Raw genomic sequence first — 42,524 nt, 5'->3', positions numbered from 1 at the left:
GGCGGCCGCTGCGCCTCCGCCCGCCAAGCCCGCGGCGGCGCCTGCTCCCGCGCCCGCCCCCGCCCCCGCTGCCGCGCCGGCGCCGGCTGCCGTCGCCAGACCTGAATCCGCCGCACCGGCCCCGGCCAAGCCGGCCGAAGCCCCGCGCGCTGCGTCGGCGGAGGCGCCCTCGCGCAGCAGCCCGCCCGTCAGCTTCGACGCCGACGCGCTGATGCCGGCCAAGGTGCCGCACGCCAGCCCGGCCGTGCGCCTGTTCGCGCGCGAGCTGGGCGTGGACCTGTCGCAGGTGACGGGCAGCGCCCGCGCCGGCCGCATCAGCAAGGAGGACGTGCAGGCCTTCGTGAAGTCGGCGTTGGCCGGCGGCGGCGCACCCCGCGCGACCGGCGGTGGCGGCGGGCTCGACCTGATCCCGTGGCCGAAGGTGGATTTCGCGAAGTTCGGGCCGGTCGAAAGCAAGCCGCTCTCGCGCATCCAGAAGCTCAGCGGCGCCAACCTCGCGCGCAACTGGGCCATGATCCCGCACGTCACCCAGTTCGACGACGCCGACATCACCGAGATGGAGGCCTTCCGCAAGAAGCTGGGCGAGGAGAACAAGGACACCAAGGTCACGCCGCTGGTGTTCCTGATCAAGGCCGCGGTCGCCGCGCTGAAGAAGTTCCCGAACTTCAACGCCTCGCTCGACGGCGAAAACCTCGTGCTCAAGCAGTACTTCCACATCGGCATCGCCGTGGATACGCCCGACGGCCTCGTGGTGCCCGTGATCCGGGACGCGGACCGCAAGGGCCTGCTGGAACTGGCGAAGGAGCTGGGCGAGATCAGCGCCAAGGCGCGCGACAAGAAGCTGACCTCGGCCGACATGCAGGGCGGCTGCTTCTCGATCAGCTCGCTGGGCGGCATCGGCGGCACCGCGTTCACGCCGATCATCAACGCACCGGAAGTCGCCATCCTGGGCGTGTCGCGCAGCGCGATGAAGCCGGTCTGGAACGGCAAGGACTTCGATGCGCGCCTGATGCTGCCGCTGAGCCTGAGCTACGACCACCGCGTGATCGACGGCGCCGCCGCCGCGCGGTTCACCGCTTACCTGGCCCAGGTGCTGGGCGACCTGCGCCGCCTGCTGCTCTGATGGCCGCGCCGCTGCCCGCCATTCCAGGCGCGGTGCCCGCGCGCATCCGCGTCGCGGCGGTGCAGTACGGGCAGCGGCGGGTCGCCGGCTTCGACGGCTTCGCCGCGCAGGTGGAGGAGTTCGTCCGGGTGGCGGCCGACTACGGCGCCGATTTCATCGTCTTCCCCGAGCTGTTCACCCTGCAGCTACTCAGCGCCGAGTCGTCCATGCTCGATCCGGCCGCGGCGATCGAGCGCCTGAGCCGCCACACGCCCGACGTGACCGCGCTGCTGGTGCGCCTGGCCGACCAGTACCGCATCCACGTGGTCGGCGGCACGCACCCGACCCGCACGCCCGAGGGCGACCTGCGCAACATCTGCTACGTCGCCACCCGCGACGGCGCGCTGCACCGCCGAGACAAGCTGCACATCACGCCCAGCGAGCAGGCCAGCTGGGCGGTCGAGGGCGGCGACGCCGCCGGCGTGATCGAAACCGACGCCGGCCCGGTCGGGGTGATGGTTTGCTACGACAGCGAGTTCCCCGAGCTCGGCCGCCACCTGGTGGACCAGGGCGCGCTGGTGCTGTTCGTGCCCTACTGCACCGACCTGCGAAGCGGGCACCTGCGGGTGTCGCTGAGCTGCCGTGCGCGCGCGGTCGAGAACCAGGTGTACGTGGTCGCGGCCGGCAACGTCGGCCATTGCCCCAACGTCGCCAACTTCGACATCCAGTACGCGCAGTCGGCGGTGTACACGCCCTGCGACGTGATGTTTCCGCCCGAAGGCATCGCCGCCGAGGCCGCGCCGCAGGTCGAGCAGCTGCTGTTCGCCGACCTGGACCTGGCCGCCCTGCGCGAGGCGCGCCGCAGCGGCACCGTCAAGAACCTGCAAGACCGCCGGCCGGAGCTCTACGCCCGCTGGCGCGCCCCCTGATCCCGGAGAGAACGATGGCAAAGATCGAACTGCGCGTGCCCGACCTGGGCGACGACAAGGACGTGCCCGTGATCGAGCTGCTGGTGCAGCCCGGCGACGCGGTGAAGAAGGACCAGGGACTGGTGACGCTGGAGTCGGACAAGGCGACGATGGAGGTGCCGGCGAGCGCCGCGGGCACCATCACCGAGTTGAAGGTGAAGATCGGTGACACCGTTTCTGCCGGCGACCTGATCGCCCTCGTCGAGGCGACGGAGGCTGCCACTGTGGGAGGGACTTCCGTCCCGAACGCCGCGGCCGCCGGAGCGAACACTGCCAAGGGCATCGGGACTGAAGTCCCTCCCACAAGGGCACCCGCCGCTTCGCTGGACAGCGGCGCCAAGGCGGACATCGAGTGCGAAATGCTCGTCCTCGGCGCCGGCCCCGGCGGCTACACCGCTGCCTTCCGCAGCGCCGACCTCGGCCTGGACACCGTGCTGGTCGAGCGCTACGACGCGCTGGGCGGCGTCTGCCTCAACGTCGGCTGCATCCCGTCCAAGGCGCTGCTGCACGCGGCCGAGGTGCTGGTGGAGGCGAAGCACGCCGCCGATTTCGGCATCGAGTTCGGCACGCCGAAGATCGACCTCGACAAGCTGCGCGGCCACAAGGACAAGGTGGTCGGGCAGATGGTGAAAGGCCTGGCCGGCATGGCGAAGCAGCGCAAGGTGCGCACGCTGACCGGCGAGGGCCGGTTCGTGTCGCCGCACGAGCTCGAGGTTCGCACGCAGGAGGGCGTGAAGCGCGTGCGCTTCGCCCAGTGCATCATTGCCGCCGGCTCGCAGCCGGTGAAGCTCGGCGGTTTCCCCTGGGACGATGCGCGGGTGATGGATTCCACCGATGCGCTGATGCTGTCCGACATCCCCAAGTCGCTGCTGGTCGTCGGTGGCGGCATCATCGGGCTGGAGATGGCCTGCGTGTATTCCGCGCTGGGCAGCCAGGTCACCGTCGTGGAGTTCATGGACCAGCTGATGCCGGGCGCCGACAAGGACCTGGTGAAGCCGCTGGCCGACCTGCTGAAGAAGCGCGGCGTGGCCGTGCACCTGGGCTGCAAGGTCGCGAAGGTGGACGCGAAGACGGACGGCCTGCACGCCACCTTCGAGGGCGCGTCGGTGCCCGCGGGCACGAAATACGATCGCGTGCTGGTGTCGGTGGGCCGCGCGCCCAACGGCGGCAAGCTCGACGCCGACAAGGCCGGCGTGCAAGTCACCGACCGCGGCTTCATTCCCGTCGACAAGCAGATGCGCACCAACGTGCCGCACATCTTCGCCATCGGTGACTTGGTGGGCCAGCCGATGCTGGCGCACAAGGCCACGCACGAGGGCAAGCTGGCGGCCGAGGTCGCGGCGGGGCACAAGAAGGAGTGGGTGGCGCGGGTGATCCCGTCGGTGGCCTACACCGATCCGGAGATCGCCTGGGTCGGCGTCACCGAAACCGAAGCCAAGGCCAAGGGCCTCGCGGTCGGCGTGGCGAAGTTCCCATGGGCGGCGTCCGGCCGCGCGGTCGGCATCGGCCGCACCGAGGGCTTCACCAAGCTCATCTTCGACGAGCACACCGAACGCGTGATCGGCGCCGGCATCGTCGGCGTCCACGCCGGCGACCTGATCGCCGAACTCGCCCTCGCGATCGAGATGGGCTGCGAAGCCAGCGACATCGGCCACACCATCCACCCGCACCCCACCCTCAGCGAATCCGTCGCCATGGCCGCCGAAATCCAGGAAGGCACCATCACCGACCTCTACCTCCCCAAAAAGTAACCCAAACAGCAAAACCAAATGAACCAGGTTCATTTGGTTTTGTCAGGCGAAGGCGAGGTAGCAGATCGCGCTCAGGACGGCGACGCCGATGAGATCCAGCACCGCGCCGTGGCGCAGCATGTCGTGGGACGTGACCAGGCCGCTGCCGTAGGCGATGGCGTTGGGCGCGGTGGCGACCGGCAGCATGAAGCCGACGCTTGCGGCCAGCACCGCGGGGAACATGAACAGCGCGGGGTCGACGCCGACGGCGACGCCGGTGGCGGCGAGGATGGGCATCAGCAGCACCGCGGTCGCCGTGTTGCTGGCGATCTCCGACAGCAGCACCACGCCGCCGACGATGCCTAGCAGCAGCAGGGGCAGCGGCAGCGCGCTCAGGCCCGAGAGGCTTTCCGCCACCGCGGCGCTGAGGCCGGACGTCTGGAACGCCGCCGCCAGCGCAATGCCGCCTCCGAACAGCACCAGCGCGCCCCACGGCACCTTCTCCGCCGTCTCCCAGTCCAGCAGCTGGCTGCCGCGCCCGTCGGGAATAACGCACAGCGCCACCACCGCCAGCAGCGCCACGCTGGCGTCGTTCGCGCCCGGCAGGCCCAGCAGCGCGCTCCAGCCGCCGAAAGGCTCGCTGCGGAAGATCCAGGCCAGCGCCGTCAGCGCGAACACCACCAGCACGCGCCGCTCGCCCGGCGTCCACGGCCCGCTGTCGGGCAGCACCGCCGCCGGCGCGCCCGCCAGGCCGCGGCCGAGCCACAGCGCCATCAGCGGCAGGAACACCAGCACCACCGGCACGCCGATCGCCATCCAGTCGAGGAAGCCGTAGCGCGTGCCCGTGGCCTCGGAATACACCTGCATGAACACCAGGTTCGGCGGCGAGCCGATCGGCGTGCCCAGGCCGCCGACACTCGCGGCGTAGGCGATCGCCAGGATCAGCGGCGCGTGCAGCCGCTTGTCCGGATAACCCTCGAGGACCGCCAGCGCCACCGGCAGCATCAGCAGCGTCGTGGCCGTGTTCGAGATCCACATGCTGATCAGTCCGCAGGCCGCGATGAAGCCATACAGCAGGCTGCGCCCGCTGCGGCCACCGAAGGCCCGCACCATCCCCAGCGCCAGCCGCCGGTGGGCGCCGCTGCGCTCGAGCGCGCGCGAGAGCATGAAGCCGCCACCCAGCAGCAGGATCAGCTCATGGCCGTAGCTCTGCGCGACCTGCTTGGCATCCAGCACGCCCAGCAGCGGCAGCACCGCCAGCGGCAGCAGCGCCGTCACCGGCCCGCGCACCGGCTCGAGGATCCACCACAGCGCGCACCAGAGCGTCAGCCCCACCGTGGCCGCCAGCGCGTGGGCACTGCCGCCGTTGACCAGCAGGAAATACGCCGCCAGGGCCGCCGCGGGTCCCGAAACCAGTGCCACGCGTCGCAGGGTCATGGGCTCGGTCTCATCGGTAAAGAAAATGAACCCGGTACCGATTTATTTCGGGTCGGCGGGGCGGGAGGCGGGGTCGAGGGCGAGGGCGGCCTTGGCCAGCAGGTGGGCGCTGACCGGCGCGGTCATGAACAGGAACAGCGTGATCAGCAGCTCGCGCAGGCTGGGCTGCCCCTGCACCAGCTGCCACAGCATCGCCGCGATCAGCACGCCGCCCACGCCGAGCGTGCTGGCCTTGGTCGGGCCGTGCAGGCGCAGGTAGAAGTCGCCCAGCTTGGCCAGGCCCCAGGAGCCGACGAGGGCGAAGCCGCCGCCGAGCAGCAGCATCGCGCAGACCAGGATTTCCATGAGCGCGCTCATTCGATGATGTCCCGGCGGATCACGAACTTCGACAGCACCACCGTGCCCACGAAGCCCAGCATGGCGATCACCACCGCCGCCTCGAAGTGGATCGTGCTGCCCTGCCGCAGTCCCACCAGCACCAGCAGCGCGATCGTGTTCACGTACAGCGTGTCCAGCGCCAGGATGCGGTCGGGCAGGGTGGGGCCACGCAGCAGGCGGAACAGGTTCAGCAGCATCGCCAGGGCGAACAGCCCCAGCGTGATGTCCAGGCAGGTTTCGATCACGGGAAGATCTCCCTGAGCGGGGACTCGTAGCGCTGCTTGATCTGGGCGATCGTCGCGGCGGCATCGTCGAGGTGGAAGCAGTGCACCAGCAGGTGGCGGCCATCGGGCGCCAGTTCGGCCGACAGCGTGCCCGGCGTCATGGTGATGATGCCGGCCAGCGCGGCGATGCCGTGCGGGTTGGTGATCTCGAGCGGGATCCAGACGAAGCCCGGGTGGATCTTCGATTCACGGCCCAGGATGCGCCCGGCGACTTCAAGGTTGGACATCACGATGTCGCCCAGCACCCGCAGGCCCAGGCGTACCGCCAGCAGCGGCCGCCGGATGCCTGCGCTTTCGCCGCGCAGGCGCTGGGCGGCGAGCGGCAGCAGCACCGCCAGCACCGCGGCCAGCAGCAGGTGGGCCGGGTCCAGCGTGGCCGCCAGCAGCAGCCACACCACGAAGACCGCCAGGCTGAGCAGCGGCGCGGGGAACCAGGCCTTCATGGCGACACCCCCGGCCGCGGCAGCGCGCCGCGCACCTGCTCGATGTAGCCCGCGGGCGACATCAGCTGCGCCCCGGCGTCCTGCGCGTAGCGAAGCGCCGGCCCGCCGGCCACGGCCAGCAGCACGCCCAGCGCCAGCAGCGCGATCGTCGCCCCGACCTCGGCCCGGCGCAGCGCAGGCACGCGCCCGGCCGCCGGCACCTCGCCGCCTTCGCGCCAGAACACATGGCTGCCGGCGCCGGCCAGCGCGATCAACGTCAGCACGCCGGTGCCCAGCAGCACCGGCCACAGCCAGGCCACGTGCGCCTCCGGCACCGCCGCCAGCAGGCTGAACTTGCCGATGAAGCCCGACAGCGGCGGCAGCCCGGCCACCGACAGCGCCGCCAGCAGGAATAGCGAGCCCAGCAGCGCCTTCGGCCCCAGCCGGTCGAACTTGCGCAGGCTGTCGCCGGCGTTGTCGCGCTGCTTGCGCACCAGGTCGGCCAGCAGGAACAGCGCGCCGCCCACCAGCGTGCTGTGCACGAGGTAATAGAGGCCCGCGCCCACGGCGTCGGCGCTCGCCAGCCCCAGCGCGATGAACAGCGTCGCCGCCGAACCCAGTACCAGGTAGGCGGCCAGCAGCCGCAGCGAGGGCGCGGCCAGCGCGCCCAGCGTCGCCAGCACCAGCGTCGCCGCGCCCAGCGGCAGCAGCCAGGGCCAGGCCAGCCCGGCCAGCGCACCGGCCTCGGCGCCGAACACCAGGCTGAAGACACGCAGCACCGCGTACACGCCCAGCTTGGTCATGATCGCGAACATCGCCGCCACCGCCGCCGGGCTGCGCGCGTAGGTTTCCGGCAGCCAGAAGTACAGCGGCAGCAGCGCCGCCTTGGCGCAGAACACCACCAGCAGCAGCCCCGCCGCCGCCTTCAGCGGCGCTGCCTCGGCCGCCGGCACCTGGCCGACGCGATGCGCGAGCTCGGCCATGTTCAGCGCGCCGGTGAGCCCGTAGATGAAGCCCAGCGCCACCAGGAACAGCGTCGATGCGGTGATGTTGAAGGCCACGTACTGCAGGCCGCTGCGCATCTGCAGCCCGCGCCCGCCGCTGAGCAGCAGGCCGTAGGACGCGATCAGCAGCACCTCGAAGAACACGAACAGGTTGAACAGGTCGCCGGTGAGGAAAGCGCCGTTGAGCCCCATCAGCTGGAACTGGAAGAACACGTGGAAATGCGGCGCGCGCCGGTCCCAGCCACCGGCCGCGAACACCAGGCAGGGCAGGGCCAGCAGCGCCGTCGCCAGCAGCATGATGGCGGCCAGCCGGTCGGCCACCAGCGCGATGCCGAGGTGCGCCGCCCAGTTGCCGACCAGGTAGACGCGGGTGCCGCCGTCGTCGGCCTGCAGCGCCAGCGCGCCGGCGAGGGCGATGCCGCCGAGGCAGGCCAGGGTGCCGATCCAGCGCTGCACCTGCACGCGCCGCGTGCCCAGCACCAGCAGCAACAGGCCCGCCAGCAGCGGCAGCAGGATCGGCGCAACCACCAGGTGCGGGCTCACGGGCCATCCCCCGGCCGCGGCTCGTCACCGTCGACGTGGTCGGTGCGGCTCTCGCCACGGCTGCGGATCGCCACCACCAGCAGCACCGCCGTCATCGCAAAGGAAATCACGATGGCAGTCAGCACCAGCGCCTGCGGCAGCGGGTCGGCGTGGTTGGCCAGCGTGGGCGCCAGGCCCTCGGCGACGATCGGCGGCTTGCCCACCACCAGCCGCCCCATGCTGAAGATCAGCAGGTTCACGGCATACGACAGCAGGGTCAGGCCCAGGATGACGTCGAAGCTGCGCGCGCGCAGCAGCAGGTAGACGCCGCCCGCGACCAGCACCCCGATGAAGCTCGACAGCGCCAGCTCCATCAGCCGCCCCTCCGCGCGCCGGGCGCCCGCACGCTGCCCATCATCCCCAGCATCAGCAGGGTGCCGGCGGCCACCACAAGGTAGACGCCGGTGTCGAAGGCCATGGCGCTGGCCAGGGGAAGTTTGCCGAGCAGGGGCACGGCGACGTAGTCGGTATGGCTGGTCATGTAGGGATAGCCGAGCAGCCAGCTGCCCAGGCCGGTGAGCAGCGCGGCCGCGAGGCCCAGGCCGATCACGCGCGGGTAGTCGAAGCCCAGCCGCTGCTCGACGTAGTCGGTGCCCGACAGCACGTACTGCAGCAACATCGGCACCGCCAGCACCAGGCCGGCGATGAAGCCGCCGCCGGGCAGGTTGTGGCCGCGCAGGAAGAGGTAGAGCGACACCGCCAGCGCCAGCGGCAGCAGCAGGCGCGCCACCAGGTTGGGGATCAGCAGCGGGTCGGGCGTGCCGTCGACCACGCGCTCGGGCCGCAGGCGCACGTGGCGCAGCAGCGCGTGCACGATCAGGCCCGCGACGCCGAACACGGTGATCTCGCCGAGCGTGTCGAAGCCGCGGATGTCGACCAGGATCACGTTCACCACGTTGGTGCCGCCGCCCTCGGGCAGCGACAGCGCGAGCATCTCGGTCGCCACCGTGTCCAGCGGGCGGGTGATCGCCGCATGCACCAGCGCCGCGGTGCCGCCGCCGGCCGCGAGCGCGATGGCCGCGTCGCGCCATCGGCGCAGGCGCGAACGCTCGACCGGCGATTCCTCCGGCAGGTAGTTCAGCGCCAGCAGCATCAGTGCGATCGTCACCATTTCCACCAGCAGCTGGGTCAGGGCCAGGTCGGGCGCCGACAGCAGCAGGAAGGCCAGGCTCACCGCCAGGCCCACCGCGCCCATCACCACCAGCGCCAGCAGGCGGTGGCGGTGCAGCGCGACGGTGGCCAGCGTCGCCGCCACGCCGACCGCCCACACCAGCCAGCCCAGCGGCGGCATCGGCTGCGAACCGCCGGGCGACAGCGACGCCGCCAGGAAGGGCGTGGCGCCCATCACCAGCGCCGCCAGCACCATCAGGCCGAGGTAGCGCTGCAGGCTGCCGTTCTCGAGCGTGGCGGTAAGGCGGCCGGCCCACGCGATCGCGCGGTCGGTCTTCCACTCGAACACCCGGCGCCCCAGCGAGTCGTAGCTGATGCCGTAGAGATCGATCAGCCGCTTGATGCCGAAGTAGAGCGCGATGCCGGCGGCCAGGCCGAACAGGCTCATCATCAGCGGCACGTTCAGGCCGTGCCAGATCGCCAGGCTGTAGGCCGGCACGTCGTCGCCGAGCACGCCGGTGGCCGCGGCGTGCAGCACCGGCGCGATGGTCAGCGCCGGCACGATGCCGACCGCGAGGCAGACCACCACCAGCACTTCCACCGGGATGCGCATCCAGCGCGGCGGCTCGTGCGGGGTCGTCTCGATCCGCAGCGGGCCCGGTCCGAAGAAGGTGTCGTCCACGAAGCGCAGGCTGTAGGCGACGCCGAACGCGCCCGCCAGCACCGCCGCCGCCGCCACGCCCCAGCGCATGAACTGGTGGCCCTCGACCTCCAGCGCCTCGGTGAAGAACATTTCCTTCGAGAGGAAGCCGTTGAGCAGCGGCACCCCCGCCATCGCCAGCGAGGCGATGATCGCCAGCGCGCCGGTGTAGGGCATCAGCTTGAACAGCCCGCCCAGCCGGCGCATGTCGCGCGTGCCGGTCTCGTGGTCGATGATGCCGGCGGCCATGAACAGCGAGGCCTTGAAGGTGGCGTGGTTGATGATGTGGAACAAACCCGCCACCACCGCCATCGGCGTGGAGAGCCCGAACAGCAGCGTGATCAGGCCCAGGTGCGAGATGGTGGAGTAGGCCAGCAGGCCCTTGATGTCGTGCTGGAAGATCGCGTGCCAGCTGCCCACCAGCAGCGTGACCGCGCCGATGCCGCTGACCACGTAGAAGAACAGGTCGCTGCCCGCCAGCGCCGGGTGCAGGCGCGCGAGCAGGAACACGCCGGCCTTCACCATCGTCGCCGAATGCAGGTAGGCCGACACCGGCGTCGGCGCCGCCATCGCGTGCGGCAGCCAGAACTGGAACGGGAACTGCGCGCTCTTGGTGAACACCGCCAGCAGCACCAGCCCCAGCGCCGCCGGGTACCACGGGCTGGCGAGGATCTGCGGGCCCGCCGCCAGCACCACGTCCAGTTCGTAGCTGCCGGCGATGCGGCCCAGCAGCACCACGCCGCCCAGCAGCGCCAGGCCGCCGGTGCCGGTGATGGCCAGCGCCATGCGCGCGCCCTCGCGGGCATCGCTGCGGTGGTTCCAGAAGCCGATCAGCAGGAAGGAGCTGACGCTGGTGAGCTCCCAGAACACCGCCATCAGGATCAGGTTGCCGGCCACCACCAGCCCCAGCATCGAGCCCATGAACAGCAGCAGGAAGCAGAAGAAGCGCGGCATGCTGTCTTCTTCGCTGAGGTAGTAGCGGGCGTAGAGCACGATCAGGCCGCCGATCGCCAGCACCAGGCCGGCGAACATCCAGGCCAGCCCGTCCAGCCGCAGCGACACGGCCAGGCCCAGCGTCGGCACCCACTCGGTGAGGCTGCGCACGCCTTCCCCGGACAGCACGGGCGGCGTGAGCAGCGCCAGCAGGACCAGCCCGGCCACGGGGGCCAGGCCCGCCAGCCACGCGGCGGTGCGGCGGCGTTCGCGCGGCAGCAGCCCGATGGCCAGGGCCAGGACGAAGGGAATGGCTAGCAGTGCCTCGAGCATCGCGTTCCTTGCTGGTCGGCGCCCCGCGGCCAGCGGCGCGGGGCGGCGGTCGGGTCCGGCGCCCCGGGGGACGACGATCGGCCCGGAAGTCTAACCCATGCGTTTGTCGCGCCCGTGTCGTGACCGCGGCGCTATGCTCGGCGCATGGAAGAACGCAGATCCCCGGATGTCCCGCCATGGCTCGTGTTCGGGCTCAGCGGGCAAGTGGGCACGGCCTTCGCGCAGGCGCTGGCGCCGGGCGATCCGCCCTGCGTGGCGGTGTCGCGGCAAGCGCGCGCGCCGCAGCGGGGCGTGCGCTGGGTGCAGGCCGGGCTGGACGACTTCGAGGGGCTGCCCGCGGCCGGCGCCATCGCCAGCCTCGGGCCGCTGGATGCGTTCGCCGACTGGCTCGAGCGCTCGCCGCTGGCGCCGGCGCGGGTGGTGGCCCTGGGTTCGACCAGCGTGCATGCCAAGCGCGATTCCGCCGAGGCCGGCGAGCGTGCGCTCGCGGTGTCGCTGCGCACGGCCGAACTCCGCTTGGCCGCGGTCGCCGCCGCGCGCGGCATCGCCCTGACCGTGCTGCGCCCGACCCTGGTCTACGGCAACGGCCGCGACCGCAACCTCAGCCGGCTGGTGGCCGCCGCGCGCCGCTGGCGCCTGCTGCCGCTGCCAGCCTCGGCCCGCGGGCTGCGCCAGCCCGTGCACGTCGAGGACGTCGCCGCGGCGGTGTTGGCCTGCCTGCGCGAACCGCGGCCGCGCCCCGGCTTCTTCGACCTGCCGGGCGGCGAGACGCTGCCCTTCGACCAGATGGCGGTGCGGGCGATCGCGGCCGGCGCGCCCGGCGCCCGGGTGCTGCGGGTCCCGGGATGGGTGTTCCGGCTGGCGGTTCGCGGCCTGCGCTGGCTGACCCGGACGCCGGGGCTCGGCGAGGGTTTCCTCGACCGCCTGGGGCAGGACCTGGTCTACGACGGCGGCCCCGCGCGGACGGCGCTGGGCCACTCGCCGCGCGGTTTCCGGCCCGGTCCCGAGGCCTTCCCGCCGCGTGCTGCGCCGCAACATGGGGAAGCGTGACCGGCACCATACGCGGGAGCATTGCCAAATCCTAACGAACAATTAATATGCCTAGAGGAAATGCTCTAGAGTCTGGGGGGAGCCAGAACCGTCATGAAGAACAATTCCTTTGCGGCGTTACTCCACCCGCCCCTTGATGCCACCGCATTTGGTGGTGCCCCGATTACCGCACGCAAGCCCTGACCCGAGGATCCACCCATGAAGAAACTGCATGCAAACCACGGGCGGGCCGCTCGTGCCCCGCTGGCCGCCGCCGTCGCGCTCGGCCTCGTGCTTGCCCCGGCCGCCCAGGCCTTCGAGTTCTCGCGCGGCGAGCTCTCGGGCAGCTGGGACACCACCGTGTCCTACGGCTACTCGTGGCGCGTCGAGGAGCAGGACGAGAACCTGATCGCCAAGTCCTGGTTCAACCCGCTGCTTTGCGCGCAGAACTTCCCGCTCGGCGCGATCCCGGTCGGCCCGGGCCGCTGCACCTCGACCGGCGGCGTGCCGGGCGCCCCCTCGCAGATCGCCGCGCCGGGCCGCTTCTCGGTCAACCGCGACGACGGCAACCTCAAGTACAACGACGGCGACGCGATCTCCAGCGCCTTCAAGATCACCTCCGAAGTCAGCCTGACCTGGCGTGACTGGGGCGCGTTCGCCCGCGGCACCTTCTTCCACGACTTCGAGAACGAAGGCCGCGACGACCTCACCGAGATCGCGCAGGACCGCATCGGCCAGCGCTTCCGCATGCTCGACATGTTCGTCTACAAGAACTTCGAGCTCGGCGAGGAAGGCCAGCTCGGCGGCACCGTCCGCGTCGGCCGCCAGGTGGTGAGCTGGGGCGAGGGTACCTTCATCCAGAACGGCATCAACGTCATCAACCCGGTCGACCTGTCCGCCCTGCGCGTGGCCGGCGCCGAGCTGAAGGAAGCCTTCCTGCCGATCGACATGGCCTGGGCCTCGATCAACCTGTCCGAGAACGTGGCCCTCGAGGCCCTGTACATGTTCGAGTTCGAGGAAATCGAAGTCGATGCCGCCGGCACCTACTTCAGCTCCAACGACTTCGGCACCCCGGGCGGCACCTACGTGATGCTGGGCTTCGGCACCACGCCGCAGCCGGTGTACAACCCCGAGAACTTCTTCTCCACCTGCTACAACGGTCCGGCCGGCTTCGCCACCTCGGATCGCTTCGCCGACCTCGCCGCGATCTACGGCCCGGCCACCGCCGGCCAGATCATCGCCATCGGCTGCGGCAACGCCGTCGGCCGCATCGAGGACCGCGCCGCCGATGACGCCGGCCAGTACGGCATGGCGCTGCGCTGGTACGCCGAGGCCCTGAACGAAACCGAGTTCGGCTTCTACTTCCTGAACTACCACAGCCGCGTGCCGCTGCTCTCGGGCCGCGCCGTCAACAACCCGCTCGTGGGCGCCGCCAGCGGCCGCTTCTTCGTCGAGTATCCGGAAGACATCCAGCTGTTCGGCATGAGCTGGAACACCACGCTGCCGGGCGGCGTTGCCTGGCAGGGCGAAATCAGCCACCGCCCGAACGCCCCGCTGCAGGTCGACGACGTCGAGCTGCTGTTCGGCGCGCTGAGCCCGCTCAACCCGTTCATCCCGGTGCCGGCGCTACGCTTCAACAGCCAGCTGGGCAGCTTCGCCCTCGGCCAGGAAGTCCGTGGCTGGCGCGAGCATGAAGTCAGCCAGATCCAGATGACCTTCACCAAGGCCTTCGCCGAGGTGCTGGGCGCCAACCAGGTCGCCCTGGTCGGTGAAGTCGGCGCCACCGAGGTCTGGGACCTGCCGGACGCCTCCGTGCTGCGTTACGAAGGTGAAGGCACCGACACCGGCGGTGGCTGCGACGTCGCCGACGTCGCCGCGGCCGGCTTCCCGGGCGCGGGCGCCCTGCAGTTCGGCTGCCTGCGCAACCCGCAGACGCTGGGCGGCGGCTTCCCGACCGCGTTCTCGTGGGGCTACCGCCTGGCGGCCCGCGCCGATTACGCCAGCGCCTTCGGCACCCCGCTCACGCTGTCTCCGCGCATCGCGTTCAACCATGACGTCAGCGGTACCACCCCGGGGCCGGGCGGCAACTTCCTCGAGGACCGCAAGTCGCTGACCCTCGGCGTCGAAGCGAACTACCTCAACAAGCTGGTCTTCGACCTGAGCTACACGCAGTTCAGCGGCGCCAAGCAGTTCAACCAGATCCACGACCGCGACTTCGCGTCGTTCACCGTCAAGTATTCGTTCTGACGCCAACAGGGAGGCAGAGGATGAAAATCATCAAGAAGCACGCGTTGACCGCACTCGTCGGCGCGATCGTGCTGGGCAGCGGCGCCGCGCAGGCCGCGGTCAGCGCGCAGGAAGCGGCCAAGCTCGGCCAGAGCCTGACCCCGATCGGCGCCGAGAAGGCGGGCAACGCGGCGGGCACCATCCCGGCGTGGGACGGCGGCATCGTCCGCCCGCCCGCGGGTTTCCGCGTGGGCACCTTCCATCCGGATCCGTTCGCGGCCGACAAGGCGCTGTACTCGGTCACCCGCGCCAACGTCGCCCAGTACGGCGAGGTGCTGACGCCGGGCCAGAAGGCGATGTTCGCCAAGTACCCGACCTTCCGCATGGACGTGTACCCGACCCGCCGCAGCGCCTCGTTCCCGCAGCGCACCTATGACTTCACCAAGCGCAACGCGACCCAGTGCAAGCTGGTCGCCAATGGCGAAGGCATCCAGGGCTGCGCCGAGGGCATCCCGTTCCCGATCCCGCAGAACGCCTACGAGCTGATCTGGAACCACAAGCTCAAGTACAAGGGCCTGTCGGTGGTCAGCTACTCGAACCAGGCGGCCCCGACGGCCGGCGGTGCGTTCACGCTGATCAAGCTGCGCGAGGAAATCCTGGGCCTGTACTACAAGCCGGGCAACACCACCGAGAACATCAACAACATCCTGCTGTACTTCAAGCAGGAAGTGCTCGGCCCGGCCCGCCTCGCCGGCCAGGTGCTGCTGGTGCACGAAACCCTGAACGCGGCCGCCGCGCCGCGCCAGGCGTGGGTGTACAACCCGGGCCAGCGCCGCGTGCGCCGCGCCCCGAACGTCGCCTACGACAACCCGGGCACCGCGTCCGACGGCCTGCGCACCAATGACATGACCGACATGTTCAACGGCGCGATGGACCGCTTCGACTGGACCGTGGTCGGCAAGAAGGAAATGCTGGTCCCGTACAACTCGTACCGGGCCCACAGCGACAAGGCCAAGGTCCGCGACCTGATCCGCCCGGGCCACCTCAACCCGGACCTCATGCGCTACGAGCTGCATCGCGTGTGGGTGGTCGAGGCCAAGCTCAAGGCCGGCCAGCGCCATATCAACAGCCGCCGCACCTTCTACCTGGACGAGGACAGCTACCAGATCCTGCTGACCGACCACTACGACGGCCAGGGCAACCTGTGGCGCTACTCCGACGCGCCGTCGATCAACTACTACGAGGTGCCGACCTTCTGGTCCACCCTCGAGACCCACCACGACCTCAAGTCCGGCCGTTACATCACCGGCCTGCTGGACAACGAGGACAAGCCGCGCGACTTCGGCTACCAGAGCACCCCGGCGAACTACTCGCCGCAGAACCTCCGCACCGCGGGCGTTCGCTGATCCCCAGTGGTTGATTCACCAGCCGCGCCCGAAAGGGCGCGGCTGCGTTCAGGGGCCCGCGAATGGCGCGGGCCCAGGTGGAGGAAGAAATGCCAGCGATCCCCCTTCGTCGTTCGCGCCTGACCGGCGCCCTGCTGTTGGCCCTGGCGCTGCCGCTGTCCGCGCAGTCGCCCGAGCCCGAGATTCCCGCCGAGGAGGCTGCCGCCGAGACGGCCGAAGCCGACCCCGGCCTGGACGCCGCTCCGGAAGCCTCCGTCGAGCCGTCCGCTCCCGTCGCCGCCACCGACCCGGTGCTGCTCGACGCCGAGATCCTGCCGCGCGCCAGCCGCTCGCTGCTGCTGGACGTGGTGCGCACCAATGCCGGCTTCTTCGCCGTGGGCGAACGCGGCCATGTCCTGGTCTCGGAAGACGGCCAGGCCTGGACCCAGGCCAAGGTGCCGACCCGCGCCACGCTCACCACGATCGCCACCGCCGATGGCGTGCTCTGGGCCGCCGGCCACGACGGCGTCATCGTCCATTCCACCGACGGCGGCCAGACCTGGACCCGTCGTCGCGCCGCGCCCTGGAGCTACGACCTCGTCGACCCGAGCGAAGGCGTGCCGGTGATGGACCTGCTGTTCACCGACGCGCGCAACGGCTTCGCGATCGGCGCCTACAGCCTGATGCTGGTCACCAGCGATGGCGGCGTCACCTGGACCCCGCGCAGCGTGCTGGGCGGTGCCGCCGACGATGCGCCGGCCGAGCCCGAACCCGCGTCCGATGAAGTCGCCGAGGCCGACGACTGGACCTTCAGCGACGACGACCTGATGCTCGACGCCGAGTCCGACCCGCACCTCAACGCCATGGCCCGCGCCGGCTCCGGCGCGCTGGTGATCGCCGGCGAGCGCGGCACCTTCATGCGCTCGCGCGACGGCGGCGAGACCTGGGAAAGCAAGCGCTTGCCCTACGAGGGCTCGATGTTCGGCGTGCTGACGTGGGAGGACGACCACATCCTGGTGTTCGGCCTGCGCGGCAACGTGCTCGAGTCCCGCGACCTCGGCGATACCTGGACCGAGGTCGAGACCGGCATCACCACCAGCCTGATGGGCGGCCACGCGCTGCCCGGCGGCGGCGCGGTGCTGGTCGGCGCCAACGGCGCCATCCTGACGCGCCCCGACGCCGATACGCCGTTCACCGCCACCGCCTACGAGATGGGCACCGGCGAAACGCCGCTGCTGTCGGGCGTGCTGCCGGTGGACGACGCCGCATACCTCGTGATCGGCGACAAGGGCGCCGACCTGTACCGCCCGAAGTGACGGAGTAGCAATGAGCCTGCCCAACGCCCAGCCCGGCCCCTTCGCCCGTTTCGCCGAGAAGATCGTCTTCGGCAACCGGCCGCTCGTCCTGATCGTCTTCACGGCGATCACCGTGGCGATGCTCTACTTCGCCATGCAACTCGAGGTCGACGCCGGCTTCAAGAAGCAGGTGCCGCTGCAGCACGAGTACATGCAGACCTTCCAGGACTACGAGGCCGAGTTCGGCGGTGCCAACCGCGTGCTGGTCGCCGTGATCGCGAAGGACGGCGACATGTTCGACCAGGAGTTCATGAAGACCCTGGAGAACGTCACCAACGACGTCATCAACCTCGACTCCACCGACGACGCCCGCTCGCGCTCGCTGTTCACGCCGAACGTGCGTTTCATCGAGGTGGTCGAGGACGGCCTGTCCGGCGGCAACGTCATCCCGCAGACCTTCACCCCGAACGTCGAGGGCTTCCAGTCCACGCCCGAGGACTTCCAGGCCATCCGCGGCAACATCGTCAAGGCCAACATCGTCGGCCGCCTGGTCGCCAAGGACTGGTCCGGCGCGATGATCTGGGCCGACCTGATCCCGGAAAGCGACGTCAACAAGGTCGACTACCAGGAAGTGGCGGCGCAGTTCGAGGCCATCCGCACCAAGTACGAGGACGAGAACCACACCGTCCACATCATCGGCTTCGCCAAGGTCGTCGGCGACATCAGCGACGGCGCGCGCTCGGTCATCAAGTTCTTCGCGGTCACCATCGCCTTCACCTGGCTGCTGCTGTTCCTCTACTCCACCTCGGTGAAGCTGGCCAGCCTGACCGTGGCCGCGGCCCTGGTGTCGGTGGTGTGGATGCTGGGCGCGCTGAAGCTGATGGGCTTCGGCATCGACCCGATGAACATGCTGACGCCCTTCCTCATCTTCGCGATCGCGGTGAGCCACGGCGAACAGATGATCAACCGCTTCCGCGGCGAGATCTTCTTCGGCGGCCTGGAGGAGGGCACGGTCGAGGAGCTGCGCGCCCGCGCCAAGGACGCCGTGGATCCGCTGGAGGCCGCGCGCCTGTCGTTCCGCATGCTGCTGGTGCCGGGCACCGTGGCCCTGATCGCCGGCTGCATCGGCTTCGGCGCCATCATGGTCATCCCGATCGACATGGTGCGCGAGCTGGCCATCACCGCCACCGTCGGCGTGGCGCTGACCATCCTCACCGACCTGGTGCTGCTGCCGGTGCTGCTGAGCTACACCCGCCTGCGCAACATCGACCGCAAGCGCGAGTTCCGCCTGCGCCAGCTCACGCGCTTCGACAAGATCTGGGCGGCGCTGTCGCGCCTGTCCAAGCCCGGCCCGGCCGCGGCGGTGATCCTGATCGGCCTCGTGGTGTGGTTCTTCGCCTGGCAGCACGGCAACAAGGTGATGATCGGCGACGCCCAGAAGGGCGTGGCCGAGCTGCGCCCGGACGCCCGCTACAACCAGGACGCGGTGCTGATCGCCGAGCGCTTCGCGCTGGGCGTGGACATCATGAACGTGATCGCGGAGGCGGCGCCGTCGGCCTGCACCACCAGCTTCGCCGCCATGGAGACCATCGACCGGTTCGCCTGGCACATGGAGAACGTGGAAGGCGTGGAGCAGGTCATCACGCTGCCGGCCGCGGCCAAGATCGTCAACGCCGGCTGGAACGACGGCTCGGTGCGCTGGCGCGTCCTCCCGCGCGACCCGGATACGCTGCGCCAGGCCACGCAGAGCTTCGAGACCGACTCGGGCCTGCTCAACGCCGACTGCAGCGCGATCCCGATCACCATCTTCACCTCCGACCACCAGGCCACCACCATCGACCGCGTGGTCGCGGCGGTGAAGGAGTTCCGCGAGGCCAACGACGCCTACGTGCCCGGCAACCTGCGCCTGCAGCTGGCCGAGCAGGCCGCCGAGAACCCGGAGTTCACCTCCGACCAGGTGAACCTGCGCCTGGCCACCGGCAACGTCGGCGTCGCCGCCGCCACCAACGACACGGTGCGCGAGTCCGAGCACATGATCCTGATGCTGCTCTACGCGGCGGTGTTCGTGATGTGCTGGATCAGCTTCAAGAACCCGCTGGCCGCGCTCTGCGTGCTGGCGCCGCTGGTGCTGGTGACCGAGCTGGGCCATTCGCTGATGGTCGAGCTCGACATCGGCATGAAGGTCAACACGCTGTGCGTGGTGGCGCTGGGCGTGGGCATCGGCGTGGACTACGGCATCTACATCTTCGCGCGCATGCGGGAGTCGATGCTGCAGGGCCGGACGGTCGCGGAGAGCTACTTCGTGGCGCTCAAGACCACGGGCATCGCGATCTTCTACACGGCGCTGACGCTGGCCGTGGGCGTGGCGATGTGGATCTTCTCCGACCTCAAGTTCCAGGCCGACATGGGCATCATGCTCACCTTCATGTTCGTGGTGAACATGGTCGCGGCGATCATCTTCCTGCCGGCGCTGTGCCGCTGGCTGCTGCGCCCGCGCGAAAAGGACGACTGGGTCGCCAAGCTCTGACCCCTGCTGCGTCGGAAGCTTTGGAAGGCGGGCCTCGGCCCGCCTTTCTTTTTGTGCCCGTGGGCGGTGACGCCGGCGCCACGCCCTAAAGTTCTTCGGGGGTAGGAACGGGACGGGACTTGGCGAGGCTGCGGAGGGCGATGAGCAGGATGCCGGCGAGGGTCATCGCCCCGCCGAGCCACAGCTTCGGGCCCGGGCGATCGCCCCAGACCAGGACCCCGAGCGCAACCGCGAAGACCGGCGTCAGCAGCAGCCACGGCATGACCTTCGCCACCGCGTGGCGCTGCACCAGCGAGTAGTAGATCCCGTGGCCCAGCAGCGACGCGACGATGGACGCGTAGGCCACGCCGAACCACGCCTGCCCGCTGAAGCCCGCGATGGCCTCGAAACCGCCCGGCTCCAGCCACAGGCTCAGCGCCAGCATCGGGCCCACGCCCAGCACGGCGGTCCAGGCCTGCATGCCGTAGCGATCGACGCCACCCAGGCCCCGCATCAGCACCGTGCCGACCGCGAGGAAGAACGCCGACACCAGCATCAGCACCAGCGATTCGGGGTTGTCGAGCACCAGCGGGTCGAAGCCGAGCACCAGCACGCCGCCGAAGCTCAAAGCGATCGCCGTGCCGGTGCGCCATGCGAAGCGCTCGCCCAGCAGCGCCCAGGCCAGCAGCACCGACATCGGCACGTAGCTCTGCATCACGATCGCCGGCGAGGACAGGTCACCGGCGAGCTTGATCGCCCAGAAGCTCAGGCCGAAGTGCAGCACGCCCATGCACAGCGCGATCGCCAGCAGCCGCGGCCACTGGCCCGGCGCCGGGCGGCGCAGGAAGGCGCCCAGCAGCAGCGCCAGCAGCGCGAGCCGCAGGCCGGTGAACAGCAGCGGCGGCATCTCGCGCAGCGCCAGCGCCGAGGTCAGGAAGTTGCCGGCCCAGGCCACGCACACCAGGAGCGCCAGGAGCAAGTCGCGGAGGGGCATGCCGGTTACCGATGCGGGGGAGTGGGAAGGCAAGTGGCGCGGGATGGCTTGCCGCTGGCGCGGCGCTCGGGCAGAGTCGGCGGGCGCAACGCGCATCCGAGTATCCAATGGGGAGAGTTTCAATGGAACAGATGGCTGCCCTGGGGGGCATTATCCTGGTGATCTTCGCGGTAATGCTGGTGCTGGGCCTGCTGGTGGGTGGCCTGATCCTGAAGTTCAGCGTGCGCCTGCTGCAGGGCTTCTCGCCGAGCTACGGCAAGTCGATCCTGGTGGTGTTCCTGTCCGGCGTGGTGGGCTTCATCATCCAAATGGCGCTGACCATGGTGATGGGCGTCGGTGCCGGCATGACCGATCCGGCCTCGATGGGCAACGAGGCGGCGGCGGCCGGCATGATGATGGCCTCGCTGGGCATCATGGGCGTGAGCCTGCTCGCGGCGCTGTTCATCACCGCGTTCTTCATCAACCTGCTGATCAAGTCGCCGACCGGCCAGGCCATCGGCTACGGCCGGTCCTGCCTGGTGTCGCTGCTGTACCTGGTGGCGATGGTGGTGCTGGGCTTCGTGGCCAGCATCGTGATCGGCATCATCATCGGCATGATGGGCGTCGGCGCGGCCGCGATGGCCGGCTGATACGGCAGCACGTTCGACCTGTGGGAGGGACTTCAGTCCCGATGCTTTTCGGTGAAGGGCATCGGGACTGAAGCCCCTCCCACATTCGTTTTTGCAGTCAGTGCTGCCAGCCGAGCTTGCGATAGAGCTTGTCGAGCGTCCACAGCGGTCCGACCAGCAGGTAGCTCAGGTCGGTGAGGAAACTCGGCTTGCGGCCTTCGATCTTGTGGCCGATGAACTGCCCGATCCAGGCCACGACGAACACGCCGATCGCCAGCCAGAGCAAACCCTGCGACCCCAGCGCCATCCAGAGCGCGCGGTTGAGGAAGCCGAAGGCCACGAACACCACCAGCATGCCGATCGCCAGCGGCCGCGACAGCCGCCAGTACCAGGCCCAGGCCAGGAACATGCCCACCGCCATCCAGGCGCCCTGGTTCACGAGTGCCGTCGGCACCGGGACCACCCACAACGCCGCCGTCACCGACCACACGATCGCCGGCACGCACAGCAGGTGGATGGACTGGTTGGTCGGGTTGACGTGGTCGCCTGAATAGCTCGACAGCCAGCGGTCGACCGGGCGCCGCGGGTCGGGCGTATCGATCAGGTCGGGGGACGTGGCCATGGTCGTGCTCCGGGGTTTCGGGGACGGCCCATCATAGCCCCGCCCCCGGGGCCCGGCATCAGTCCAGGCGCAGGTCGGCCAGGCGGTCCAGGGCTTCGGCGTACTTGCGGCGCGTTCCCTCGATGACCTCGGCCGGCACCTTCGGGCCGGGCGCCGTCTTGTTCCAGTTCAGGGTCTCGAGGTAGTCGCGCACGAACTGCTTGTCGTAGCTGGGCGGGCTGATGCCGACCCGATACTGGTCGGCCGGCCAGAAGCGCGAGGAATCCGGCGTCAGCATCTCGTCCATCACGTGCAGCACGCCGTGTTCGTCCAGGCCGAACTCGAGCTTGGTGTCGGCGATGATGATGCCGTGCTCCAGCGCATACGCCGCCGCGAACCGGTAGATCGCCAGCGTCGCGTCGCGCACCTGCATCGCCAGGTCGGCGCCGACCAGCGACACCACGTGGGCGAAGCTGACGTTCTCGTCGTGGTCGCCCACGGCCGCCTTGGTGGACGGGGTGAAGATCGGCTCGGGCAGCTGCTGAGCCTGCTGCAGGCCGGCGGGCAGGGCGATGCCGCACAGGGCGCCCGAGCGCTGGTAGTCCTTCCAGCCGCTGCCGATCAGGTAGCCGCGGGCGATGGCCTCCACCGGCACCGGCTTGAGGCGCTTGGTCACGACGGCGCGCTTCGCGTACAGCGCCGGGTCCACGCCCGCCGGCAGCACGCTGGCCACGTCCTCGTGGGTAAGGTGGTTGGGCACCAGGTGCGCGGTCTTGTCGAACCAGAAGTTGCTGATCTGGCACAGCATCTCGCCCTTGCCCGGGATCGGGTCCGGCAGCACCACGTCGAAGGCCGACAGCCGGTCGGTGGCGACCATCAGCAGGCGGTTGCCCGGCAGTTCGTACACGTCGCGGACCTTGCCGCGGTGGAGCAGGGTCAGGCCGGGCAGGTCGGAAGTGTGCAGGGTGGTGGGCACGGCGGGCTCGCGGGCACGGGGGAGGCCGCCATTGTAAGGCGGGCGGCCCGGCCATGACGCCGTACACGCAGGACGCGCTGCTAGAATCCGGCCCATGACCACGCCCGCCCTGCTCCTGCTGGCCAGCCTCGCGGCCCCGGCCACCGCCCCGGCCCTGCCGCCCAAGCCCGCCAAGCTCGGTCTCTGCGTCGCCTGCCACGGCGAGGACGGCACCGGCCGCGCGCCGGGCACGCCGCACATCGGCGGCCAGGACCGGCTCTACCTCGAGCGCTCGCTGGCCGACTACCGCAGCGGCAAGCGCCAGCAGGTCCCGATGACCAGCCTCGCCAACGCCCTGCAGCCGCGCGACATCGAGGCGCTGGCGGCTTGGTACGCGGCCCAGCCCGGCTTCGTCGGCGGGGGCCAGCGATGAGGTACTACGGCAAGCTGCTCGGCTTCGTGGCGGGCTGGCTGCTGCTGCGCCATCCGGCGGGCGCCGCGCTGGGCCTGCTGCTGGGCCACGCGCTGGACGCCGACTGGTTCCGCCGCAAGAAGTACGACCCTTACGAAATCCTCGGCCTCACCAGCGACGCCAGCGAGGCCGAGGTCGAGCGCGCGTACCGCCGGCTGATCGCGCAGTACCATCCCGACCGCCTAGGCGGCGTGGCGCCCGAGATCCGGCAGCAGGCCGAGGACAAGGCGCGCGAGATCAACGCCGCCTACGAGCGCATCCAGAAGCAGCGCCGCAAGTAGGCCGGCCCCAGGGGAAGGGCCGTCCCACCCGCGGCGCCGCGTGGCTCAGAAGCGGTAGTTGAGCGTCAGCCGCACGCTTTCGACTTCTATGTCGCTGTTCCCGCGGCGGAAGTCGGTGCCGTTGGGATTCACCAGCAGGAACGGATTGGTGGCCGGCGCCGGGCCCTGTGCCCGCACCCGGTAGTCCTCGTCCTCGAAGTCGGTGCGCAGGTACTCCAGCCCCACCGAGAACGCCTCGCCGAGCCGGCGCTCGTAGCCCACGCCGTACTGCGCGCCCGAGGCATCGCTGTCGCCGTTGGCCACGAAGGTGTTGACGCCGTTGCTGGTGCTGAAGTCGTTGGACACCGACGCCCAGGCGTAGCCCGCGGTGGCGTAGAGCAGGTTGCGGTCGTCGCCGAAGCTGAAGCCGACGCGGCCGCGCAGGGCATAGCTGGTCTCGAGCTCGCGCCGCATCGTGTAGAAGGCCGGCGTGGTGCTGAAGGCCGCGACGCTGTCGGTGAGGCCGCCGCGCGCCACTTCGCCCAGCACGCCGTAGACGAGGGCACCGTCCTGCCAGTCGTAGCCCAGGCGCAGGCCGTAGTCGTCGTTGTCGTCGTCGCTGTTGCTGCGGCAGCCGCTGGCGGGCGTGGGGCCGTTGGCGCCGCCGCCGCAGAAGCCGGGCGAGAACGCGTTCGCGCCCGCCGCGGTGCGCACGGTGTCGCCGAAGGCGCCGTCGAGGTTGGTGTCGAACAGGATGGCTTCGCCGCGGGCATCCGCCTGGGTGGACGGGCCGGCGTGGCCGCCGACGTAGGCGCCGTTCCAGGGGGACTGGGCCTGGGCGGCACCGGCGGCGCCGAGGCCGAGGCTGATCAGCAGGGCGAGGGAGGTCTTCATCGTGGGGGGACTCCTGGGCAAAGGGGCGTCGGCTGTCTCCGACCTCTGCCCCTACGCACCCAAAGGGGCCGCCGGATGCAGGGCCCGGGTCGCGCCCGCGAGGCCCGGCGGCGTCGCTCCCACGGCGGCCCCGGCCCGCGTCGCTGGCCCGGTAGAATGGGCCGTCCGCGGGCCGCGCCCGCCGCTGCCGGGTCCCGCCATGTCGTCCTGCCTGATCGCCCCGTCCATCCTGTCCGCCAATTTCGCCAAGCTGGGCGAGGAAGTGGACAACGTGCTCGCCGCCGGCGCCGACTGGGTGCACTTCGACGTGATGGACAACCATTACGTGCCCAACCTCACCATCGGCCCGCTGGTCTGCGAGGCGCTGCGCAAGCACGGCGTCACCGCGCCGATCGACGTGCACCTGATGGTGAAGCCGGTGGACCGCATCGTCCCCGACTTCGCCGCCGCGGGCGCGAGCATCATCAGCTTCCATCCCGAGGCCAGCGAGCACGTGCACCGCACCGTGCAGCTGATCAAGTCGCACGGCTGCCAGGCCGGCCTGGTGCTCAACCCCGCCACGCCGCTGGACGTGCTGGACTACGTGCTGCCCGAGCTCGACCTGGTGCTGCTGATGTCGGTCAACCCCGGCTTCGGCGGCCAGGCCTTCATCCCGTCGGCGCTGGACAAGCTCAAGCGCGTGCGCGACCGCATCGACAAGCTGGGCAAGCCGATCCGGCTGGAGATCGACGGCGGCGTCAAGGCCGACAACATCGCCGCCATCGCCGCGGCGGGCGCCGACACCTTCGTCGCCGGCTCCGCCATCTTCAACGCCCCCGACTACGCCGACGTGATCGCCCGCATGCGTGCTGCTGTCGCGTCCGCCCGGGGGGGGTGATTTTTCGACGCGGATTTGCGCGGATGAACGCGGATAGAGCAGAAGCGGGAGTGATTCCCCGAAGCTGAAACTCCATCGCGCCCGCCAAGACAGAAAAAGGGGTCAGAGTAAATATTCGTTTCAATCGAATATTCACTCTGACCCCTTTTTATCGCCTCTTCACCTAATTGATCTGCTCTCGCTCTATCCGCGTTCATCCGCGTGAATCCGCGTCAATACCGCTCTAACCTAGATCGGCGCGAGGGTGACGACGTAGCGCATCGGGCCGCGGGGGGCGGTTGCGTTGAAGGGCCAGCAGGTGACCAGCACGAGCTGGTCGGTGGATGAGGTGGCGATGCGGGTGGTGCGGGAGTCCACGACCTCGCGGGCGGTGACGCGGTAGCGGCGCGGGCCGGCGGCGGATTCCAGCGAGACCCAGTCGCCGTCGCGCAGGTGTTCGAGCCACCGGAAGTGCGTGTCGCGGTGGCCGCTGATGATGGTCGTGCCGGTGGCGCCCGGCGCGGCGCTGGCTTCGGCCCAGCCCGGCCCGAAGGCCAGCGGCCGGCCGGCGTCGCCGGCCAGCACGATTTGCGAGATGCCCAGTCGCGGCGCGCCGAGGCGCGCCACCGGGTGCGTGTCGGCCCAGGGCCAGGGGCGATGCGCGGCGCCGTCGGCCAGGCTCGTTTCCCAGGCGCGGTCGAGCAGCTGCTGCGCCAGCATCGCCTTGGCCGGCAGCCAGGCGGCGTGGCCGCCCAGCGCCAGCGCCGCCAGCATCAGCCCCCGGCCCAGCCAGCGGCGCAGCCGCGGTGGTGGGACTTCCCTGTCCCGAGGGTGCATCCATGATGCGGGGCTGGCGACGGGGGAAATCACGGCGCCTCCTGCGCCGTCCGAGGGGAAACCAGGGGCACTGGCCGGCGCCGCAGCAGCGGGCTGGCGTCGGCGGGCACGAAGTGCCAGTGCATGTGGCGCAGCGCGCGTTCGGTCGAGCGCGGGCCCGGGTCGGGCACCGGCGCCAGCGGCGGCAGCGGGGGAAGATCACGGCGTTCGACGATCAGGACCATGGCAAACCTCCGGGGTCAGGCCTGCGCGGGTTCGCGCAGGAGGCAAAGCAGGGCGGTGCAGACGATCCAGGCGATGACGCGGGCGACCATGGCTCAGGCCCTCCCGCGCAGCAGCAGGAAGGACGCGAGCGCCATCGCCAGCGCCAGCAGCAGCTCGCGCAGCCAGCCCATGCTGCCCTGCGCGAATTGCAGGGATCCTTCAGGCGTGGCGTTCATCACCTGCGAGCTGCCCATGGCCTCGCCGGCCGGGCGCGCCGGGGTCTTGTCCACGGCCACCAGGCTGGTGTAGCGGCTCACCAGGCCGTGGCGCAGGGCGGTGTCGACGATCTGCGCGCGCATCTCGGACTCCTTCTCGCCGCGGCGCATCGCATCCTCCAGCGTGTCGATGCGCGCGCGCGCCCAAAGCCGGCCAATGCCCGGGGCCGGCACCGCGGAGCCGCCCGACAGCTTCAGCTGGCGCGTCCAGGGCTGCGGGCGCAGGCCGCTCACGGCGACCGTGCCCTGCAGGTTTTCGACGCGCGCCACCACCTGCAGCACCTCGCCTTCGTACAGGTCGGGCACGCGCGCCGGATGCATCTCGGCCGCGCCCGGCCAGGCCAGCGTGATGTCGCGCATCGCCGGCCGGTCGAGCTTCGCCAGCAGGCCGTCCATCACTTCGGTGACTTCCTCGACGTTGCGGACGAGGGTCTGGGTGCCGCGGCCGGCTTCGGCCGCCTTGCGCAGGAAGTGGCCATTGGGCGCGCTGCCGATGCCGACCGGGAACAGGCGCGATTCGCCGCGCTCGGCTTCGATCAGGCGCAGCAGTTCGTCTTCGTTGCCGATCGCGGCGTCGGTGGCCAGCACCACCTGGCGCAGGTAGCCCGCCGGCGCCCGGCCGGCCAGCGCCGCGCGCAGCGCCGGCAGCATCTCGGTGCCGCCCTCGGCCTGCAGCGAGCGCACGAAGCTGCGGGCGCGGGCCACGTTGCCCGGCTCGGCGGCCACGGCGTCCGGGAACAGCAGCTCGAAGCTGTCGTCGAAGCGCACCACGTTGAAGCGATCGCCCGGGCGCAGCCGCGACAGCGCGCGGTCGGCGGCCTCGATCGCCTGTTCCATGGACGCGCCCGACATCGAGCCGGAGTTGTCGATCACGAGGATCAGTTCACGCGGCAGCGGCGCCACCGGCAGCGTGGGCGGCACCAGCATCAGCATCGCGAAGGACTCGCCGTCCAAGGTGTCGGTGAACACGGCGCTGCGCGGCGCGCGGCTGGGCACGGGCTCCCAGCGCAGGAGGAAGTCGCGGTCGCTGGCGTCAACGAGGTTGGCCAGCGTGGCCCGGTAGGTGCTGCCCTCGGCCGACACGGTGATCGCATGGCTGGGGCTGGTGACGCTCTTGAGCGGCAGGCCCGGCTCGATCTCGACGCTCAGCGCCACCGTCGGCGGCAGCGCGCCGCTGCGCACGATCGCTTCGTCGGCGACCGGCAGCGCGGCCGGGCGGCTGGCCGGGTCGAGCAGGCCCGCGGCTTCGCGCGTGCCTTCGTAGCGCGGGGTCAGGGTCAGCGGCAGGTGCAGCGAGAACGCGCCGTCGCGGAAGGCGACCGGCTGCCAGTAGCGCACCTCGATCTCCACTTCCTCGCCCGGGCCGATGTTGGCCACGCGGGTCTGGAACAGGTTCGGGCGGTTCTGCGACACCAGGCTGGCGCGCTGGCCGCTGGCGGCCGCGGCCTGGTAGATCGCCTCGGCTTCGGCCTTCTCGCGGATCTCGCCCACGATCAGCCGGTCGCCGACGCGCAGGGTGAGCGCGCCAACCGCGCCGTTCTCGGGCAGCGGCAGCAGGTAGCGGCCCTCGCGCCATTCGCTGGCGTCGTTGCGGTAGGTCTGGCGCACCGTCACTTCGGCCAGCAGGCCGCGCACCTGCATGTCCACGGTGGTGTCCATGGCCAGGGTGGCGACCCACTCGTCGCCGATCTTCATCTGCAGGCCTTCGGGTTCGGGGTCGGGCTCCGGGTCGAACTCGCTGGCGCGGGCCGGGGCGAGGGCGAACACCAGGGCCAGCACCAGCGTGGCGACCAGGTACAGCCAGACCAGCGGCTGCGCGGGCGCCGGGCGGGGGCGGAAGAGGCGGGGCTTGCGGGTTTCTCGGGCGTGCATGGCGGTGCTCCTTGGGGACGCTGCCATTGCGCGGCCGCCGCCTGCCCGGCGCCGGGCCCGGTTCGGGCAGGACGCCGACGAGTTGTGGCGATTTGCGGGCAATCCGTTGCCGCCGCCCCGCGCGCTGGCCTAGGCTGGCCGCCATGTCACGCACCGTCGCCATCGTCGAAGACGAACCCGCCATCCGCGCCAACTACGCCGAAGCCCTGCGCCGGCACGGTTACGCAGTCCAGCCCCACGCCAGCCGCGCCGAGGCGCAGGCGGCGTTCGCGCTGAAGCTGCCGGACCTGGTCATCATCGACGTCGGCCTGGGCGACGAGCCCGAGGGCGGCTTCGACCTCTGCCGCGAGCTGCGCGCGCGCTCGGCCACGCTGCCGATCCTGTTCCTGACCGCGCGCGACTCCGACTTCGATGTGATCTCTGGGCTGCGCCTGGGCGCCGATGACTACCTCAGCAAGGACACCAGCCTGCCGCAGCTGACCGCCCGCATCCACGCGCTGTTCCGCCGGCTCGATTCGCTGGCCGCGCCGCAGGCGCGCGAGTCGGTTTACCGCCTGCGCGCGCTCACGCTCGAGCTCGAGCGCATGCGCGTGTGCTGGAACGAGGCCGAGGTGGCGCTCACCGTCACCGAGTTCTGGATGGTGCACGCGATGGTGCGCTATCCCGGCCACGTGAAGTCGCGCGACCAGCTAATGCGCGAGGCGCAGGTGGTCGTGGACGACGCCACGATCACCTCGCACATCAAGCGCATCCGCCGGAAGTTCCAGGCGCTCGACGCCACCTTCGACGAGATCGACACCGTGCACGGCGCCGGCTACCGCTGGCGCGCCTGACGTGACCCTGCGCGCCAAGCTGCTGCTGCTTTCGCTGTCGGTGCTTGCGCTGCCGTGGGCGGGCTGGAAGTTCGTGCAGCAGCTCGAGTTCCTGCTGCGCCAGGGCCAGGAGCAGGCGCTGCTGGCCTCGGCCGAGGCGCTGGCGCGCGGCATCGCGGTGCGGCCGGCCAGCCTGCCGCCGGCGGGCGAGGGCTGGTTCGCGCACCGGCTGGCGTTCGCGCCGCGGCTCGACGGCGAGGCCGGCGACTGGCAGGGCGCCGAGGTCGATCCCTACGCGTTCGGCGCCCCGACGCCCTGGCTCCGGGTGACCCTGGGCCGCAGCAACGAGCGCCTGCACCTGCTGCTCGACGTGCGCGACGCCAGCCGCCAGCGCGGCGAGGCGCACTGGCCCGGCGACCTCGAGTACGACCGCCTGCGCCTGCATCTTTCCGGCCCCTCCGGTGAACTGCGCCTGCGGCTCGCCAACAGCGAAACGGGCGCGCTGCGCGTGGCCGGCGAGGACGGCCTGCCGCCGCCGATCCGCATCGAAGGCTTCTGGCGCGAGCATGCCGAGGGCTACACGGTCGAACTGGCGCTGCCCCAGGCCTTCGCCGTGCGCACGCTGGGCCTGGAGGCGCGCGACCTCGACGCCGGCGGCCAGCGGCGGCTGGCCGGCACGCTGGACGCGGACGGCACGCTGCAGGGTCGCCCCGTGCACGGCTACGTGGGCGGCCTCGAGCCCACGCTGGCGGCGTTGGCGCCGCCTGGCATGCGCGTGGTGCTGGCCGACCGCGCGGCCTGGGTGATGGCGCGCGCCGGCGCGGTCGGCGCCGACACCACCGAAGACGACCTGTTGCCGTGGCGCCGCGGGCTGTATCGCGCGCTGCTGTTCCGCGACACGCTGCCCACCGCCAGCGAGCCCGCCGACGCGCGCCGCGTGCTGCGCGCCGAAGTCGCCGATGCCATCGCCGGCCAGCCCGGCACGGCCTGGCGCCGCGATCCTTCCGGCGCGCGCCTGCTGCTGTCGGCCGCGGTGCCGGTGCGGGTGGATGGCCAGGTGCGCGCCGCGCTGCTGCTAGAGCGCTCGAACTCGGAAGTGCTGCTGCTTACCGACCGCGCGTTCTCCGGCCTGCTCGGCGTGAGCTTCGTGGTGTTCCTGGGTTCGTTCGGGCTGCTGTTCCTGTTCGCCTCGCGGCTGGGCACGCGCATCCGACGCCTGCGCGACGCCGCCGAGCAGGCGCTGGACCGCGAGGGCCGCGTCACGCGCTTCCCGGTCACGGCCGCGCGCGACGAGGTGGGCGACCTCTCGCGCAGCTTCGCCAGCCTGCTGGACCAGGTCGCGGGCTACACCGACTACCTGCGCTCGCTGTCGGGCAAGCTCTCGCACGAGCTCAATACGCCGCTGGCGATCGTGCGCACCTCGCTCGACAACCTCGATTCGGCCGACCTGCCGGCCGAGGCGCGGCCCTACGTCGGCCGCGCCCGCGACGGCATCGAGCGCATGGGCACGCTGGTGCGCACCATGAGCGAGGTCACGCGCATCGAGCACGCGATCTCGGCGGTCGAGCCCGAGGACTTCGACCTGCGGGCGCTGCTTGCCGATTGCGCCGAAGGCTACCGGTCGCTGCTGGCGCCGCGTGAATTCCAGGTCGAGCTTCCGGCGGCGCCGCTGCCGCTGCGCGGCTCGCCCGAGCTGGTGGTGCAGGCGCTGGACAAGCTGGTGGACAACGCGCGCGGCTTCTGCCCGCCCGAGGGCTGGGTTCGCTTGTCGCTGGCCGCGGAGGGCGAGGGCGCGCGCATCGCGCTGGCCAACGCGGGCCCGCGGCTGCCGGAGGCGATGCAGTCGCGGCTGTTCGATTCCCTGGTCAGCCTGCGGGCCAAGCCGCAGCGCGACGAGGGCGGCACGCACCTGGGCTTCGGCCTTCACATCGCCAAGCTCATCACCGAGCTCCACCGCGGCCACGCCGACGCCCGCAACCTGCCCGCCGGCGACGGCGTCGAGTTCACCCTCCACCTCCGCGACATCCCCCGGTCTCTGTAGGAGGGACTTCAGTCCCGATGCTCCTCGCCGGAAAGCTTCGGGACTGAAGTCCCTCCTACACGGGGCGGTGGCTATACTTGGGGCCTGTCCGCAAAGGCTTGCCCCGTGATTTCCGCCGAAGAGTTCAAGCGCCTGGCCGGTGAAGGCCACAACCGCATCCCCGTCGTCCGTGAAGTGCTGTCGGACCTCGATACGCCGCTGTCGGTGTACCTGAAGCTGGCGGACGGCCCGCATACCTACCTGTTCGAGTCCGTCGAAGGCGGCGAAACCTGGGGCCGCTATTCCATCATCGGCCTGCCTGCGCGGCGCACCTACACCTTCCGCGACCACACGCTGGAAGTGCGGGAGCACGGCGAGCTCACCGAGACCCGCCAGCTCGAAGACCCGCTGGCGGAAGTCGACCGCCTGCGCGAATCGTTCACCGTGCCGCGCATGCCGGACCTGCCGGCCTTCACGGGCGGCCTGGTCGGCTACTTCGGCTTCGAGACCATCGGCTGGATCGAGAAGCGGCTGGCCGGTGGCGACAAGCCCGACCAGCTCGGCACGCCCGACGCGCTGCTGCTGCTGAGCGAAGAAGTGGCGGTGTTCGACAACCTCAAGGGCCGCCTGTACCTGATCGTTCACGCCGATCCTGCCGAGCCGCAGGCGTACGCGAAGGCCGTGCGCCGGCTCGACGAGCTGGTCTATCGCCTGCGCCACTCCGGCCGCAGCTACCCGGACGTGCTCGATCCCTCGCTGCTGAGCGAGCAGGACTTCGTGTCCGGCTTCACCAAGGACGGCTTCCTGGCCGCGGTCGAGAAATCGAAGGAGTACATCCGCGCCGGCGACATCTTCCAGGTGGTGCTGAGCCAGCGCATGAGCGTGCCGTTCCGGGCGCGGCCGGTGGACGTGTACCGGGCGCTGCGCGCGCTCAACCCGTCGCCGTACATGTATTTCCTCGACCTGGGCGGCACCCAGGTGGTGGGCAGTTCGCCCGAGATCCTGGTGCGCCTGCAGGGCGGCGAGATCACCGTGCGGCCGATCGCCGGCACGCGCCCGCGCGGCGCCACCGCCGAGGCCGATGCCGCGCTCGAGGCCGAGCTGCTGGCCGACCCGAAGGAGCGCGCCGAGCACCTGATGCTGATCGACCTGGGCCGCAACGACGTCGGCCGCGTCGCCGAGCCGGGCAGCGTCACCGTGCCTGATCGCTTCATCATCGAGCGCTATTCGCACGTGATGCACATCGTCAGCGAAGTGCGCGGCCAGGTGCGCCCGGGCGTTGGTTTCGCCGAAGTGATCAAGGCCACCTTCCCGGCCGGCACCGTCAGCGGCGCGCCGAAGATCCGCGCGCTGGAGGTGATCCGCGAACTCGAGCCGGTGAAGCGCAACATCTATTCCGGCGCCGTCGGCTACCTCAACTGGTGGGGCGACGCCGACACCGCCATCGCCATCCGCACCGCCGTCATCCAGGACGGCCGCCTGCACGTTCAGGCGGGCGCCGGCATCGTCCACGACTCCGATCCCGAAAAGGAATGGGACGAGACGATGAACAAGGGCCGCGCGCTGTTCCGCGCCGTGGCCCAGGCGGCCGGCGGGCTCTAGCCGCGGATGGGTCCGCGCGTCCGCGGCTTGATCGAGCGGCTGCGGCCACGCCGCGCCGGCCTGCGGGCCTGGCTGGGCCTGAGCTATGGCCTGCTGGCGGTCTTGCTGGTCGGCGTGCTGTCGGTGCTGGTCGAGCGGGCCGCCAGCGACGAGCTTGAGTACGACATCGGCCTGCGCCTCGCCGCCAACGCCGGCGCGCTGGCCGAGCGGATGGACGAGGGTCTCTACGAGCGCCTCAACGACATGCGTACGCTGTCGCTGCAGCCCGGCATCGCCGAGCCTGAGGCGAACCAGGAAACGCTGCGCGCCATGTTCGACATGATGCAGCTGACCTATCGCGACTACGCCTGGATCGGCATCGCCGACGCCACCGGCGTCGTCCGTGTCGCCAGCCGCGGCATGCTGGAAGGCGAGAACGTGTCGGCCCGTCCCTGGTTCAAGGCCGGGCTGCGCGACCCCTTCGTCGGCGACATCCGCGACGCGGTGCTGCTGCAGAAGTACATCGATTCCCCGGCCGATGACCCGCTGCGCCTGATCGATGTCGCCGCCCCGGTGCACGACGATTTCGGGGTGCCGGTGGGCGTGGTGGGCGCGCACTTGTCCTCGGAATGGGCGGAGCGGCTGCGGCGGGACCTGATCGCCGGCCAGATCGGACGCGATCCGGTCGAGGTGTTCGTACTCAACAACGACGGCATGGTCGTGCTGGGTCCCGAGGGCTGGCGCGACCGGTTGCTCGAGGTCTCCAGCGGACGGGCCGTGCGCGCGGGGCCGCCTGGCTTCGTGCTCGAGACCTGGCCCGACGGCCGCGACTACCTCACCGGCTATGCAAGGACGCGCGGTCGCCCGCTGTTCGAAAGCCTGGGCTGGGCGGTGCTGGTGCGCAAGGACGCCGAGCTGGCGTTCGCGCCGGTGGCCGACTTGCGGCGCCAGATCTGGCTGGTGTCGGTGGCGCTGACACTCGTGTTCCTGCTGGTGGCGTTCCTGCTGGCGCGCCAGATCGGCACGCCGCTGCAGGCGCTGGCCGCCGCGGCGCGGCGCCTGCAGGCCGGCGAGCCGGATGCGACCTTCCCGCCCGAGCGCGGCTACCGCGAGGCGCGCGAACTCACCGGCGCGCTGCGCGGCCTGGTGGAGGAACTCACGGCGCACGAGCGCGAGCTCACCGCGCTCACCCAGCAGCTCGAGCAGCGCGTGCGCGAGCGCACCGTCGAGCTCAGCGAAGCCAATGCCCAGCTCGAAGTGCTGGCCATGACCGACGGCCTGACCGGCCTCGCCAACCGCCGCCACTTCGGCGACCAGCTGGCGCGCGAAGTGATCCGCTGCGGCGAGAAGGGCAAGCCGCTGGCGCTGGTGACGATGGACATCGACCACTTCAAAGTGATCAACGACACCCACGGCCACCCCGCCGGCGACGCCGTGCTGCGCCGGGTGGCGATGCTGCTGGAGGAAAACGTGCGCGGCGGCGACCTGCTGGCGCGCGTGGGCGGCGAGGAGTTCGCGGTGCTGGCGCTGGAGGCGCCGATGTCGGAGGCCATGCCCCTGGCCGAGCGCCTGCGCGCCTGCATCGAGAACGCGGGACCGATTTCCGTGGGCCGCACGGCCGTGCCGGTGACGATCAGCGTGGGCGTGGCGGTGCTGTGGGGCCGCCAGGGCGACCTGCTCAAGGCTCCCGAGCGCCTGCTGGCCGCGGCCGACGACGCGCTTTACCGGGCCAAGCGCAACGGGCGGAACCGGGTGGAAGTGGCGGCGCCCTAGTCGCCCCACGGGCCGGCCCGGGGGCGCCCCGGAAAGTCACTTCACCGGGCTTTCACGGCATGCCCCGCAACTTCCCGCATGACTGCGGGCCCCTCTGGTCGTGCGCAAAGCACGGCGATGTCGTAGTCGACGACACGACGCCCTGGCCCGCTGCTCCCCATGTTCCTGCCCGAACGGCGGCGCCTGGCATCGAACCTTCGACCTGCCTGGGAACTTGACCATGGAAATCCTTGCTGGAATCTGGCTCGGCATGCCCGTTTGGGTGTGGCTGGCCTTCATCACCGTCGTACTGGCCATTCTTGTCTTCGACCTGGGCGTGCTGCACCGCGACGCCCACGAGATCGAAGTGAAGGAAAGCCTGTGGATGTCGGCGCTCTACATCGGCCTCGGCCTGCTGTGGGCGGTCGCCGTCTGGTTCATCTACCGCGCCTACGGCGGCGAGGGCGCCCTCGATCCGCAGATCGCGGCCCTGCCGACCGCCGAGGCCCGCGCCTGGGAAGCGGTGACCCTGTACCTGACCGGCTACCTGGTCGAGAAGGCGCTGGCGCTGGACAACGTGTTCGTCATCTCGATGATCTTCGCCTACTTCGCGGTGCCCCGTATCCACCAGCACCGCGTGCTGTTCTGGGGCATCCTGGGCGTGATCGTGCTGCGCGCGATCATGATCGGCGCCGGCGCGGCCCTGGTGATGAACTTCGCCTGGGTGCTGTACGTGTTCGCGGTGCTGCTGATCGCGACCGGCATCAAGATGCTGTTCGCGATCGACCACCAGCCCGACCTCGCGGACAACCGCGTGTTGAAGTTCCTGCGCCGGCGGCTGCGGGTGACCGACGAGCTGCACGGCGAACGCTTCTGGGTGAAGCTGCCCGACGGCGCCACCGGCAAGCTGGCCTGGTTCGCGACGCCGCTGTTCCTGTGCCTGGTGCTGGTGGAGCTGGCCGACGTCGTGTTCGCGATCGACTCGGTGCCGGCCATCTTCGCCATCACGCCCGATCCGTTCATCGTCTACACCTCGAACATCTTCGCCATCCTCGGCCTGCGGGCGCTCTACTTCGCGCTGGCGGCGGTCGTGCACCGCTTCCACTACCTCAAGTACGCGCTGGCGCTGGTGCTGGTCTTCATCGGCGCCAAGATCCTGCTCGGCGACTGGCTGTGGGACGGCAAGATGCCCGCGGAGCTGAGCCTCGGCGTCACGGTGGCCCTGCTGGCGGGCGGCATCGGCTATTCGCTGTGGAAGTCCCGCGGCAGCGCGGCCCCCGCGGCGGACTAGGCCCGGCCCGTGCGCCCGGCGGCGGCCCCACCGGCCGCCCCGGGCGCCCGGTCCCCGGCCGGAAAGGGCGGCATCGAGCCTTCGTCGGCCCTATACTTGCGCTCTTTTCCGCGACGGCCGGCCTTACCAATGCTGTTGATGATCGACAACTACGACAGCTTCACCTACAACCTCGTCCAGTATTTCGGCGAGCTGGGGCAGGACGTGAAGGTCGTCCGGAACGACGACCTCACGGTCGCGCAGATCGCCGCGCTCAAGCCCGACCACATCGTCATCTCGCCCGGGCCGTGCACGCCCAACGAGGCGGGCGTGTCGCTGGAGGTGCTGGAGAAGCTGGCCGGCCAGGTGCCGATCCTCGGCGTCTGCCTGGGCCACCAGAGCCTGGGCCAGGCCTTCGGCGGCGAGGTGGTGCGCGCACGCACGATCATGCACGGCAAGACCTCGCCGATCCGCCACAAGGGCGTGGGCGTGTTCGCCGGCCTGCCGGATCCGTTCGAGGCCACGCGCTACCACTCGCTGGTGGTGCGCAAGGAATCGCTGCCCGACTGCCTCGAGGTCACGGCCTGGACCGAGAACGAAGACGGCTCGATCGACGAGATCATGGGGCTGCGGCACAAGACGCTCGCGGTCGAGGGCGTGCAGTTCCATCCGGAGTCGATCCTGACGCAGCACGGGCACGACATGCTTCGTAACTTCATCAAGGCGGATCGGGGTTGAAACCCCTCCCACAGGCCAACGCCATGCCGATTACCCCGCAGGACGCGCTCCAGCGCATCATCGAGAACCGCGAGATCTTCCACGACGAGATGGTGGAGCTGATGCGCCAGATCATGCGCGGCGACGTCTCGCCCGTGGTCACGGCCGCCATCCTCTCCGGCCTGCGCGTGAAGAAGGAAACCGTCGGCGAGATCGCCGGCGCGGCGCGGGTGATGCGCGAGTTCGCCGCCAAGGTGGTGGTGCCCGACGCGCACAACTTCGTCGACATCGTCGGCACCGGCGGCGACGGCGCGCACACCTTCAACATCTCCACGGCCAGCATGTTCGTGGTGGCGGCGGCGGGCGCCAAGGTGGCCAAGCACGGCAACCGCAGCGTCTCGTCCAAGTCAGGCAGCGCCGACGTGCTCGAGGCCCTGGGCGCGGTGATCGAGCTGCAGCCCGAGCAGGTGGCGGCCTGCATCGCCGAGACCGGCATGGGCTTCATGTTCGCGCCCATCCACCACCCGGCCATGAAGAACGTGGCCCCGGTGCGCAAGGAGCTGGGCGTGCGCACCATCTTCAACATCCTCGGCCCGCTCACCAACCCGGCCAGCGCGCCCAACATCCTGATGGGCGTGTTCCATCCCGACCTCGTCGGCATCCAGGTGCGCGTGCTGCAGCGCCTCGGCGCCAAGCGCGCGCTGGTGGTCTGGGGCCGCGATGGCATGGACGAGATCTCGCTGGGCGGCGCCACCATGGTCGGCGAGCTTCGCGGCGACGACGTGGTGGAGTACGAGATCCATCCCGAGGACTTCGGCATCTCGATGGCCGCCAGCCGCAACCTGCGCGTCGAGAACTCGGAAGAGTCGATGGTGCTGCTGAAGGAGGCGCTGGACGGCAAGGACGGCCTTCCGAAGGAAATCGTCGCGCTCAACGCCGGCGCCGCGCTGTACGCCGCCGGCCGCGCGGTCTCGATCGCCGACGGCATCGACCAGGCGCGCAAGGCCATCGCCGCCGGCAAGGCCCGCGCCAAGCTCGACGAGTTCGTCGCCGCCACCCGCCGCTTGGGCGGGCGCTGAGCCGGCCGCCCACCGAGGAACGACATGAGCGACATCCTGCAAACCATCCTGCGCCGCAAGGCCGAAGAAGTGGCCGAGCGCGCCGCGCGCCTGCCATTGGCCGAGCTCGTGGCGCGCTGCGAGGGCCTGCCGCCGACCCGCGGCTTCGCCGCCGCGCTGCAGGCGAAGATCGATGCCGGCCGGCCGGCCGTGATCGCCGAGGTCAAGAAGGCTAGCCCCAGCAAGGGCGTGATCCGCCCCGACTTCCATCCCGCCGACATCGCCGCCAGCTACGAGCGCGGCGGCGCGGCCTGCCTGTCCGTGCTCACCGACGTCGACTTCTTCCAGGGCGCGGACGACTACCTGGTGCAGGCCCGCGGCGCCTGCACGCTGCCGGTGCTGCGCAAGGACTTCACCGTGGACGCCTACCAGGTGTACGAGGCGCGCCTGCTGGGCGCCGACTGCATCCTGCTGATCGTGGCCGCGCTGGGCGACGCGGCCCTGGCCGACCTCTCGCACCTGGCGATGGACCTCGGCATGGACGTGCTGGTGGAAGTGCACGACATCGACGAACTCGAGCGCGCGCTGCAGGTCGGGGCGCCGCTGGTGGGCATCAACAACCGCAGCCTGCGCACCTTCGACGTGACGCTGCAGACCACGCTCGACCTGAAGCAGGCCGTGCCGGGCGACCGCCTGCTGGTCACCGAGAGCGGCATCGCCACGCCCGCCGACGTCGCGCTGATGCGCGGCAACGGCGTGCACGCCTTCCTCGTCGGCGAGGCCTTCATGCGCGCGCCGGACCCGGGCGCCGAGCTGGCGCGCCTGTTCGCCTGAGGCCCCGATGCCCGCCGCGACCGTCCTGTTCGACTTCGACGGTACCCTGGTGCGGGGCGACTGCGCGGCGGCCTGGCTGCGCGGCCAGCTCCGCAGCCATCCGCTGCGCCGGCTCGCGGCCGGCCTGAGCTTTCCCTTCCTCGCGCCCGGCTTTGCCTGGTGGCGCAGCGCGTGGTTGCCGGCCAGCTTCTACACCTGGCTGGCCACGGTGGGCCGCACCCAGGAGGCGCTGGTCGAGGCGCGCGAGGACTTCCTCCGTGAGTGCGCGCTGCGCCGCGATGAACTCCTCATCGCGCCCGCCGTGCGTCGCCTGCACGCCCACCTCGAGGCCGGCGACCCGGTGGTGATCGTCACCGGCGCCGAGGCCAGCCTGGCCCGCGACCTGTGGCAGGCACTGGGCCAGCCGGCGGTGCCCGTGGTGGGCTCGAGCGTGCGCCAGGCCTTCGGCGGCTGGATCGGGCAGGAGCACACGATCGGCCCGCGCAAGATCGCCGCGCTCGCCCGCGAAGGCATCCGGTCGCCTTTCGCGGCGGTCTACAGCGACAGCTTCTGGGACCTGCCCCTCCTGTGCGAAACAGCGCGGCCCGTGCTGGTCCGCCCCGACCCGCGCAGCCTGGCCCGCGTCCACAAGCGCCTCCGCGGCGCCTTCGAACTCCTCCGCTGACCAAAAAGGGGTCAGAGTAAATATTTGTTTCAAACAAATATTTACTCTGACCCCTTTTTGGTCAGTCGCCGAGGCGTTTGAGGAAGCGCAGGGCGCTTTCGTTGAAGCCGCAGGCTTTGTAGAAGGCGTGGGCCTCGGTGCGGTGGGTGGCGGAGGTGAGCTCGATGCGCGCCGCGCCGGCCAGGCGGGCGCGGTGCTCGGCCTCGCGCAGCAGCATGCGGCCGACGCCGCGGCGCTGTTCGCCGTCGGAGACCACCAGCGCCGTGATGCGGCAGGTGCGCGCGCCCAGCGGCAGGTAATACATCAGGTCCAGCGCCAGCAGCCCGACCAGGCAGCCGTGGCGGTCGGCGACCAGGATTTCCTGGTCGGCCTCCTCGGCCAGGGCCCGCAGGCGGTTCGCGGCTTCGGCGCGGTCGCAGGGGTAGCCCAGCACGCCGAGCAGGGTGGCGACGCCGGCGGCGTCCTGGGTCGTCGCGGGACGGACCAGCAGGGAATCGGTGCCCGCGACGCCGGACCGGCCCATGCCTCAGCGGGTGCCGTAAACCACGACGGTCTTGCCGCGGGCGTGCAGCAGGTTCTGCTCCTGCAGCTGCTTGAGCACGCGCCCGGCCATCTCGCGCGAGCAGCCGACGATGCGCGCCAGCTCCTGGCGCGACACCCGGATCTGGGTGCCCTGCGGGTGCGAGAGCGCATCGGGCTCGGCGCAGAGGTCGTGCAGGGTGCGGATGATGCGGCCGCTGACGTCGAGGAAGGCGAGGCGGCTGGCCTTGCGGCTGGTGTCGAGCAGGCGCTTGGACAGCTGCAGGCCGATCGCGTACAGGATGCGCGGGCACTCGGCCTGCAGCGGGCCGGCGAAGAGCTGGTGCAGGCGGTCGTAGTTGATCTCGGCCAGCTCGCAGGCGCTGCGCGTGCGGACCACCACCGCGCGGGCATCGGCGGCGAAGAACAGGCCCATCTCGCCGATGAACTCGCCGGCGTTGACGTAGCCCAGGATCAGCTCGCGGCCATCGGGCTCCTCGCTGACCACGCTGAGCGAGCCGCTGACCACGTAGTGCAGCGAGGTGGCGGGCGCCCCGGGCCGGAAGACGTCGGTGCGGGACGGGTAGCGGCGCCGGTGGCAGTGGTCGAGGAAGCGGCCCATGGTCGCGGCATCGGGCGCCAGCGGGCTGTTGACCAGTTTCGGCGGCTGGATCGACATGTTCGGCGAACTCCTGTTCTGACGGCGCCAAGGCGGGCTCTGGAGGCCCCTGCAAGCATTCAGCTTAGGCCGGTAACGTGCCCCGGGCAATGCCGGCGAGGCCCCTTCCGGCGCCAAGGTTCCCCCGGGGGGCGGTTTGGCCGATAATGCGCCCCCTCGCTCCACCCCCTCCGCATACGGGAATGCCCACGTGGTCAAGCCACTGCCTCGCCTCCGGCTCCAGGGTTTCAACAACCTCACCAAGGCGTTGAGCTTCAACATCTACGACGTCTGCTACGCGGTCTCGGAAGAGCAGCGCCAGCGCTACATCGAGTACATCGACGAGGCGTACAACGCCGAGCGCCTGACCCAGATCCTGACCGACGTGGCCGAGATCATCGGCGCCAACATCCTCAACGTGGCCCGCCAGGACTACGACCCGCAGGGTGCCTCGGTGACGATCCTGATCTCGGAAGAGCCCGTGATCGACAAGAAGGCGGCCGGCAAGGAGCTGATCTCCGACGCCGTGGTGGCGCACCTGGACAAGTCGCACATCACCGTGCACACCTATCCGGAAACCCACCCGCACAACGGCATCGCCACATTCCGCGCCGACATCGACGTGGCCACCTGCGGCGTCATCTCGCCGCTGAAGGCGCTGAACTACCTGATCGAGTCCTTCGAGTCCGACATCGTGGTGATGGACTACCGCGTGCGCGGCTTCACCCGCGACGTGAAGGGCAAGAAGCACTACATCGACCACAAGATCAACTCGATCCAGGACTTCCTGTCCAAGCCGATCAAGAACAAGTACGAGATGATCGACGTCAACGTGTACCAGGAAAACCTGTTCCACACGAAGATGCACCTCAAGGAGTTCGACCTCGACACCTACCTGTTCGAGGAGAAGGCCAAGAACCTCGGCTTCAAGGACCGCATGCGCATCGAGAACCAGCTCAAGCGCGAGATCGTCGAGCTCTTCAACGGCCACAACCTGGCCGACTGATCCGCTGCAGGTTGCGCGTATTGACGGTCCGGTGTCGCGAACACCGGGCCGTTTTTATTTGAACGCGGATAAGAGCGGAAACGTCGGATAAGAGCCGATAGAGCAATTTCGGATGGCTCCACGCCAGTTCGTTCCAGATCTTGAAAACCCCCTCTAGCCTTCGCCGTATCCGCCTTTATCCGACGTTTCCGCTCTTATCCGCGTTCGAACACGTCAGCCCCGGTAGGCCACGGCCTTCATCACACGCGAGGTCAGGGCCATGAGGCGGGGGATGGGGGAGGGGAGGACGCGGGCGCCGGCGGCGAGGGCTTCGTCGGCGTGGCGGGCCTCGTCGGACTTCATGGTGCGCAGGATCGCGCGGCTGCGCTCGTCGCCCGGGGGCAGGGTGGCCAGGTGTTCCTCGAGGTGCGCCTCGACCTGGCGCTCGGTTTCGACCACGAAGCCCAGGTTCCAGCCATCGCCGCGCAGGCCTGCGGCCAGGCCGATGGCGTAGCTGCCCGCGTAGAACAGCGGGTTGAACAGGCTGGGCCGGCTGTCGAGCTCGCGCAGGCGGTCGGCGCACCAGGCCAGGTGGTCGGTTTCCTCCTGCGCGGCGTGCTCGAGCTGGGCGCGGGTGGCGGCGTCGCGGGCCACCGCGGCCTGGCCGACGTACAGCGCCTGCGCGCAGACCTCGCCGGTGTGGTTGATGCGCATCAGGCCGGCGGCGTGCCGGCGTTCGGCCGGGTCCAGCGCGGCCCGCGGCAGCTCGCCGGCGGGGTTCGGTCGCTCCGCGCGGGCCTGCCCCAGCGTGGTGCCCAGGGCGTGCTGGGCCTCGATCAGGATCCGGTCCAGCGGGCTGAAGTGGCGGGTCGCGGTCATGCCAGGTGCTCGGCGAGGAAGTCGATGGGATGGCGCACCGGCATTTTAAGCCCGGGCGCCAGGTGCAGGCGGCAGCCGATGTTGGCCGACAGCAATACCGTGGCACCGCTGGCCGCCACGGCGGCGTGAACCGGACCTCGCAGGGCCGCGGCCCGCGCCGGGAACGCCACCTGGTGCAGGCCCGCGGCGCCGCAGCAGCCGGCGTCGGGCAGCACCACCAGGTCGAGCCCGGGGATGCGGCCCAGCAGCCGGCGCAGGGCCGCGCCGCTGCGCTGGGTGCAGGGCAGGTGCAGGACCACGCGCCCGTGCGCAGGGCGGAAGGCCAGCCGGTCGCCGAGCGCATCCAGCGCCGCCAGGGCGTCCTCGGCGCGGCCGTCCACGCTGCGCGAGAGGCTGTCGAGGCAGCCGCTGGCCAGGCACAGCACGCGGTCGCGGCCCTGGAAGGCGGCGCGGTTGGCGTCGCCGAGGCGGGCGGCCGTGGCGGCGTCGCCGGCGTGCGCGGCCGCGGCGCCGCAGCAGCCCT

Annotated in this window: 40 protein-coding genes; 22 read left to right on the top strand and 18 right to left on the bottom strand. The window is 70.6% G+C overall.

Translation table 11 applies throughout. From position 1 onward, the window contains the following. The 3 genes from N787_RS00680 to lpdA form a co-directional block, all read left to right on the top strand. Positions 1 to 1,123 (top strand): 2-oxo acid dehydrogenase subunit E2 (locus tag N787_RS00680; protein WP_034210034.1); only part of this gene is annotated, 1,123 nt, incomplete at its 5' end. Continuing rightward, the gene (locus tag N787_RS00675; protein WP_052574991.1) at positions 1,123 to 2,031 is read left to right on the top strand and encodes a carbon-nitrogen hydrolase family protein; all 909 of its coding nucleotides are present in this window, start codon (positions 1,123 to 1,125) and stop codon (positions 2,029 to 2,031) included. The genes N787_RS00680 and N787_RS00675, both read left to right, overlap by 1 nt. 14 nt (positions 2,032 to 2,045) lie before the next feature. Continuing rightward, positions 2,046 to 3,821: a dihydrolipoyl dehydrogenase gene (lpdA, locus tag N787_RS00670; RefSeq protein ID WP_034210010.1), complete on the top strand. Its 1,776-nt coding sequence runs from the start codon at positions 2,046 to 2,048 to the stop codon at positions 3,819 to 3,821. Positions 3,822 to 3,863: 42 nt separating this feature from the next. On the opposite strand, the gene N787_RS00665 is transcribed toward lpdA, so the two are convergent. From N787_RS00665 to N787_RS00635, 7 genes are read right to left on the bottom strand one after another with little or no spacing between them, the layout of a single operon-like run. Next, the gene (locus tag N787_RS00665; protein ID WP_034210008.1) at positions 3,864 to 5,237 is read right to left on the bottom strand and encodes an SLC13 family permease; all 1,374 of its coding nucleotides are present in this window, start codon (positions 5,235 to 5,237) and stop codon (positions 3,864 to 3,866) included. A 42-nt stretch (positions 5,238 to 5,279) separates the two neighbouring features. After that, on the bottom strand, positions 5,280 to 5,594 hold the full coding sequence (locus tag N787_RS00660; protein WP_034210007.1) for a Na+/H+ antiporter subunit G: 315 nt from the start codon (positions 5,592 to 5,594) through the stop codon (positions 5,280 to 5,282). Continuing rightward, on the bottom strand, positions 5,591 to 5,812 hold the full coding sequence (locus N787_RS00655; protein WP_245593928.1) for a K+/H+ antiporter subunit F: 222 nt from the start codon (positions 5,810 to 5,812) through the stop codon (positions 5,591 to 5,593). The genes N787_RS00660 and N787_RS00655 overlap by 4 nt, the downstream gene beginning before the upstream one ends. Positions 5,813 to 5,856: 44 nt before the next feature. Beyond that, on the bottom strand, positions 5,857 to 6,342 hold the full coding sequence (locus tag N787_RS00650; RefSeq protein WP_034210004.1) for a Na+/H+ antiporter subunit E: 486 nt from the start codon (positions 6,340 to 6,342) through the stop codon (positions 5,857 to 5,859). Beyond that, entirely contained in the window at positions 6,339 to 7,868 is a 1,530-nt protein-coding gene (locus N787_RS00645; protein WP_034210003.1) for a monovalent cation/H+ antiporter subunit D, read from the bottom strand. The genes N787_RS00650 and N787_RS00645 overlap by 4 nt, the downstream gene beginning before the upstream one ends. After that, positions 7,865 to 8,221 carry a Na+/H+ antiporter subunit C gene (locus N787_RS00640; RefSeq protein WP_034210002.1) on the bottom strand — a complete coding sequence of 119 codons (357 nt, stop codon included), beginning with the start codon at positions 8,219 to 8,221 and terminating at the stop codon, positions 7,865 to 7,867. The genes N787_RS00645 and N787_RS00640 overlap by 4 nt, the downstream gene beginning before the upstream one ends. Further along, positions 8,221 to 10,983, bottom strand: a complete 2,763-nt coding sequence (locus N787_RS00635; protein ID WP_052574990.1) for a monovalent cation/H+ antiporter subunit A — start codon at positions 10,981 to 10,983, stop codon at positions 8,221 to 8,223. The genes N787_RS00640 and N787_RS00635 overlap by 1 nt, the downstream gene beginning before the upstream one ends. Before the next feature lie 144 nt (positions 10,984 to 11,127). On the opposite strand from N787_RS00635, the gene N787_RS00630 reads away from it, so the two are divergent. The 5 genes from N787_RS00630 (at position 11,128) to N787_RS00610 (ending at position 19,445) form a co-directional block, all read left to right on the top strand. Continuing rightward, complete coding sequence (locus N787_RS00630) at positions 11,128 to 12,033, top strand: SDR family oxidoreductase (protein ID WP_156968846.1); 906 nt, start codon at positions 11,128 to 11,130, stop codon at positions 12,031 to 12,033. Positions 12,034 to 12,231: 198 nt separating this feature from the next. Next, positions 12,232 to 14,259, top strand: a complete 2,028-nt coding sequence (locus N787_RS00625; protein ID WP_034210001.1) for a DUF1302 domain-containing protein — start codon at positions 12,232 to 12,234, stop codon at positions 14,257 to 14,259. A gap of 20 nt (positions 14,260 to 14,279) precedes the next feature. Beyond that, the gene (locus tag N787_RS00620) at positions 14,280 to 15,644 is read left to right on the top strand and encodes a DUF1329 domain-containing protein (RefSeq protein WP_156968845.1); all 1,365 of its coding nucleotides are present in this window, start codon (positions 14,280 to 14,282) and stop codon (positions 15,642 to 15,644) included. 89 nt (positions 15,645 to 15,733) lie between these two features. Next, positions 15,734 to 16,939: a WD40/YVTN/BNR-like repeat-containing protein gene (locus N787_RS14115; protein ID WP_052574988.1), complete on the top strand. Its 1,206-nt coding sequence runs from the start codon at positions 15,734 to 15,736 to the stop codon at positions 16,937 to 16,939. A 10-nt stretch (positions 16,940 to 16,949) separates the two neighbouring features. Beyond that, positions 16,950 to 19,445: an efflux RND transporter permease subunit gene (locus N787_RS00610; RefSeq protein ID WP_052574987.1), complete on the top strand. Its 2,496-nt coding sequence runs from the start codon at positions 16,950 to 16,952 to the stop codon at positions 19,443 to 19,445. Positions 19,446 to 19,530: 85 nt separating this feature from the next. Here the strand turns inward: N787_RS00610 and N787_RS00605 are convergent, their stop codons facing one another. Then, positions 19,531 to 20,418, bottom strand: a complete 888-nt coding sequence (locus tag N787_RS00605; protein WP_034210000.1) for a DMT family transporter — start codon at positions 20,416 to 20,418, stop codon at positions 19,531 to 19,533. Positions 20,419 to 20,540: 122 nt separating this feature from the next. Here N787_RS00605 and N787_RS00600 point away from each other — a divergent pair, with 122 nt between their 5' ends. Beyond that, positions 20,541 to 21,047, top strand: coding sequence for a hypothetical protein (locus N787_RS00600; RefSeq protein ID WP_034209999.1), 507 nt, complete (start codon positions 20,541 to 20,543; stop codon positions 21,045 to 21,047). A gap of 97 nt (positions 21,048 to 21,144) precedes the next feature. Here N787_RS00600 and N787_RS00595 read toward each other — a convergent pair whose 3' ends face one another. Beyond that, positions 21,145 to 21,648: an Mpo1 family 2-hydroxy fatty acid dioxygenase gene (locus N787_RS00595; protein WP_084590549.1), complete on the bottom strand. Its 504-nt coding sequence runs from the start codon at positions 21,646 to 21,648 to the stop codon at positions 21,145 to 21,147. A 58-nt stretch (positions 21,649 to 21,706) separates the two neighbouring features. Next, positions 21,707 to 22,603: a phosphoribosylaminoimidazolesuccinocarboxamide synthase gene (locus N787_RS00590; RefSeq protein ID WP_034209998.1), complete on the bottom strand. Its 897-nt coding sequence runs from the start codon at positions 22,601 to 22,603 to the stop codon at positions 21,707 to 21,709. 94 nt (positions 22,604 to 22,697) lie between these two features. Here N787_RS00590 and N787_RS00585 point away from each other — a divergent pair, with 94 nt between their 5' ends. Further along, positions 22,698 to 23,015, top strand: coding sequence for a c-type cytochrome (locus tag N787_RS00585; RefSeq protein ID WP_156968843.1), 318 nt, complete (start codon positions 22,698 to 22,700; stop codon positions 23,013 to 23,015). After that, positions 23,012 to 23,335 (top strand): J domain-containing protein, encoded by a 324-nt coding sequence (locus N787_RS00580; RefSeq protein ID WP_034209996.1) that lies wholly within the window; start codon positions 23,012 to 23,014, stop codon positions 23,333 to 23,335. Before N787_RS00585 ends, N787_RS00580 begins: the two co-directional genes overlap by 4 nt. A 45-nt stretch (positions 23,336 to 23,380) precedes the next feature. Here N787_RS00580 and N787_RS00575 read toward each other — a convergent pair whose 3' ends face one another. Further along, positions 23,381 to 24,208, bottom strand: coding sequence for an outer membrane protein (locus N787_RS00575; RefSeq protein WP_034209995.1), 828 nt, complete (start codon positions 24,206 to 24,208; stop codon positions 23,381 to 23,383). A gap of 199 nt (positions 24,209 to 24,407) precedes the next feature. Here N787_RS00575 and rpe point away from each other — a divergent pair, with 199 nt between their 5' ends. Then, the gene (gene rpe, locus N787_RS00570) at positions 24,408 to 25,085 is read left to right on the top strand and encodes a ribulose-phosphate 3-epimerase (protein WP_034209994.1); all 678 of its coding nucleotides are present in this window, start codon (positions 24,408 to 24,410) and stop codon (positions 25,083 to 25,085) included. A gap of 228 nt (positions 25,086 to 25,313) precedes the next feature. Here the strand turns inward: rpe and N787_RS00565 are convergent, their stop codons facing one another. From N787_RS00565 to N787_RS00555, 3 genes are all read right to left on the bottom strand, one after another. Next, positions 25,314 to 25,901 (bottom strand): class GN sortase, encoded by a 588-nt coding sequence (locus tag N787_RS00565; protein WP_211252114.1) that lies wholly within the window; start codon positions 25,899 to 25,901, stop codon positions 25,314 to 25,316. Between the two features lie 29 nt (positions 25,902 to 25,930). After that, entirely contained in the window at positions 25,931 to 26,125 is a 195-nt protein-coding gene (locus tag N787_RS00560; RefSeq protein WP_034209993.1) for a hypothetical protein, read from the bottom strand. 93 nt (positions 26,126 to 26,218) lie between these two features. Next, positions 26,219 to 28,252: a marine proteobacterial sortase target protein gene (locus N787_RS00555; protein WP_052574985.1), complete on the bottom strand. Its 2,034-nt coding sequence runs from the start codon at positions 28,250 to 28,252 to the stop codon at positions 26,219 to 26,221. 143 nt (positions 28,253 to 28,395) lie between these two features. Here N787_RS00555 and pdsR point away from each other — a divergent pair, with 143 nt between their 5' ends. The 9 genes from pdsR (at position 28,396) to N787_RS00510 (ending at position 38,960) form a co-directional block, all read left to right on the top strand. Beyond that, positions 28,396 to 29,085: a proteobacterial dedicated sortase system response regulator gene (gene pdsR / locus N787_RS00550; protein ID WP_034209992.1), complete on the top strand. Its 690-nt coding sequence runs from the start codon at positions 28,396 to 28,398 to the stop codon at positions 29,083 to 29,085. Position 29,086: 1 nt separating this feature from the next. Then, positions 29,087 to 31,105 carry an ATP-binding protein gene (locus N787_RS00545; protein ID WP_034209991.1) on the top strand — a complete coding sequence of 673 codons (2,019 nt, stop codon included), beginning with the start codon at positions 29,087 to 29,089 and terminating at the stop codon, positions 31,103 to 31,105. Positions 31,106 to 31,210: 105 nt separating this feature from the next. Continuing rightward, positions 31,211 to 32,686, top strand: a complete 1,476-nt coding sequence (trpE, locus tag N787_RS00540; RefSeq protein ID WP_034209990.1) for an anthranilate synthase component I — start codon at positions 31,211 to 31,213, stop codon at positions 32,684 to 32,686. Positions 32,687 to 32,692: 6 nt separating this feature from the next. Further along, the gene (locus tag N787_RS00535) at positions 32,693 to 34,438 is read left to right on the top strand and encodes a sensor domain-containing diguanylate cyclase (protein ID WP_052574984.1); all 1,746 of its coding nucleotides are present in this window, start codon (positions 32,693 to 32,695) and stop codon (positions 34,436 to 34,438) included. Between the two features lie 250 nt (positions 34,439 to 34,688). Continuing rightward, a complete protein-coding gene (locus N787_RS00530; RefSeq protein WP_211252113.1) occupies positions 34,689 to 35,708 on the top strand; it encodes a TerC family protein in 1,020 nt (339 codons plus the stop codon). 129 nt (positions 35,709 to 35,837) lie between these two features. Then, positions 35,838 to 36,425 (top strand): anthranilate synthase component II, encoded by a 588-nt coding sequence (locus N787_RS00525; protein WP_034209988.1) that lies wholly within the window; start codon positions 35,838 to 35,840, stop codon positions 36,423 to 36,425. A gap of 23 nt (positions 36,426 to 36,448) precedes the next feature. After that, on the top strand, positions 36,449 to 37,483 hold the full coding sequence (gene trpD / locus N787_RS00520; protein WP_034209986.1) for an anthranilate phosphoribosyltransferase: 1,035 nt from the start codon (positions 36,449 to 36,451) through the stop codon (positions 37,481 to 37,483). 24 nt (positions 37,484 to 37,507) lie between these two features. Further along, on the top strand, positions 37,508 to 38,296 hold the full coding sequence (trpC, locus tag N787_RS00515; RefSeq protein ID WP_034209985.1) for an indole-3-glycerol phosphate synthase TrpC: 789 nt from the start codon (positions 37,508 to 37,510) through the stop codon (positions 38,294 to 38,296). A 7-nt stretch (positions 38,297 to 38,303) separates the two neighbouring features. Then, positions 38,304 to 38,960, top strand: a complete 657-nt coding sequence (locus N787_RS00510; RefSeq protein WP_034209984.1) for a haloacid dehalogenase-like hydrolase — start codon at positions 38,304 to 38,306, stop codon at positions 38,958 to 38,960. A 61-nt stretch (positions 38,961 to 39,021) separates the two neighbouring features. On the opposite strand, the gene N787_RS00505 is transcribed toward N787_RS00510, so the two are convergent. Continuing rightward, a complete protein-coding gene (locus N787_RS00505) occupies positions 39,022 to 39,483 on the bottom strand; it encodes a GNAT family N-acetyltransferase (RefSeq protein ID WP_052574983.1) in 462 nt (153 codons plus the stop codon). A gap of 3 nt (positions 39,484 to 39,486) precedes the next feature. Then, positions 39,487 to 40,158, bottom strand: coding sequence for a cAMP-activated global transcriptional regulator CRP (gene crp, locus N787_RS00500; protein WP_052574982.1), 672 nt, complete (start codon positions 40,156 to 40,158; stop codon positions 39,487 to 39,489). Positions 40,159 to 40,348: 190 nt separating this feature from the next. Here crp and speD point away from each other — a divergent pair, with 190 nt between their 5' ends. Further along, positions 40,349 to 41,143, top strand: coding sequence for an adenosylmethionine decarboxylase (gene speD / locus N787_RS00495; RefSeq protein WP_034209981.1), 795 nt, complete (start codon positions 40,349 to 40,351; stop codon positions 41,141 to 41,143). 213 nt (positions 41,144 to 41,356) lie between these two features. Here the strand turns inward: speD and coq7 are convergent, their stop codons facing one another. Both coq7 and N787_RS00485 read right to left on the bottom strand, forming a co-directional pair. Continuing rightward, positions 41,357 to 42,001 carry a 2-polyprenyl-3-methyl-6-methoxy-1,4-benzoquinone monooxygenase gene (coq7, locus tag N787_RS00490; protein WP_034209980.1) on the bottom strand — a complete coding sequence of 215 codons (645 nt, stop codon included), beginning with the start codon at positions 41,999 to 42,001 and terminating at the stop codon, positions 41,357 to 41,359. Then, the coding region (locus N787_RS00485) for a heterodisulfide reductase-related iron-sulfur binding cluster (RefSeq protein WP_034209979.1) at positions 41,998 to 42,524 on the bottom strand (527 nt) is incomplete at its 5' end. The genes N787_RS00485 and coq7, both read right to left, overlap by 4 nt.

Source organism: Arenimonas metalli CF5-1 (genome assembly GCF_000747155.1).
Classification (GTDB): domain Bacteria; phylum Pseudomonadota; class Gammaproteobacteria; order Xanthomonadales; family Xanthomonadaceae; genus Arenimonas; species Arenimonas metalli.
This window is presented reverse-complemented; position numbering and strand designations above follow the sequence as displayed.

Coding starts and splice junctions, on each gene's coding strand:
- N787_RS00565 (WP_211252114.1), bottom strand. CDS start 25,901: ATGCACCCTCGGGACAGGGAAGTCCCACCACCGCGGCTGCGCCGCTGG.
- N787_RS00535 (WP_052574984.1), top strand. CDS start 32,693: ATGGGTCCGCGCGTCCGCGGCTTGATCGAGCGGCTGCGGCCACGCCGC.
- coq7 (WP_034209980.1), bottom strand. CDS start 42,001: ATGACCGCGACCCGCCACTTCAGCCCGCTGGACCGGATCCTGATCGAG.
- pdsR (WP_034209992.1), top strand. CDS start 28,396: ATGTCACGCACCGTCGCCATCGTCGAAGACGAACCCGCCATCCGCGCC.
- N787_RS00605 (WP_034210000.1), bottom strand. CDS start 20,418: ATGCCCCTCCGCGACTTGCTCCTGGCGCTCCTGGTGTGCGTGGCCTGG.
- N787_RS00525 (WP_034209988.1), top strand. CDS start 35,838: ATGCTGTTGATGATCGACAACTACGACAGCTTCACCTACAACCTCGTC.
- N787_RS00595 (WP_084590549.1), bottom strand. CDS start 21,648: ATGGCCACGTCCCCCGACCTGATCGATACGCCCGACCCGCGGCGCCCG.
- N787_RS00660 (WP_034210007.1), bottom strand. CDS start 5,594: ATGAGCGCGCTCATGGAAATCCTGGTCTGCGCGATGCTGCTGCTCGGC.
- N787_RS00530 (WP_211252113.1), top strand. CDS start 34,689: ATGCCCGTTTGGGTGTGGCTGGCCTTCATCACCGTCGTACTGGCCATT.
- N787_RS00620 (WP_156968845.1), top strand. CDS start 14,280: ATGAAAATCATCAAGAAGCACGCGTTGACCGCACTCGTCGGCGCGATC.
- N787_RS00610 (WP_052574987.1), top strand. CDS start 16,950: ATGAGCCTGCCCAACGCCCAGCCCGGCCCCTTCGCCCGTTTCGCCGAG.
- N787_RS00585 (WP_156968843.1), top strand. CDS start 22,698: ATGACCACGCCCGCCCTGCTCCTGCTGGCCAGCCTCGCGGCCCCGGCC.
- N787_RS14115 (WP_052574988.1), top strand. CDS start 15,734: ATGCCAGCGATCCCCCTTCGTCGTTCGCGCCTGACCGGCGCCCTGCTG.
- N787_RS00505 (WP_052574983.1), bottom strand. CDS start 39,483: ATGGGCCGGTCCGGCGTCGCGGGCACCGATTCCCTGCTGGTCCGTCCC.
- N787_RS00675 (WP_052574991.1), top strand. CDS start 1,123: ATGGCCGCGCCGCTGCCCGCCATTCCAGGCGCGGTGCCCGCGCGCATC.
- N787_RS00635 (WP_052574990.1), bottom strand. CDS start 10,983: ATGCTCGAGGCACTGCTAGCCATTCCCTTCGTCCTGGCCCTGGCCATC.
- lpdA (WP_034210010.1), top strand. CDS start 2,046: ATGGCAAAGATCGAACTGCGCGTGCCCGACCTGGGCGACGACAAGGAC.
- N787_RS00655 (WP_245593928.1), bottom strand. CDS start 5,812: ATGCTGCTGAACCTGTTCCGCCTGCTGCGTGGCCCCACCCTGCCCGAC.
- trpC (WP_034209985.1), top strand. CDS start 37,508: ATGAGCGACATCCTGCAAACCATCCTGCGCCGCAAGGCCGAAGAAGTG.
- rpe (WP_034209994.1), top strand. CDS start 24,408: ATGTCGTCCTGCCTGATCGCCCCGTCCATCCTGTCCGCCAATTTCGCC.
- N787_RS00625 (WP_034210001.1), top strand. CDS start 12,232: ATGAAGAAACTGCATGCAAACCACGGGCGGGCCGCTCGTGCCCCGCTG.
- N787_RS00560 (WP_034209993.1), bottom strand. CDS start 26,125: ATGGTCCTGATCGTCGAACGCCGTGATCTTCCCCCGCTGCCGCCGCTG.
- N787_RS00650 (WP_034210004.1), bottom strand. CDS start 6,342: ATGAAGGCCTGGTTCCCCGCGCCGCTGCTCAGCCTGGCGGTCTTCGTG.
- N787_RS00665 (WP_034210008.1), bottom strand. CDS start 5,237: ATGACCCTGCGACGCGTGGCACTGGTTTCGGGACCCGCGGCGGCCCTG.
- N787_RS00640 (WP_034210002.1), bottom strand. CDS start 8,221: ATGGAGCTGGCGCTGTCGAGCTTCATCGGGGTGCTGGTCGCGGGCGGC.
- N787_RS00510 (WP_034209984.1), top strand. CDS start 38,304: ATGCCCGCCGCGACCGTCCTGTTCGACTTCGACGGTACCCTGGTGCGG.
- N787_RS00630 (WP_156968846.1), top strand. CDS start 11,128: ATGGAAGAACGCAGATCCCCGGATGTCCCGCCATGGCTCGTGTTCGGG.
- N787_RS00555 (WP_052574985.1), bottom strand. CDS start 28,252: ATGCACGCCCGAGAAACCCGCAAGCCCCGCCTCTTCCGCCCCCGCCCG.
- trpD (WP_034209986.1), top strand. CDS start 36,449: ATGCCGATTACCCCGCAGGACGCGCTCCAGCGCATCATCGAGAACCGC.
- N787_RS00575 (WP_034209995.1), bottom strand. CDS start 24,208: ATGAAGACCTCCCTCGCCCTGCTGATCAGCCTCGGCCTCGGCGCCGCC.
- N787_RS00580 (WP_034209996.1), top strand. CDS start 23,012: ATGAGGTACTACGGCAAGCTGCTCGGCTTCGTGGCGGGCTGGCTGCTG.
- crp (WP_052574982.1), bottom strand. CDS start 40,158: ATGTCGATCCAGCCGCCGAAACTGGTCAACAGCCCGCTGGCGCCCGAT.
- N787_RS00600 (WP_034209999.1), top strand. CDS start 20,541: ATGGAACAGATGGCTGCCCTGGGGGGCATTATCCTGGTGATCTTCGCG.